We start from the raw sequence: 57,671 nt of genomic DNA, 5'->3' as shown, positions 1-57,671 counted from the left end.
CAGCCAAAAGCAGGCCCAGGCCCTGTACTGGTATCACTGGCTGGAACACCAAGATCATGCCGCCATCGCTGCTCAAATGGGCAGCTCACGGGCCAATGTCACTAAATTACTCAATGCCGGGCAATATCATTTGCTCGATGAATTTCTCGCGGTCGCCGCCAAGGAGCACACGCATGAATGAACAAATTGCGCTGCTGTTAGCGCTGTTGTTGGCCCATGTAATCGCTGATTTCTATTTGCAGCCCTTAAGCTGGGTGATGCAGCGCAATGAACGCCATTTTAAATCCCCTAAGTTAGCGCTACATATGTTGGTGCACGGCGCGCTGAGCGGCGCCTTATTGTGGGTGTGGGAGTGTTATTATGGCCTGGGTGAATGGCTCCCCGTCCTGGCGGCCACGGCAATTATCATGGCGAGTCACTGGTTGATTGATGTCGCAAAATCCTACAGCAAGCATGGTTTTGTGCCCTTTATTATCGATCAAGGGGCGCATATTCTGATTCTGGTGGCGCTCAGCTGTTACCTAACGGACACCGAACTCCTCGGCCAATGGTTTAGCGCTCAGCTAATGCACAGCAACACCTATGTGCTCCTGCTCGCCTATTTATTGGTGCTTAATCCCTGCTCCGTGGCCATTCGTATGCTGCTTGAGCGCTGGCACCTGCCTGCCAGCATCGCCGGTGATAAGACAACAACGCTGCCACAGGCCTTGCCACAGGCAGGGCACAGCATAGGCCTGTTGGAGCGCCTGCTTATGCTGACCTTTATCATTATCGACGAGTTGGCTGGCGTGGGATTTGTGCTTGCCGCCAAGTCGGTCTTTCGCTTTGGCGATTTAACCAACGCCAAGGACAAGCAGCTCACCGAATACGTGATGTTGGGGACTCTACTCAGCGTGGTGATCACCCTGGGTATCGGCCTCACGGCCCGCGCCTTGCTGATAAGCTAAGCATTCAAGTTCAAAACAAAAAAGCCCGTTTTTAACGGGCTTTTTTTATGGTTGTTCTATGGGCGTTATTTTACGCCTAGTTCGCGCAAACGCTCCTGCAAATAGCTGTCGGCGGTGTAACGCTCAGACAGCACCACATCTGGGCGTGGGTGCAAAAACAGGGGTAACGAGATACGCGACTTGGTCGAGGCCTTACCCGTTGGGTTAATAACCCTGTGAATGGTCGATGGGAAGTAACCACCGGAAGCCTCTTGCAGCATATCGCCGATATTGATGATCAGGTTACCAAAGTCGCTAGGGACATCCAGCCAGCCACCCTCTTTTGTTTGTACCTGTAAACCCGGCTCGTTCGCCGCAGGCAAAACGGTCAGCAGGTTGATATCGCCATGAGCGGCGGCACGAATAGCGCCCGGCTCTTCATCGCCCGTCATCGGTGGGTAGTGCAAAATGCGCAGCAGAGTTTGCTCCGAGTCTTTGATCATGTCTTTAAGATCGATAGAAAACTTCGCCTGCACATCCGCCGGCGCATGCTCTTGTACCCAGCTTAGCAGTTCACTGGCAAACTCATTGGCCAAGCGATAATACTCGCGAATGTTCGCTTCCAGTTGCTCCGGCACTCGGCCTTTAGGATAGACATGGTAATACTCTTTGATGTCTTTAACCTTAAAGCCCTTGGCCACTTCACTGACCTCCGGGGGGAAATAACCGTCCTGAGTTTGTTTATCAAAAAGAAACTCATGCTTTTGCTCTGAGTTAAAAAAAGCCTGCCAATCCTGATAAATTGACTCCACCAGCGATTGTGGGATCGGATGGTTGGTTAACACTCCAAAACCGGTATTGCGAAGCGATTCGACAAATTCGGCTGGCGCGTTCGGCGATTGATAGTCCACTGTCGGTAAGTGCATGGTTATTTCACCTGTTTGTTATAGCGCGAGAAGCACTGACTGTGCTTAATTTTAGCGCCAGAGCTTAGTCAAAGCCACTCTATATCATAAGGACAATTGTCCGCCCATACCCGCACTGTGCGACTTGCTTGACGCAGATCAACACCCTGCCCCCCACCCTAGAGGTCAGTTCTTACGGACATAAAAAAACCCGATAAAACATCGGGCTTTTTTCTATCATGGCGGGATAGACCTTAGTCCTTCACCTGCCAGTTCAGCATTTCACCGGCACAAATAGGGATCACCTTGTCTTCAGCCAGCGGATAGCTTTGCGGCACTTGCCAAGGCTCACGTACCAGGGTCACTGTGTCCGTATTACGCGGCATGCCGTAAAAATCCGGGCCGAAGTGGCTGGCAAAGGCTTCAAGCTTATCCAGGGCACCGGCCTGCTCAAAGGCTTCGGCATAGAGCTCAAGTGACGCGTGCGCCGTGTATGCACCGGCACAGCCACAGGCCGCTTCTTTTTTGTCCTTAAGGTGTGGCGCCGAGTCGGTACCTAGGAAGAACTTGCTGTTACCACTGGTGGCAGCCGCAATCAGGGCTTCCTGGTGAGTGTTGCGCTTCAGGATCGGCAAACAGTAGTAGTGTGGACGAATACCACCGGCAAGCATATGATTGCGGTTATAAAGCAGGTGATGCGCGGTAATGGTCGCCGCCACATTGGCTGACGCCGAGCTCACAAACTCAACGGCATCCTTGGTAGTGATGTGTTCTAACACCACTTTAAGCTCAGGGAAGTCCTTCACTACCTTTTTCAGTTTGGTTTCGATAAAGACCTTTTCACGGTCGAAAATATCAATGCTGGAATCGGTCACCTCACCGTGTACCAACAGCAACATACCTACTTCCTGCATGGCTTCAAGTACAGGGTAGATGTTTTCGATATCAGTCACACCCGAGTCCGAGTTGGTGGTCGCGCCGGCAGGATACAGCTTAGCCGCAACGATTTTACCCGATGCCTTGGCTTTGCGAATTTCATCCGCCGTGGTGTTATCCGTTAGGTAAAGCACCATCAGGGGTTCAAAATGCGCCTGTGGCCCCGCAGCCATAATGCGATCACGATAAGCCAGCGCCGTATCGGTACAAGTCGCCGGTGGCACCAGGTTAGGCATAATAATGGCGCGGCCCATATAGCGGCTGGCGTCTCTTACCGTGTCTTTTAGTTGTTCGCCATCACGAAGGTGAATGTGCCAATCATCAGGACGAGTAAGGGTAATACGTTGCGGGGTATGTGTCATTGCGCTTATCCACTAGAAATTTTGTGTGATCTTAGGGGGGAAGACAGTGAAAGTAAAGGGTGAGAAAGGCTTTAAAAAGAGCGGACATTTATAACGTCCGCTCTTTTATGGCTCTTTTTACTAGGCACTTAACTCCTGGCGCAATTCCTTGGTCGCAATGACCATGTTTTGCAAGGCCTCACGGGTTTCCGGCCAGGCTCGCGTTTTCAAGCCGCAATCTGGGTTCACCCACAGACGCTCAACCGGCACTTTCGCCGCGGCCTTGTGAATCAACTCCTTGATCCATGTGACCTCGGGCACATTCGGAGTATGGATATCATACACCCCAGGGCCAATGTCATTGGGGTAATCGAAGTGCTCAAAGGCATCGAGCAGTTCCATATTTGAGCGCGATGTCTCTATGGTGATCACATCCGCATCCATGGCGGCGATGGCGCCAATAATGTCGTTAAACTCGCTGTAACACATATGAGTGTGAATTTGCGTGCTGTCATCAACGCCGCTGGCCGACACACGGAACGCATAGGCCGCCCAATCAAGATACGTTTGCCACTGGCTTGCCTTCAGTGGCATACCCTCGCGAAATGCCGGTTCATCGATTTGAATCACCTTAATGCCCGCATCCTGCAGATCCACCACCTCGTCGCGCAGCGCCAGGGCGATTTGTTTGGCAATAGTCGGTTTATCCAGATCATCGCGTACAAAGGACCAGAACAAAATGGTCACAGGACCGGTGAGCATGCCCTTCATATGCTTGTCAGTCAGCGACTGGGCATACTGGGTCCATTGCAAGGTCATGGGGGCAGCACGAGACACATCGCCCCAAATCAAAGGCGGCTTCACACAGCGTGTGCCATAACTTTGTACCCAGCCGAACTGGCTAAAGGCAAAACCATCGAGCAATTCACCGAAGTATTCGACCATGTCGTTACGCTCTGCCTCACCATGCACCAATACATCTATATCCAATGCTTCTTGCTCGCGCACCGCATATTGAATTTGCTCCTGCATCTGCTGCTCATAAGCCTCGGCACTCAAATCGCCTGCCTTAAAGTCGCGACGGGCCTTACGAATATCCGATGTCTGCGGGAAGGAGCCAATAGTAGTAGTCGGCAAGAGTGGCAATTGCAGGGCCGCCTTCTGTGTTTCAGCACGCAGCGCAAACTCGCTGTGACGTTGACCGTGATCCAAACTTAACTGAGCCACACGCTGCTGCACTTGCGCATTGTTTACCCTGCTTGAAGTACGGCGGTTTTTCACCGGTGCACTATAGGTGTCGATATCTTGCGTGTTGCAGCGCTCCAGAGCCACTTTCAGCAAATTAAGCTCTTCGCCTTTTTGCTTGGCAAAGGCCAACCAGCTTTTCAATTCACCGTCCAGCAGTTGCTCTTGCTCCAAGTCCACCGGGGTATGCAATAAAGAGCAAGATGGCGCCAGCCACAGCGAATCGCCACGACGCTCAGCAACCTCTTTCACTCGCTCATAGATGGCACTGAGATCGGCACGCCAAATATTACGGCCGTTGATCACCCCAAGAGACAACACCCGCTGCTCGCCAAGGGCTTTGTCCAGCGCTTCAATATTTTGTGGTGTTGCCACCAGGTCGAAATGGGCGCCATCAATGGCATACTCACTGATATCTTCCAGATAGGCGCTCACCTCATCAAAATAAGTCGCCAGCAGCAGCTTCACACCCTGATTTGCCAAGGCGGCAAAACTTTGAGTCAAGGCACTGCGGTAGTGGGTATCCAGCTCCAAGGCCAAAATTGGCTCATCGATTTGCACCCACTCCACCCCTTGTGCCGCCAACTTGGCCAGCACCTGATGATAGACAGGTAACAAGCGCTCTAACAAGGTAAGCTTGTCGAACTCGTCCCCGGCACATTTAGCCAGGTACAAATAGGTTACCGGGCCAACCAGCACGGGCTTGACCTTATGCCCTAAATTCTGCGCTTCTTCTACCTGCTCAAAAAGTTCGTTAAAGCTCAGCGCAAACTGCTGCTCGGCACTTAGCTCGGGCACAATATAATGGTAATTGGTATTAAACCATTTGGTCATCTCACTGGCGGCACAGGCGCAGCCCGTTGGCGCGCGACCGCGGCCGATACGGAACAGGGTGTCCAGTGCATTGCTGCTGTCGCTTTGATGGCGCGCCGGAATGGCTCCTACCAGCATAGAGGTAGATAAAACCTGATCGTACCAGGCAAAGTCGCCTACCGGCAAAAGCTCTATGCCGGCCTCGCTTTGCATTGCCCAATTTTCTTGGCGGATTTGCGCACCGCGCTGGCGCAGCTCTTCCTGAGTAATATCGCCGGCCCAGTAGGCCTCGATAGCAAATTTCAATTCGCGGCGTTTGCCGATACGGGGAAAACCTAAGTTATGTATACGTGCCATGATGTAAATATCCGTTTAGCTGTTTAGATGGCCAAACATTACCTCTCAGATCTTGGGGACACAAACGAAGCTTACTCACATTGCTAATGAATTAAATTCATATCAGCGCGTTAACTCACCGCTGAATAAATTTAAAAACAGAGAAAATAGACATTTTTCACAATGAATTTTATCTTTTAATAGCCAACCGAGTATAAAAGTGATAATTTTTTAGCCATCTAGACTTTTATACATTTATCCAGCGCGGTTTAGTCGCAATCATTATGAGATATGTGACTGGCTTTTATGAGATTTACTAAAGATGATTGAAATTAAACACCTTAAAACCATAGCCACCTTGAAAGAAACCGGTTCTTTAGTGAATACCGCCCGTGAATTATTTCTAACCCAGTCAGCTTTATCACATCAAATCAAAGACTTGGAAAACAAGCTGGATTGTCAGCTGTTTGAGCGTAAAACCCATCCGGTGCGTTTTACCCCTCAAGGCATGCTGCTATTGGAACTGGCGCAAGAGGTGTTACCTAAGGTCGAAGCCACCAAATGCCGCCTTAAAGAAAGTTTAAATCAGCCTATTTCGCAACTGCGCCTAAGTGTGGAATGCCACGCCTGTTTTCACTGGTTGCTGCCGACCATTAAGGAGTTCAATAATTTCTGGCCGGATATACATGTGGATTATGAGCGCGGCTTTAGTTATGACGCCATTCCCGAGTTGCTGGATGGTGATTTAGATCTGGTCCTGACCTCGGACATTCGTGAGCCGGATCGCTTGGAATTTGCCCATTTGTTCGATTTTAAGCTTAAGCTGATCGTGGCACCGGACCACCCCTTGGCCAACAAGGCCTATGTCACCGCCTTGGATTTAAAAGACGAGACCATCATCTCCTACCCTATTCCGCGGGAGCGCCAGGATATCTTCAAACACTTTATTCAAAATGCCCGTTTTGATGGCACCTTAAAAACCGTGGATCAGGGCTTGTTGATTTTCCAATTGGTCAGTGCAGGCATGGGCGTGGCCGCCCTGCCGGATTGGCTGGTGACGCCCTATGAGGCTCAGGGCTTGATCAAGTCAATTCCTTTAGGCGCCCTGGGATTGAACCGCCCCATGTATTTGGCGATGAAAAAAGAGATGAAGGACAACCCGGTTTATCGTCACTTCCTCAATACCTGTAAGCAAAATAACAGCCGCAAATAAGCCAGTGCAACAACAGTTAAAAGGAGCCTATGGCTCCTTTTAATACCAATTCTGTTAAGTATGTGATCAGATATAGCGCTGGATAAATGATGTGATAACAAGGCGGAATTTTTCTTATGTAGTTATTCTCGGCTTTGGCTCCTGCGCCGCTCTACCGCCTACATCCGTGTAGGCGTACATAGAAAAATTTCAACACAGTTAGCACGATATTTAGCCCGCTAGGGTGATTAGCTATTTAAGTGAATTGGTATAATCTTTATACCGGATTGTCGATGTCAATAAAGGTTACATCCAAGCCGAATTCATCCGCTAAGAATTCCCCCAACGCCTTAGCACCATAGCGCTCGGTGGCGTGGTGCCCGGCGGCAAAGAAATCTATGCCCTGCTCGGTGGAACTATGTATGGTTTGCTCCGAAGCCTCGCCGGACAGGTAGGCATCCAAACCTTGCGCCGCCGCCAGGTCGATATACCCCTGACCACCGCCGGTACACAGGCCGATGGTTTCAATCACATCCGAGCGCACCACTGAGCTGAGCGGCGTGCGCCCGAGCACGGTTTCGATGCGCTTGGCAAACTCAGCACCGCTGACCGGCGTTGTGAGTTTGCCCCACACCGGCACGCTGGTCGCTCCCGGCTCCATGCCGCCCTGGATCTCGATGCCCAATAACTTAGCGAGCTGAGCGTTGTTGCCTAACTCAGGGTGCACATCCAAAGGTAAGTGGTAGGCGAACAGGTTAATATCCGCCGCCAGCAGCGCTTTTATGCGGCGCTTTTTCATGCCACTGATGGTTTGTGACTCACCCTTCCAAAAGTAACCATGGTGTACCAAAAGCGCATCTGCTTGCAGCTCCACCGCCTTGTCCACCAGGGCCTGACTGGCGGTCACTCCGGTGACGATTTTTTTGATCTGTTCAGTGCCTTCCACCTGCAAGCCATTGGGACAAAAGTCTTTGATCTGCTCCGGCGCCAGCTTGGCATTCAAAATAGCGAGTAGCTCATTGCGTTTCATAATCACCTCATGCACCTAATTTAGGCCTAAATTTTCCCGTCATTGGGAGAAAAAATAAAGGAAATTAGCAATTTCGCCACAAAAAATTGAAAATCTTGGGACAAATGGGTATAAATATAAACTTGTAATAAAATTAACCTGCGTTAACGACTAGGATCTTTTGATGAGTAAACTAGACAAAACAGAAGTGTTAGCTGCTTTTGAAGCTGCTTATGAAGCGGCGAATGGCAAAAAGCCAGAAATCACCACCAAGCCTGGCTGGTACAGCATTGATGGCGGCAAAAACATGCGCCTTGCTGACGTAGCTGCTCTCACTGAAGAACTCACTTCTGGTAAAACAGAAACGGTCGCTAAAGCAGAAGAAAAGGCACCTGCCAAAGCAAGCAAAAAAACAACAACCAAAAAAGCAGCTCCTGCGGCAAAACCTACCGAAAAGAAAGCTGCCTTTACTGTCGTAAGTGAAAACAAAGACGGTTTCACTGCCGAAGAATTTTGGATTAAAGAGCTTGCAGAGAAAGACCACGACTGTCGCCTACCGCGCGGTGTTGTGTAATTCACCTTCTGCTTTAATAAAAAAAGCCGCTTTGAGCGGCTTTTTTTATGTCTACTCGCCTAATTCAGGCTCTGGTACTCGCACCCAGCCTTCCATTAAGCGGCGGGCACTGCGGCTCATACTGACGCTGTGCACTTCAACCTGCCCCGCATTCATATTCACCGAGGCACCCACTTGCAATGTGCCCGAAGGGTGACCAAAGGTCAGTGACTGACGAGCCACACCACCGGCGGCAAGATTCACCAAGGTGCCTTCAATAGCGGCGGCGGTGGCGATAGCAACGGCGGCCGTGCCCATCATGGCATGGTGCAGTTTGCCCATAGACAGGGCACGAATTTGCACGTCTATATCCGCTCTATCAATGTGCTTGCCACTGGAGGCCACATAGCTGCTTGGCGGTGCCACCATAGCAATTTTCGGCGTATGCTGACGGATTTTCGCCTCTTCAATATCGCTGATCAGCCCCATTTGCACCGCACCAAAGGCACGAATGCGCTCAAAGCGTGCCAATGCCTGCTCATCATTATTGATATCGTCTTGCAACTCGGCCCCGGTGTAACCCAGTTCACTAGCATTCACGAAAATCGTGGGGATACCGGCATTGATAAAGGTCGCTTGTAGCTCGCCCTCGCCCGGCACGACTAGAGTATCAACCAGATTACCCGTTGGCAGGACCGCACCATCACCGACAGGCGATAAAAAGTCGACTTTGACCTCGGCGGCCGGAAAGGTCACGCCATCGAGTTCGAAGTCACCAAGCTCTTGCACCATGCCATCGCGCATAGGCACATGAGCGATGATGGTTTTATGGATATTGGCCTGCCAGATCCGCACTTCGGTGATACCGTTTTCGCAAATGCGTGCTGCATCCACCAAGCCGTTATTAATGGCAAAGGCACCCACCGCAGCGGTTAGGTTGCCACAATTGCCGCTCCAATCAATAAAGGGCTTGTCGATGGCGACCTGGCCAAACAGGTAGTCAACGTCATGATCCGCTTTATCGCTTTTCGATAAGATCACCGTTTTACTGGTACTGGATGTCGCCCCGCCCATGCCATCGGTGTGTTTGCCGTAGGGATCCGGGCTGCCGATGACGCGCAAAAGCAAGGCATCGCGATAGGCGCCGGGCTGCTGCGCTTGTGCTGGCAAATCATGCAGTGCAAAGAACACCCCTTTACTGGTACCGCCGCGCATATAGGTTGCCGGTATTTTTAGCTGTTGTGTCATTATTAACCTCAAAAAAAGGTGAGATCCCATCACTAATGGGAGCCCACCTTTTGCAATTTATACTGAGCCTTCAAGGAAGTCCTGAGCAAAGCGCTGTAATACACCGCCTGCACTGTAGATAGACAATTCCTCTTGGGTATCAAGGCGACATTTAGTGGTAATGGTCAGCTGCTCACCATTGGCTCGGGTGATCTGCACTTGCATATCGGCACCCGGTGCTGGCTCGCCTAACACCGTATAGGTTTCGCTGCCATCAAGGTTGAAAGTCTTACGATTTTCACCCGCTTTAAACTCCAGAGGTAACACACCCATACCAATCAGGTTGGTACGGTGAATACGCTCGAAACCTTCGGCGATGATCACTTCGACGCCCGCCAGGCGAACGCCTTTGGCTGCCCAGTCACGGCTTGAACCCTGACCATAGTCGGCACCGGCAACGATACATAACGGCTGCTTACGCTCCATATAGGTTTCAATGGCTTCCCACATGCGGGTAACCTGGCCTTCTGGCTCAATACGCGCCAGTGAGCCCTGCTTCACCTCACCGTTTTCATCGCGCACCATTTCGTTAAACAGCTTCGGGTTAGCGAAGGTTGCACGTTGCGCCGTTAGGTGGTCACCACGGTGCGTGGCGTACGAGTTAAAGTCTTCTTCAGGCAGACCCATTTTCGCCAAGTATTCACCCGCCGCACTGCTGGCCAGAATCGCATTCGACGGCGACAAGTGGTCGGTGGTGATGTTGTCACCCAGCACCGCCAGCGGACGCATGTCTTTCATGGTGCGTGGTGCCGCCAGTGCCCCTTCCCAATAAGGTGGACGACGAATATAGGTGCTCATTTCGCGCCAGTCGTACAAGGGGTTGTTCTTTTCACCGTAATCCACGTCTAAATCGAACATGGGTTCGTACACCTGGCGGAAGTGCTCAGGCTTCACGCTCTTGGCAATAACCGCATCGATTTCTTCGTCGCTTGGCCATAGATCCTTCAGGGTAATAGGCTGACCTTGCTTATCGTAGCCCAGGGCATCTTTTTCGATATCGAAACGTATGGTACCGGCAATGGCATACGCCACCACCAATGGCGGTGAGGCCAGGAAGGCTTGTTTGGCATAGGGGTGGATACGGCCGTCAAAGTTACGGTTGCCAGAGAGTACCGCAGTCGCATACAGATCGCGCTCAATCACCTCTTGCTGAATTTTCGGGTCCAGGGCGCCACTCATGCCGTTACATGAAGTACAGGCAAAACCCACCACACCAAAGCCCAGGGCTTCCAGTTCAGGCAATAGGTTCGCTTCTTCTAAATAGAGTTTCACCGCTTTAGAACCTGGCGCCAGTGAGGTTTTCACCCAGGGCTTGCGCACTAAGCCAAACTTATTAGCGTTACGGGCTAATAAACCTGCGGCAATCACGTTACGCGGGTTAGAGGTGTTGGTACAACTGGTAATCGCCGCGATAATAACCGCGCCATCCGGCATCAGGCCTTCTTCTTGCTCAACATGCTTGGCGATACCACGGGCTTGCAAGTCCGCCGTCGCCAAACGAGCATGCGGATTTGATGGACCGGCCAGGTTACGACCCACAGATGACAAATCAAAGCTTAATACGCGCTCGTATTTCGCACCCGTCATGGCATCGGCCCACAAACCAGTTTCTTTGGCGTACTGTTCAACCAGCTTAACCTGCTCGTCTTCACGACCGGTCAGTTTCAAATAGTCGATGGTTTGCTCATCGATATAGAACATGGCCGCCGTGGCACCGTATTCCGGTGTCATATTCGAGATGGTGGCACGATCGCCCAGGGTCAGATGCGAGGCACCCTCACCATAGAACTCAAGGTAGCTGGAAACCACACGCTCTTTACGTAGGAATTCGGTTAACGCCAGTACGATATCGGTGGCGGTAATGCCCGGCTGCGGCTTACCCGTCAACTCAACACCGATAATATCCGGCAAGCGCATGTAAGAGGCACGACCCAGCATCACGCTTTCGGCTTCAAGACCACCCACACCCACGGCGATTACGCCCAGCGCATCAACATGCGGGGTATGACTGTCGGTACCTACCAGGGTATCCGGGAAGGCCACGCCATCACGTACCTGGATCACCGGCGACATCTTCTCCAGGTTGATCTGGTGCATGATGCCGTTACCCGGCGGGATCACATCAACGTTTTTAAACGCTGTTTTGGTCCAGTTAATAAAGTGGAATCTGTCTTCGTTGCGACGGTCTTCAATGGCACGGTTCTTTTCGAACGCGTCTGGGTCAAAGCCCGGTGCTTCGACCGCCAACGAGTGGTCAACGATCAATTGAGTTGGCACTACTGGGTTTACCTTGGCCGGATCGCCGCCTTTGGCAGCAATGGCATCACGCAGACCGGCAAGATCCACCAGCGCCGTTTGACCAAGAATATCGTGACAAACTACGCGCGCCGGGAACCAAGGGAAATCATGCTCGCGCTTGCGATAAATAAGTTGCTCAAGGCTTTGCGTTAAATCTTCTGGGTTACAACGGCGAACCAGGTTCTCGGCAAGCACTTTTGAGGTGTAAGGCAAGCCATCGTAGGCACCTGGCTCGATTGCATCAACCGCCGCTCGGGTATCGTAATAAACCAGCTCTGAGCCCGGCAGCGTCTTACGGTATTGGGTATTCATAATCTTCTCTACATTGCGAATGGATGTGGTGCGCCAACGAATGTGCCGCACCGACAGGCAAGGTGGCTAAGCCGTAGCTTAGCGCTCGCTTAGCTCGGGCACTGGACGCGCTTCTGGGCCAACATAACCCGCACTTGGGCGGATAATACGGTTGTTAGCACGCTGCTCTTTCACGTGTGCAGTCCAGCCCGTTACGCGACTCATTACAAAGATAGGCGTAAACAATTTGGTTGGAATGCCCATAAAGTGATAGGCCGACGCGTGGAAGAAATCGGCATTACAGAATAGCTTCTTCTCGCGCCACATCACTTCTTCACAACGTACAGACACAGGGTAAAGCACATCATCGCCTACCTCTTGGGCCAAACGCTCTGACCATTTTTTGATGATCACATTACGCGGATCGCTTTCGCGGTAAATCGCATGACCGAAGCCCATGATCTTCTCTTTACGCTCAAGCATGCCCATCAGCTCCTGCTCGGCTTCATCGGCATTGCTGAAGCGCTCAATCAGTTCCATCGCTGCTTCGTTGGCACCACCGTGCAATGGACCACGCAGTGAACCGATAGCACCGGTTACACATGAATGAATGTCAGACAATGTTGACGCACATACGCGGGCGGTGAAGGTTGAGGCGTTAAACTCGTGCTCTGCATAGAGAATCAAAGACACGTTCATCACATCGGCAAACAACTGCGATGGCGCTTTGTCATGCAACAGATGCAGGAAGTGAGCGCCCACCGAATCGTCATCGGTTTCAACTTCGATGCGCACGCCATCGTGGCTAAAGCGGTACCAGTAACAGATGATGCTTGGGAAAATAGCAACCATGCGGTCAATGGCGTCATTGGCCTGGTCGAAGTCGGTTTCCATTTCCAGGTTACCCAGCATAGAACAGCCGGTACGCATCACATCCATTGGGTGGGCATCTTTTGGAATGGCCTCTAGCACGGTTTTAAGTGCCGCCGGTAGGCCGCGCAATGATTTAAGCTTGGCTTTGTATTCAACCAGCTCACCCGCGGTAGGTAGCTCACCGCGCGAAAGTAAAAAGGCCACTTCTTCGAACTGTACTTTATCCGCCAGCTCGCTGATGTCATAACCACAATAGGTTAGGCCCGAACCTGTTTTACCTACCGTACAAAGGGCTGTTTGACCCGCTTCTTGACCGCGCAGACCCGCGCCACCTAATGCTTTATCTACCATAATAATTCTCCTGAATTTTTCCTGTTGAAACTCGGTTACTTATTCTTGCCTTCGGCAAAAAGGGCATCGAGTTTTTGTTCGTATTCGTGATAGCCAAGATAATCGTATAGCTCCATACGAGTTTGCATGGTGTCTATTACGGCTTTTTGATCGCCGTTCGCTAGAATCGATTTGTACACATTTTCTGCCGCCTTATTCATGGCACGGAATGCCGACAATGGGTAAAGCACCATGTCCACGCCCCACTCGCCTAGCTCTTTGCAGTTCCACAATTCGGTTTTACCGAACTCGGTGATGTTGGCCAGAATTGGCACGTCTAACGCGTCGGCAAAGGCGCGGTAATGCTCTTCGGTTTGTACCGCTTCGGCAAAGATACCGTCGGCACCGGCGGCCACATAAGCCTTGGCACGTGCAATAGCGGCTTCTAAGCCTTCTTGGGCAAATGAGTCGGTACGGGCCATGATGAAGAAGTCTGAGTCGGTACGGGCATCCACCGCCGCTTTAATACGGTCGACCATTTCTTCAACGGGAACGATTTCTTTATTTGGACGGTGACCACAACGCTTTTGCGCCACCTGATCTTCGATGTGCACCGCAGCGGCACCGGCTTTTTCCATATCGCGGATGGTCTTGGCAATATTAAATGCACCGCCCCAACCCGTGTCGATATCCACCATTAGCGGTAAGTCGCAGGCCGAGGTAATACGCTGTACATCGGCAATCACATCGTTCAATGAAGTCATGCCTAAGTCAGGCAGACCGTATGAGGCGTTGGCCACGCCACCGCCGGACAGATAAATAGCTTGGTGGCCTAGTTGTTTGGCCATCATGGCACAATAAGCATTGATAGTGCCAACAATCTGCAATGGCTGATTGGCCGTTAATGCGTCTCTAAATTTTTTTCCTGCGGACATTGTAAACTCCTGCTCTGTGAACGGTTGCGGTTATTGCGCCGCGTTAAATTTGTTTTCTATGTTATTCATTGAATAGCTGATATGTCGCTTCATCAACATCTCAGCCAATTCGCCATCACGATTTTCAATGGCGTTAATAATAGCCAAATGCTCGTCAAATGCTTTGGAAACTCGAGGGCCCGTCATCCCCATTTGCACTCGGTACATGCGAATAAGCTGATATAAATCGTGAATTAGCAAATTAAATAGGTGCTCGTTTTTCGAGCCCTTAATGATGCGGTAGTGAAAATCCAGGTCGCCGGCCTCTTGGTAATAGGACTCCCCTTCTTTCACTCGTTGCTCATTGAGGTGCTTGTTTAACAAGGCTTTAATATTGGCAATTTCCTCGTCGGTCATGTTCTGTGCGGCAAGCCGACAGGCCAAACCCTCGAGGGCGGCACGCACCTGATACACCTCGATAAGGCGCTCTGGCGTCAAGGCCACCACGCGACAACCCACATTGGCTTTGCGCTCAACCAGATTACAGGCCTCTAAACGGTTTAGGGCATCACGCAGGGTTGCGCGCGATACACCATAGCGTTTTGCCAATTCCGGTTCGGAAATTTTCGACCCCTGTGCCACGTCTCCCTCAACGATGGCGCGGCGCAGCTCCACAAAAACTTGGTCTACTGCGGTTGTCACCTGGTTTTGCGGTTCTATTGATTCATTAGTCACGGATTGATTGCTCACGCCTTTCTCAAATTGTCGACAATCTTGGCACCTACTATGGGAGAGGTCGGGGATATTGTCAACCGTAGTCAGCCTATATTGTCGACATAAATTCTATTTATACCGGCAAAAGTTAGTGCTTTGTGTGGAATTAAAACAAAAATGTCGACACTTTAAAAACATCGGCATTCACTATGGTGATGCGATACACTATGGCCAGATTATTTGCCCGTCATTGTCCATATCTATGAACATCAATACCTATATCCCCGAAGCTTTTATTGATGATGTTAAAAGCTATTTGCCTGAACACCTTGAACTAGAAGACTTTATCAACGCCTGCCAAACCCCGCTTAAAAGAGCGGTGCGAGTTAATACGTTAAAGATGACCACCGAGGAGTTTGAGCAAATATGTAACCAGCGCCATTGGCAGACCACCCCGGTGCCCTGGTGTGAAGAGGGTTATTGGCTAACCCGTCCAGAGCAAGAAGAAGAGTCCCTGCCTTTGGGCAGAACCGATTTGCACTTAAGTGGCTGCATCTATGTACAAGAGGCCAGCTCCATGCTGCCACCCACCGCCTTGAAAGATGCCTTAGGCAATGCCTTAGGCGAAGCCCATACGGTACTGGATATGGCTGCGGCCCCAGGCAGTAAAACCTCACAATTGGTGGCCATGCTGAACAATCAGGGCTTTTTAGTCGCCAACGAGTATTCATCGTCAAGACTCAAGGCTCTCAGTGCTACGCTTAAACGCATCGGCGCCCATAATGTTGGGCTCACGCATTTTGATGGCGCCGTATTTGGAAATTATATGCCGGAGATGTTCGACGCCATCTTATTGGATGCACCCTGCTCTGGTGAAGGCACGGTAAGGAAGGATGCAGATGCGTTAAAAAACTGGTCGCTGCAATCGAATATCGATATCAGCGAGGTACAAAAGTCGCTGATAAAAAGCGCTTTCCACGCCCTTAAAGTGGGCGGCACCCTGGTCTACTCCACCTGCACCCTGACCCCGGTAGAAAACCAGGCCGTGTGCCAGTACCTGCTCGACGAATTTGCCGGCTTAATCGAAGTTGAGCCGCTGAATGATTTGTTTACCGATGCAGAAAAAGCGGCAACAGAAGAAGGCTATCTGCACATCTGGCCACAGATATTCGACAGCGAAGGCTTCTTTATTGCCAAGTTTAAGAAAACCGGTGCCAAGGCGGTAAGTGAACCGAAAAGCAAAAAAGGCGCCTTCCCTTTTACGCCAATGCCGGCGAAACAACTGCAAGAATTTATGCAGTATCTTAAAAAGCAGTTTGGGATAAAAGCCTTACCCGGCACCCTGTATGTCCGCGATAAAGAAGTATGGCTGTTCCCGGATGCAGAGAATGTGCAGTTGTTTGAGGCGGTTAAATACTCCCGCATCGGTATCTTGATTGGCACCACACACAAAAATGGCGTGCGACTTGAGCATGAGTTTGGCAGTTGCCTAGGGAAACTGGCCACGAAAAACACCGTTGAATTAACCGCCGAGCAAGGCGCCGACTACTTTAATGGCAAAGATGTACGCCTTAGCGAGCCAAGTTCGGCCCAAGGTGAAGTGATCATACGTTTAAACGGAGCCAGCGTCGGTCTGGGGAAGTGGCAAAAGAACAAAATCAAAAACTCCCTTGCCCGGGATCTGGTCCTGGATGGACGGTTAATAACTTGGGAATAACTTGGGTATAAAAGCAGCAAAAACCAGTCTGTTTTTTTTACAGTTTTTCACAAAAGTTTATAACACACTGTTTTTAAAGTTAATTTAATCGTTCAGATTTATTTCACTTTTTGCACTGCGTTAACTACAATTAAGAAGACTTTCGCTTCTCCCGTATGAATGTGAACAGTTTATTTAGTTAGCGCACGGCTCATCAAGAGCCATTCCCCTAGGCCCAGGACAATGCGGATTCGTCCTGGGCGTTTTTTATTCCTTTTGAAAATTTTCACCATAAGTTTCAAGCTGTTGCGATAAATTATTGCCACTTTTTTGTGACCTTAATCGAGTTCATACTCGGTGCAGCTGCCGTCGCTGTGCAGCAGCCGATAGCGGTTTAGCTCGCCCTGCTCCAACTCAATCAGACTGATCGCCGCCTGACTCACCAAATGTTTCTGCGGACCCGTGGTGGTATCGTGCTTATCGACCTTCATTTGCCAACGTTTGGTAAACATATTCAAGGGGCTGCGCGGCGAGTAGAGTATGGAGTCAAGCTTATCCAAAAAGTTGATCAACTTACGAGGAAACTCATTCTTAATGCCACTGGCAGTCAGCTGCCAAATACGGTTGTCGCGCTCGCCAAAGCGCGCCTTGACGGAGAAGCAAAAGGAATAATGCACATCGCCGGAAAGAATGATGGTTTCTTCCGGTGTTTCTAAGCGCCGGAAGATATCGAGTAACTTTTTCGCCGAGCCCTCATGGGCCATCCAGTTTTCACAATCCACCATTAAGGGCTTACCGCACAGGGTAAACAGCGCCTGTATCGCCTCGATGGATTTAACCCCAAACACCGGCGCCGGGGAAACCAGCAAAACCTTGTCACAGCCTTCCAGGGTGCTCTCTAGCTCTAATAGTCGCTCCCAGTCCAAGAGGCCGGATGGCTCATTAAAGTCCTGCTCGTTTCGCCACCTATGGGTACGGGTATCGAGCACCACGACCTTAGGTACGGTGGGGAGCTCATAATGCCAGTAATCGTAATGCAGCAAGGGCTTATAGCCGCCCTTCAAATGCCAATGATTATCTTGCAAGGCGTCATTGACTAAGGAGAAAAAAGGCCAGTCCTGTTTCGCATCCGTATTCCCCCAGCCCTGAAACAGGGCGTAGGCCAACATGGCATTGCATATTATGCCGCGGCTGGCGCCATGGGTATACACCGCTTGCTCCCAATTAGCGGTGAGGTTCCAATCATCGGTGACGTCATGATCGTCGAAAATCATTAAGGTGCTGGTGTGCGCCAACAACCGCGCCACCTGCCCTTGGCTGGCGGCAAATTTACGCAAATGCTCGCGCTCGGCACTAAACACTTCCTGCTGGGGATGCTCGGCGGCGAGCTCTAGCCGGGCAAAATCGACCAGTTGCCAACTTGCGGCGCTAAAACTCAACAAATACAGCGCAATAAATTCTTCGAAATGGATTAAATGGTTGGCACTTTTAATGCTGCTAAAGTGGGGCTCGTCTTTGCGCAGCCAATAGCCGCTGTGCCACTTTGACAGTTTTTGCCAAGGCTTTTTCGGCAGCAACTCGGCGCGCCGATAGAGCTCGTCGACCACCTGCTCGCTCGTAGTCAGCAAGGGCATGGATTCGGTGTAAATACCCAGCTTGGCAACCAACTGATGAATAGCCAGTAACATGGGACCAGCCACATCATCGGCATACACCTGATCGCCAGAGAGCAACAACAACTGCGGACGTTGAACCTCATTTTCTTGCGCTAGGGAGCGCGCCAGCAATTCATCTGCCTGCACCAGGGCATCGTCACTGTAATGATGGGGATTGCGACAAGAGCCATGTAGCACTGAGTGAAGTTGCTGGGGTATCAATAACGTCGGGCTGGTGTGGCCGGGGTAGCAAAACGCACTTAAATCTATGCGCTCAAGGCCATCAAACAGCTCGTAGGCGATGGCCAGGTCCGCAGCAAAGGTCCCTTTGCTTGGCGTAAGGGTCAGGCTGTAAAGGTACAAGTGCTCGCCAAGACGGCACATGTCTACCTGCTGATACAGCTCGACGCCGCTTAGCTCTAATCTTGGGTTGATCGCCTTAGAGGTCGCCAGCTGCAGGCGAATAAGCTCGGGCTCGGCGCGACGAAGCAAAGGGCCAAGCAGGAGCAGAGGAAGTTCTGTCACAATATTGGCCCCATCAATCCTTAGCGCCTGTTAATACCGTTAAATAAACGATAGAAGTTATCCGTAGTAGCGTTCGCCAGCTCTTTATAGCTCACCCCTTTGAGGTCGGCAATAAAGTAGGCCACATCCTGCACATAGGCAGGTTGGTTGGTTTTACCGCGATGCGGCACCGGTGCCAAGTAGGGTGAGTCGGTTTCAATCAGCAAGCGCTCCAGAGGCACCTGCTTAACCACCTCTCGCAACTGCTCAGCATTACGGAAGGTGACGATGCCTGAAATGGAAATATAAAAACCCAGATCCATGGCCTGTTTCGCCATGTCCAGGTCTTCGGTGAAGCAATGCAGCACCCCACCACAACGCTCGGCATTATGCTCGCGCATCAAATTTATGGTGTCGGCTTTGGCGTCTCGGGTATGAATAATCAGCGGCTTATTCAGCTCATTGGCCACCTGAATATGGCCGACAAAACTCTCTTGCTGAACCTGCTTAGTTTCACCACTGTAGTAGTAATCCAACCCGGTTTCACCTATGGCAACCACCTTGTCATGCACCGCCAAACGGCGCAACAGGTCTATATCCAAAGCGTCTTTTTGATCTAACGGGTGCACCCCGCAAGAAGCGGAGACATCGTCGAAGGCGGCAATTTTTTCCAGCATCTGTGGAAACTGCTGCAAGGTCACGCTCACACATAAGAAGTGTTCAACATCTTTAGCACGCGCCTGAGCTAATACACTCGGCAAATCTTCGCCGAGCTTATCAAAGTCCAACCTGTCTAGGTGGCAATGGGAATCTACAATCATGAGTTACTGCAATGTGGATGTAAGGCCCAAGGCCTTACATGGTGTATGTGGGGTGGCCGGAATTTAACAAGGTTCCAAGCATCTTTTCGATTTTATCACGCAAATGTACCTTGTCGTCGATAAAGCCGATGCCGATACCCGGCGGGTTTGAGCTTTGCGCGCCGATTGGGGTTACCCACACGACTTTGCCCGTCACCACTTCTTCTTCAAGGGAATCGGGTAAGCTTACACGCAACGCCAAAGACTGCCCCATTTCATAGCTCATGTTTGTGCGTACAAACAAACCACCGGTTTTTAGATAAGGCATATAACAACGATATAATTCATCCAGATCGTCTAATTCTACAAGTAGCTCTTGCACAACGGCTCCTTTGTTATCCTAATTCTTGCTTTAACACACGCAACAGCTGTGCCAGTGCTAACGTCATATTCAGTCCTGGGGTCTGCGTTACCTGCTCACTAAAGTGATGTAACTGCTTATAACAGCGTTCAAAAGCCGCAAAGCTCAACCCCTGCTGGGACTTGTGTAATAAAAACTGGCTTACGAACAGCCTAAAGATAGCAATATATTGTGAGTTTTGCGTCAAAATATCAACCAGCTTTTGTTCGTTAACCGCTAATCGCTGCTCATACAGCGCTTGGTATAAGGTTTGAATCTGCCCTAACTCGTCGTTTTCTTGCCATTGGCGCAACAACAAGGGCTGAGTTTTAAAGTGCACGGCAAAGGGCTGCTGTATGGCTTCATGGGCATACTGTTGCAACCAGGCATCCAAATGAGCATCGTCTTGCACCGAGATCTGTTGCTTGGCGCAGCGGCTTAAGATGGTGGCCGATAAATTAGCCGTACCTGGGCTAAGCAACCACAAATAACAATGGTTATTAGGCTCTTCCAGGGTTTTTAACAGGGCATTGCTGGCGGCCACGGTCATACGCTGGGCATTGGGAATAATCACGCATTTGGCGCCGCCTTGCTGGGCACTGTGTTGGACAAAGTCGCTGATGGCGCGTATGGCATCGACACCTATGCTGCTGCCCTCTCCACTGAGCATAAGTAAGTCTGGATGCGTCCCGGCAGCAATTAGCTTGCAGCCCTTGCATTGGCCACAAGGGTGCATTTGTTCGGCCTGCTCACACAGCAAGGCCTTACATAACTGCTCAGCCAATATGCCTTTACCCACGCCCTCAGCGCCATAAAGTAAATGGGCATGGTGCAATCGCCCCTGCTGCTGCTGTTGGGCATATTGCTGCTGTACATTGCTAAGCCAGGGGTACATTATTGCTCCGCTAAGAAGGGCACCAGCACATCGGCCAAAGCCTGATGCACTTGCTCCATGCTTTGACTGGCATCGATTATATGAATGCTGTCATCTGCATGCGCCAAGGCCAAATAACGCTCTCGCGTGCGCTCAAAAAACGACAGGTCTTCCTGTTCGATACGATCCAGCTCACCGCGACCACGGGCTCGCTCAAGGCCTAGGGCCGGCTCGATGTCGAGATACAAGGTCAAATCCGGGCGTAGCCCGTCTAGGACATAATTGCCAAGAAAACGCATCACCTCGGCATCGACCTCTCGGCCCCCGCCTTGATAAGCCTGAGACGATAAATCGTGGCGATCGCCAAGCACCCAGGTGCCCTGCATCAGCGCCGGGCGAATTACATTTTCCACCAATTGAGAGCGCGCCGCATACATTAGCAGCAGTTCGGTTTGGGTGCTCACCTGCTCGTCCTGGCATTCTTTTACCACAGTTCGCAATTGTTCTGCCACCGGGGTGCCGCCTGGCTCTCGAGTGGTGATAAAATCAACACCCGCTTTCGTTAATAGTTCGGCACAGACCTTCATGGCGGTGGACTTACCACTGCCCTCTAGACCCTCAATCACAATAAACTTAGCTGTCATTTGCTCTTCTTAACTGATACTGGCGCACTGCGCGGTTATGATCCGCCAGTCGCTTTGAAAATTGATGGCTGCCATCGCCCTTGGCGACAAAATAATAGTAGTCCGATTGCGCTGGCTGCACCGCTGCCAACAAGGCTTTGCGCGATGGCATGGCAATAGGCGTTGGTGGCAAGCCATTGATACGATAGGTGTTGTATGGCGTGGTCTGACGCAAATGAGCACGGGTAATGTCGCCATCGAAATCGGGGCCGATACCATAGATCACCGTGGGATCCGTTTGCAACCGCATGCCCTTGTTTAAACGATTTACGAACACGGACGCAATAAGTGGACGCTCGCCGGCAACCCCGGTTTCCTTTTCGATAATCGAGGCCAAGATCAAGGCCTCATAGGCGCTCTGCAATGGCGTGTTATCGTCGCGCTGCTGCCAGATTTCGGCCAACTGCACTTCCATCTTGTTATAGGCCCGTAAAAGGATCTGCTCGGCATCTTCATGGGCATGATAATGATAGGTATCGGGAAACAACTTACCTTCGAAGCGCTCATCCAAAGGCTGATTATTAAAGCTATCGCCCCATTGTAATGGCGTATCTACGTATTCTGCTTGAGCCAAACGTGCCAGCACCTGGCGTAAATTATCGCCTTCGATAATGGTGAAGCTGAACTCATGCTCCAACCCCTGACTGATCTGCCTAAAAGCGCTTAGTGCGGTACCTGGTACCAACTGATACACGCCGGCTTTTAAATCGGTGAGGCTAGGATCGAGCTTGGCGAGCACCTGTAACGGCCAACACTCGTCGACCCATTGCTTGCTCTGCCACTGACTGCATAACTGATTAAACCCTGTGCCACTGGGAATTTCCACCAACTGCGTGTGACCAATATTAAAAGGCGCCTGCATGGCTTGGCGCAACTGGTAGTATCCGGCCGCAGTAAGTACTAACGCCAGTAACACCACACTGGCAATGACCCTTATCATACCTTGATCCCTTGTTTTACTAACAGGCTAAGCGCTACATCGAGGTTGTAATCATGGTAGGCGATGCGGGTAATAGGCACCAGCTCCATCAAGCTATTACAGCAGAACACCGCATCCATCGACAATACCTGGGCCAAATTAAGCTGACAACTGATTATTGGCAGGCGTTGTTGCAGATGCGTTAAATAAACCCCCTGTATCCCAGCCTGCTCTAAGCTTGGCGTATACCACTGCCCTTGCTTGTACATCAGCAAATTGGCACTGGAGGTTTCAATCACCTTGTCTGTGGTATCTAGCACCAGTAAGTCATCACTGCTCTGCTGTGCCGCTTCTTGCTTAATAAAGACCTGCTCTAGGCGATTGAGGGTTTTCAAACCGGCCAACAAGGGCTGTTGCGCCAAGCGTGTTTTGGCGACAGAGAGGCTCAGGCCCTTTTGCGCTATCCCCTGATAGGCACTCGGGTAAGGCAACAGGCTAAGCACGCGTGTGGGCTGCACATCACTGGGGGGCGCATAACCTCGCCCACCACTGCCTCGGGTATACAACACCTTGAGTACCGCGGGCTCCTCGGCAAGGGCCTGGTTACTACCAAGCAGCTGAGTCACATCCTGCTCCAGGGCAACAAAATCCAATTCCCCAAAACCCAAACGTCGAGCACATTCACTTAAACGAGCGCGGTGTAAGGGCCAAAGCTGAACCTGGCCGTCGACCACTTTGGCGGTGGTAAAAAAACCATCGCCGTAGTTTAAGCCACGATCCTTAATATCGATCAGGTGCCCCGGCTGGCCATTTATAATAGTTTTAGTCATAAAAAAAGCTCGGTCATAACCGAGCTTATGTTACCAGCTTAGTCCCAACTTGGTCTATGCTGGTAGGCAGTTGATTTCACTGTTAGATCTTTTTAAATAACAGTGAGCCGTTGGTACCACCGAAACCAAACGAGTTACACAGCGCATAGTCTAGTTTTACATCGCGCGCGGTGTGGGCAATGTAATCCAGATCACAGCCCTCGTCCGGGTTATCCAGGTTGATGGTCGGCGATACTTTTTGGTCTTGCAGTGACAGCACTGTGATGATTGATTCTACCGAACCGGCGGCACCAAGTAAGTGACCCATCATAGACTTAGACGAACCCACCATCACCTTGTCGGCAGCGGCACCGAAGATGCTCTTAACCGCACTGGTTTCTGCCTTATCGCCCGCTGGCGTTGAGGTACCGTGAGCATTGATGTAACCCACTTGCTCGGCATTGATACCCGCATCTTTAATGGCATTGGCCATAGCAAGTGCCGCACCGGCGCCGTCTTCAGGCGGCGAGGTCATGTGATAGGCATCACCACTCATGCCAAAACCTACCAATTCGGCATAGATTTTCGCACCACGGGCCTTGGCGTGCTCATACTCTTCAAGTACTACAACACCGGCACCATCAGAAAGCACAAAACCGTCACGGTCTTTATCCCAAGGGCGTGACGCCGCTTGTGGATCATCGTTACGCGTTGACAAGGCACGTGCAGCGCTAAAACCACCCATGCCCATAGGCGTAGAGGCCTTCTCGGCACCACCGGCAACCATGGCATCCGCATCACCGTAGGCGATCATGCGTGCCGCATGGCCGATATTATGCAGGCCGGTTGTACAGGCGGTAACGATAGAAATGTTCGGTCCACGCAGGCCCTTCATTATAGAAAGGTGGCCTGAGATCATATTGATGATGGTTGACGGCACATAAAATGGCGACAACTTGCGCGGCCCAACATTTAAAAGTTTTTCATGGTTTTCTTCGATCAGTGTCAAGCCACCGATCCCTGAGCCCACAGCAACACCAATACGTTCGGCGTTGGCGTCAGTGACTTCCAAGCCAGAATCGTCCAGCGCTTGTAAACCTGCAGCGATACCGTACTGGATAAATAAATCCATTTTCTTGGCATCTTTCTTCGCCATGTATGCTTCGGCATCAAAATCTTTGATTAAACCAGCAAATTTGGTCCCGAAATCTGTTGTATCGAAATGGGTAATAGCACCAATGCCACTTTGTCCATTCAATAAGCCCTGCCAGGTTGACGCTACATCATTACCCAGCGGCGTAAGCATACCTAAGCCAGTAACTACGACTCGACGTTTAGCCACGGTGTCCTCCAAAAAGGGAATAAAAGATGGGGGTCTCAGATAGACTAAGGGCAGCGAATGCTGCCCTTAAAAGAAATGCGTGGATTACTCAGCGTGAGCTGTAACGTAATCGATAGCAGCTTGAACTGTAGTGATCTTCTCAGCTTCTTCGTCTGGGATCTCAGTGTCAAATTCTTCTTCTAGCGCCATTACTAGCTCAACAGTATCAAGAGAGTCCGCACCTAGATCATCAACGAAAGACGCTTCAGACTTTACTTCTTCTTCTTTAACACCTAGTTGCTCAACGATGATTTTCTTTACGCGTTCTTGGATGTCGCTCATTCTTCTTTCCTTTATTTAAACGCTACTGCGTTATTTTTTCAGATTGCGGCGTAGTTTACGCAGCATATTTGTCTGATTCAAGGATTTGCCCAGAGTTTTTTGTCTGGTCAAACCTCTATGAATATAAAGTTGCACTTTTATCGCCCATTTTCACGGCGATTTCAAGTATGTTTAAAGCAAGATCACAAAAACTTCAATCTTTTTAGTCGAGTTTTTGCGACCTTTTTTGGCTCAGCCTGAGCCTTAAACCATATACATCGCGCCATTAACGTGCAGAGTTTCGCCGGAAACGTACGCTGCCGCGTCAGACGCTAAATAGCATACGGCCGCTGCAATTTCGTTTGGTTGACCAAGACGACCCGCCGGTACATTGGCAAGTGTTGCCGCTTTTTGCTCTTCAGTCAGCTCGTCGGTCATATCGGTTTGGATAAAGCCAGGTGCCACCACGTTTACTGTGATACCGCGTGACGCCACTTCGCGCGCCAACGACTTAGAAAAACCAATGACGCCTGCTTTCGCAGCCGCATAGTTGGCCTGCCCGGCGTTACCCATGGTGCCCACAACCGAACCTATGTTGATAATACGGCCAGACTTTTTCTTCATCATAGGACGCAATACCGCTTTTGACAGGCGGAAGATAGACGACAAGTTAGTGTCGATAATATCCTGCCATTCGTCATCTTTCATGCGCATTAGCAGATTATCGCGGGTGATACCGGCATTGTTTACCAATACATCAATGTCACCTAGGTCTGCTTTAATTGCAGCTAGGGTTGCTTCGATTGACTCGGCATCGGTCACGTTCAGCTTGTAGCCTTTACCGTTCTCACCAAGGTAGGCAGAGATCTTCTCAGCACCACCGTCACTGGTCGCCGTGCCAGCAACCTTTGCGCCTTGCGCGACCAATTGCTCAGCAACCGCTTTACCAATACCACGGCTTGCACCTGTTACTAGGACTACCTTGCCCTCTAGGGAAAATAAATTTGCCATTTTTGTTCTCTTTTATTTAGCTGCGTCTACGCTGGCACTGTCATTAACAGCGCTGCAAGCAACAGATTTATCAATTCGTTTTACCAGACCCGTTAACACCTTACCTGGACCAAATTCAAACGCCTGAGTGATGCCCATTTTGGCGATGGCTTGTACGGTTTCAGTCCAGCGGACCGGGCTATACAGCTGACGTACCAAGGCATCTTTGATGGCTTCAACGTCCTGCTCAGCGGCAACATCAACGTTGTTGATCACTGTGTAGGCAGGGGCGTTTAATGCTAATGCATCCAAGTCGCCTTTAAGCTGCTCGGCGGCAGGCTTCATCAGCTCACAGTGAGAAGGTACACTTACCGCAAGAGGCAATGCACGCTTAGCACCGGCTTCTTTACAGGCTTCACTGGCGCGATCGACGGCTTCTTTATTACCGGCAATCACCACCTGACCCGGTGAGTTGTAGTTCACCGGAGCAACAACCTGACCTTGCGCGCTGTCGGCACAGGCTTTAGCGATAACATCATCGTCTAGACCTATGATGGCCGCCATTGAACCAACACCCGCTGGCACGGCTTGCTGCATATATTGACCACGGTTTTCTACCAGCTTAACACCCTCGGCTAGGCTCATGACACCAGCACATACCAGCGCCGAGTACTCACCCAGGCTGTGACCGGCTAGTACCACTTCTTGCTCTGCACCGCCTTGCTGCTGCCAATGACGGAAAATAGCCACAGACGAACACAGTAACGCTGGCTGCGTACGGTGTGTTTGGTTGAGCTCTTCTTCTGGACCGTTCAGTACCAGTTCCGCCAAGTCATAGCCAAGGGCTTCTGAGGCTTCCGCAAAGGTGGCTTTAACTACTTCTGACTCGCTCAGTAGCTCGGATAACATGCCAACGCTTTGTGAGCCTTGACCAGGAAATAATATTGCGATTTTTTCAGACATATGCTGCTCTTTTCGTATTGTTTTAGCGATGTTCGCGAATTTTGGCAGGCATTAATGAGGAGGGAGTTTACGAGTTTTCTGAGCTCGTATCTGGCGTTGGCTCGTTCTCAGCGAAGGCCGCTTGAATTTTCTCGGGCAACTGCCGTTGCACTTCCTTAACAGCCTCATTAATTGCCGCTAGAAATGCACTTGCCGATGCATTTCCATGACTTTTAACCACTATACCGCGCAATCCTACCAAAGATGCGCCGTTATACTGGTCGGGGTTCACCTTTTTATAGATCTTTTTTATGACAGGCATAAGTAATAGCGCCAAACCGCGATAAAGCAAGTGCTTTTTCAGGGCCTTAGTCATCTTATGCATGATCAGTTTTGCAATTCCTTCACAGGTTTTCAGTGCCACATTGCCAACAAAGCCTTCACAGACGATCACGTCGGCCTTACCACTGAAAATATCACTGCCCTCACTGTAACCCGTGTAATTAATGGTATTACAGCGACTCATCAACTGGGCTGCCTCCTTGATACCCTCATGACCCTTAATGTCTTCGGAACCGATATTGAGCAAGCTGACCTTAGGGTGTTCAATATCCTGCACCTCGCGTGCCACCACAGCGCCCATGATCCCGAATTGATACAGGGTATGGGCATCGCAATGAACATTGGCGCCAAGATCCAATAAATAAACGGGTCGCTTGGTTTCGGTAGGTACCGAGGAAATAAGCGCCGGGCGTTTGATGCCTGGCAGCATTTTCAGTACGTAGTGAGCAATGGCGAATAACGCCCCGGTGTTGCCGGAGCTCACACAGGCCTGGGCTTCCCCGGACTTAACTAAATCAAGGGCCACACGCATAGAGGCATCTTTTTTATTGCGCAACGCATACGCCGGTTCATCGGCATTGGTGACGATTTGCGTACAATGTTTGATTTTTAAACGTGGGTGCTGCAGCGCGTCTAAACGGGAAAGCTGCTCTTGAATTAGCGTTTCATTACCGCAGAGGATCAGGGTAAGTGATGAATGGAGGTGGACCGCTTCAACTGCGGCTGGGATAGATGAACGGGGGCCGTAATCGCCCCCCATCATATCTAACGCAATGGTTAGACTGCGTTGCATAAAGCAATCTCTTACTTAGAAATTACTTTAACGCCTTTGTAGTAGCCGTCTGCAGTGATGTGGTGACGACGGTGAGTTTCACCAGTCACTTTATCAACTGTTAGAGCTGGACCACTGATCGCATCGTGTGAACGACGCATACCACGTCTTGCACGAGACTTCTTGCTTTTTTGTACCGCCATTAGCCTTCTCCTAAGAATCTTTCTTAAGTTGTTTCAAAATTTCAAATGGATTTGGTTTTTCATCTTCTTCGTCGATTTTACCAAAGCTTTTTTGTTGCTCTGAGTAACGACAAGATGCTTCGTCATGCATAGGCACGATAGGAATGGCCAAAATCAACTCATCTTCAACTAATTGTCGAACGTTGACTTCTCCGTTCTCATCTAGCTCCACAAGATCGTAGTAATCAGGGAGATGATCTGACTCTGCACCCATGCCAACCGGCGTATACGCAAAGTCTTGTTCCAAATCCAACCCAAACTCTTCATTACAACGCTGACAAATAAGGGTTGCTCGGGCCTTTAAAGAACCACTTAGCACAGTTAAACCTTGTTCATCCTGCTTGCAATGAATTTGTACCGCTACTTCACCACTTTTATCCAGCACAACTTGCTCGAATCGAGAAAGTTCTTCAAACATCACCACGCCATCATAACTTAGCTGACGTTGTGCTGCCCTGCCCGGATCAAGGGTGACGGGAATCTTCACCTTTTGCATAGGGGCTGCATCATATAGATAGTTATCATTAGAGTCAAAATAAAATTCGACTTTCCTTTTGTTTTTCGCCCGATTGCGCCGTATTCTAGGGTCGATATTTAACAATTCGATGATCGGGCAATGAAAACAGCTTTTATCTTAGCCTCAAGTTCGCCTTTTAGGCAGCAATTATTAAAAAAAATTATCCCTGAATTTCACCATTTTTCACCCGAAATTGACGAGTCAGCCAAAGCCGACGAAAAGCCGGAGCAACTGGTACGCCGTTTGGCGCTGGAAAAAGCCCAAACCGCCCGCAACCTTTATGGTAACGGGCTTGTTATTGGCTCAGATCAGGTGGCTCTGCATAATGGTGATATCCTCGGCAAACCACACACAATAGCCAAAGCCGAAGCGCAGCTGGCTCGTTTTAGCGGCGAAAAAGTCACCTTTTTAACCTCTTTAGCCCTGCTCGACATAGAAACGGGCAAAAATACGGTAATAGTCGAGCCCTTTGAAGTTCATTTTCGCCATTTAAGCGCCGAGCAAATACGTCTTTATGTGGCCAAAGAGCAACCGCTTAATTGTGCCGGCAGCTTTAAAAGCGAAGGTCTGGGAATATGTCTTTTTGAGGCGCTGAAGGGCGATGACCCCAATGCCTTGGTTGGCCTACCATTATTACGTCTCAATCAACTGCTGTTAGATTGGGGCATAGATCCGCTGGCGCTGTAACTGCGCCAGCCTTAAGACGGCGCTTAAAACAGTGCCAACAACTCCCGATAGCTGTTCACGGTCGCCTTGGGACTAAAAATTTCCAGTTCATCCTTGGTGTGCACCCCAAAGGTCACGCCGATACTATCAACCCCGGCATTGGCTGCCAACTGCATATCGATTTGCGTATCCCCTATCATCACCGCCTGCTCAGGAGACAATTGATAGAAGGCAAGAATGTGCTCCAGCATTTCAGGGTGAGGCTTGGATTGGGCCTCACAGGCGGTGCGGGTAATATCAAAAAAATGCGCCTGGCCGGTTTCGGCCAATAATCTGTCTAACCCCTTACGGCTTTTGCCGGTTGCCACCGCCAAAGCATAGCCTTTATTCTTTAGCGCCGTGAGCGTGCTTGCAACATCATCAAACAGCGGCGTCGGCGTGGTATCGACGGCTAAATAATGATGCTTGTATTGCTCCTCGAGCGCCTGATGAAACTCGCTATGCTCAGGAAACAAGGTTGCTACCGCGGTATCCAGGCTCAGGCCGATGATATTCTTTGCGCTAATGGGGTCTGGCTCGGGCACGCTGAGCGAGCGTGCCGCACTTTGCAGTGTTGCGACTATTTTCGGCACCGAGTCCATAATGGTGCCGTCCCAATCGAATATAAGCAGCTCTTTATTAGGTATTTTGCTCACGTAAGCGTCCTAAACAATGTTCCAACGCCGCATCTAAAGGCGCTTCCAATGCCATAGTGGTTTCGTTTTTAGGGTGGAAAAAACGCAGCTCGCGGGCATGCAAAAATAGGCGGTTAAAGCCCTGAGCGCGCATCTGCGCGTCAAAGGCCTGGTCACCATATTTATCATCACAGGCAATAGGATGCCCTTTACACTGGGTATGCACACGAATTTGGTGCGTTCGCCCGGTCACCGGCGAAGCCTGGACCAAGGAACAGTTTTCGAAGCGTTCTAACACCCGAAAACGTGTGTGCGAGGCCTTACCACGCTCATGATCAACACGCACCACCCGTTCACCGGATTGCAGGGTGTTTTTATTAAGCGGTTCATTCACATTGCGCACCTTGGCGTCCCACTGCCCTGCTACCAAGGCCCAGTAATTCTTTTCCATGGTTTTTTCGCGCAGTTGCTCATGAAGGGATTTCAACACCGAGCGTTTTTTCGAAATAAGCAGGCAACCCGAAGTATCTCGGTCTAATCGATGCACCAGCTCCAGGCTTTTATCGTTTGGACGCAGGGCGCGCAAGGCTTCAATCAAACCAAAGCTTAAGCCGCTACCACCGTGCACCGCCATACCGGCAGGTTTATTGATCACGATCAGGTACTTATCTTCATACAAGATGGCATCTTCTAACTTGCTCACCTTATCCAGGTTAGTAGGTATCGGCTGCTCTGTGCGTTCAGCAATTTTAATCGGCGGAATACGCACCGTGTCACCGCTTTGCAATTTATACACAGGCTTGACACGTTTTTTGTTCACTCGCACCTCGCCTTTACGCAAAATCCGGTACACCGCACTCTTTGGCACCCCTTTGAGTTTGGTTATCAAAAAGTTATCTATGCGTTGCCCGCTGTAGTCTTCATCAACGGTTACAAAGCAAACCTGGGTGCCAATCGTCTCTTTCATTACCTAATCACTGATTTGAGTCATAATTTAGTTGCTTCTGCAGCGGTTTTAGTGGGATAATCGCCCTTGTAAAACCTGTGCATAACACAAGATTTTACATCACCTTTGGTTTCGACCAAAACTTGCGTGCAACACATTCTGGGAATGGCGATCATACAGATTCGAGCTCGTATTTCCACAGCTTTATCACCCAGAAACCACGTGAATGCAGTGACAAACAATGCGCGTAATAGATTGTTTGCTTGGCTGCGACCGCAAGTGGTGATTAGCCCATATGGGCATAATAGGAAACGAAAATATAGAACATTAGGTCTTTTGCGCGCTGTTTCAGCAATAAAATGAACGCCCGCGAACGACATGTAATTAAACAAAATCATAATGCTATCGACCACCATTTGGTGTATCGGTAAACGACTATTACCTTGTTGCGTCGCTTGTCAGCTATTGCTGACGGCAAAAACTTAAGATGTGGTGTAGTGGCCTTTATTTTTTGCCAAACCACCCGCCAAGGTAAATTTAAAACGTTAAGCTTTTTCGTTAAAAGCCCAGTCGTGAGACTGCACCTAAGACATAAGAAGAGCGCCGAATGACCCAAGTTAGGTCGGGCACTATGTACAGAATTTAAGAGTAACAATATGAAACGCATGCTAATCAATGCGACGCAGCAAGAAGAAATGCGCGTAGCACTGGTTGATGGCCAGCGCCTGTACGATCTAGATATCGAAAGCCCTGGACACGAACAAAAAAAAGCAAACATCTACAAGGGTAAAATTACCCGTATCGAACCTTCTCTTGAAGCCGCTTTTGTTGACTACGGCGCCGAACGCCATGGCTTCTTACCACTTAAAGAAATTGCCCGTACCTACTTCCCTAGCGGTTATACCTTTAGCGGTCGTCCTAATATCAAGGATGTAATCAAAGAAGGTCAGGAAGTAATTGTTCAGGTTGATAAAGAAGAACGCGGCCAAAAAGGCGCTGCGCTGACCACCTTTATCAGTGTGGCCGGTAGCTACCTGGTATTGATGCCAAATAACCCTCGTGCCGGCGGTATTTCTCGTCGTATCGAAGGGGATGAACGTGCCGAGCTCAAAGAAGCACTGAGCCGTTTAGACCTGCCTAAGGGCATGGGCCTAATCGTACGCACCGCGGGCGTAGGTAAATCATACGAAGAGCTTGAGTACGACTTAAAAGCCCTACTGGTGCACTGGCAGGCAATTAAAGATGCTGCCGACAGTGGCAAGGCACCTTTCTTAATTCACCAGGAAAGTAATGTTATTTTCCGTGCTATTCGTGACTATCTGCGTCGCGACATCGGTGAAATCCTGATCGACAAGCCGCGTGTATTCGAAGAAGCAAAAGCCCATATCGAACGCTTCCGCCCTGATTTTATGAATCGCGTGAAGCTGTACCAAAATGATGTGCCGCTGTTTACGCATTATCAAATTGAAAGCCAAATCGAGTCTGCCTTCCAGCGCGAAGTGCGCCTGCCTTCTGGCGGTTCAATCGTAATTGACCCAACGGAAGCACTGACCTCTATCGATATCAACTCGTCAAAAGCGACCAAGGGTAGCGATATCGAGGAAACCGCACTCAATACCAACCTTGAAGCGGCCGATGAAATCGCCCGTCAGTTACGCCTGCGTGACCTGGGTGGTTTGATTGTTATCGACTTTATCGATATGACTCCTCCGCGCCACCAACGTGAAGTAGAAAACCGCCTTAAAGATGCGGCGCGTCAAGACCGCGCCCGTGTGCAGATCGGTAAGATTTCTCGTTTTGGCCTGTTGGAAATGTCACGTCAGCGCTTGCGTCCGTCATTGGGCGAAGCAAGCCAAGGCAGCTGTCCACGTTGTAGTGGTCAGGGCACCATTCGTTCGAATGAGTCAATTGCCCTGTCTATCCTTCGTCTAATCGAAGAAGAAGCAATCAAAGACAATACCGCTCAGGTTAATGCTCAGGTGCCGGTTGCCGTAGGCGCCTACCTGCTGAACGAAAAGCGCCGCAGCGTGCAGCGCATCGAAAAACGTCACAACTGTGATGTGGTGATCATTCCTAATCAGCATATGGAAACACCGCATTACGAAGTCGTGCGCTTACGTAAAGACGAAACCCTGGAAGCGGCAAGCTACGAGCAAATCATTGAGCCAGAGCCGGAAGCAATCGAGTATTCTCGTGCGCCAGCCTCACCACAACGTGAAGAGCCGGTGCTCAAGGGCGTGGTCATGCCACACGAACCCGCACCTGTGGCTCAGCCTAAAGCTGCTAGCAATAAAGCCAAGGCCCCAGAACAACCTGGCCTGCTTGAGCGCATCAGCAAATGGCTAAAAGATCTGTTTGGTGGTGAAGAGCAAGCCGAACAAGATAAAAAGCAAGGTAAGGGTGAAGAAAAAGACCGCCGCTCAGGTGAGCGTCGTCGCAACAACCAGCGTCGTCGCAGCAATCAGTCGCGCAACCGCGGCAAAGGCCCGCAGCAAAAAGGCGGTGAAAAGCCAGAAGCTGAGAAGAGCGAAAGCAAGGAGCAAAATCGCAGCGATGAGCGCGGCGGCCAACGTGGTGGTCAGCGCAGCAACGAGCGTGATGACAATCGTGGCTCGGATAACCGCAATAAACGCCGTCGTTCGCAAAACCGTCGTCGCGATAACCGTAACGAGAGCGCTGAAACGCTTAAAGACACCAATGTTGAAGCGAAAGACGAGCAACAACAAGAGCAGGAGCAAAAGCCTAAGCAGCGCCGCCAACGTCGCAACCTACGTAAGAAGGTGCGCGTGCCAAATAAAGCACAGGCCGAGCAAACGCTTACAAGCGAAACTGCAACCGCTGTCGTTGAGCCTGCAGTAGATACTCAAGAGCAACAAGCAGCGCCGGTTGTTGCAGCAACTCAAGACGTTGCTGTGCAAGAACAGCAAGCTGATGCAGCACAAGAAAAGGCTTCACCAAAAGCTGAACCTAAGCCTGCACCTAAGGCAGAGCCAAAAGCCGAGCCTGCAGCTCAGATGGAAAACGCCAACGCTGAGACGCAAGAAGGTGAAGAGCAAGCCGAGGGCGAAAAAGAAGGCCGCACTCGCAGCCGTCGTTCACCACGCCACCTGCGCGCCGCCGGTCAACGCCGTCGTCGTGAAAAGCAAGAAGGCGAAAGCGATAAGGCCGCCTTTATTCCGGTAGCCGATCAGGCCATGGCGGAAGAAGCCAAGCAAGACACTGCACCGGTAGCCGCGACACAAGAGCAATCTGCCGAGCAGTCGGTTGCACCTGCGGTTGAACAAGCGGCCGTTGAAGCTGCTCCAGCACCAAGCCAAGAGAGCCCAGAGCCTCAAGCCGAAGTGGTTGCAGAAACTGTTGAGCCACAAGCTGAAGAAGCGGTTGTTGAAACGCCTGCGACTAGCAGCGAAGAGCCGGCAGAGGAAGCAGTCGCCGAGCAAGACGAAGCGAAACCGGCCGAGACTGAAGCTGAAGCTGAAGCTCCAGTTGAAACACTTGCTGAGACTGCTGTCGAGACTAATGTCGAGAGTGCCGTCGAAACAGTTGTTGAAACACCAGCCGAGCCAGCTCAAGAGGAAAAGGCTGAAGTTGTCGCTGAACAAGCACCTGTTGCGGAAACTGCAGAAGCCCCTGAGGTCGAAGCAGAGGTTACAGCAACGGCCGAGCCAGTAGCTAACGCCGTACGCGCAATCGGTCACGCCTCTGCGCCTATGACACAGCCGGTAACCCAAGCCATGCAACCTCTGGGTGAATTGCCACAGCCAATGCCAGCTGAGCAGCGCACCGCAGTGGTCAACAGTGGCTTGAAGCCAGGTTCAGTTGCACCTGTACACCATGCATTCTGTGGTGCGGCGACGCCAAAAGCCCCACAGATTGCCGCTGAGCCGGTGCCTGAAGTAGCACAGGCTGATGCTGAGTAATTAAGGTAAACGTAAAAAAGCCGCTGAAATCAGCGGCTTTTTTTATGTCTTTTTATATCCTTAACTCTGGAAGCTCTCAGAGTTAAGAGTAGGTTTACACCCTACTCCTTGTCCAACTGCTCAAGCTGGTCTTTCAAATTAGGCGGCACGCCCTTGATGGTCAAGGTATCATTAACCGGGTCGTAAATAACCCGCTCACCTAAGTGCTTACGCTCAAAGCCAACACTCACACCGCCACCCATGCCGGAGAGCTTCACCATGCCGGTCACGGTCTTTTTATCGACCGGGAATGACTCGGCCAGATCGTAGTTTTGCTGCTGATAAAAATCGCTAAAGCTGTTGTCGTCATCCTTGCTGACAGCCTTACCGATTTCCTCGATTTGTGCGTCTTCGCCGCTACTTAGACGGTCACTGCAATAATCAAAGACTTCGCGGCGACGCTCATCTTTTTCTGTCTTGTCCAAGCCTTGCTCGCTTAAATAGTCCTCAACGGCGTTGAGCATGGAACGGCTTTGCTGTTTCGGGTCGATACCCTCTTCGCAGCCCAGAAAGTCTAGGAAGAAGTCGGCAACCTTACGCCCGGCTCGGCCCTTAATAAAAGAGATATAACGGTTATCGTCCGCTTGCGTGTCCCAGGCCGCCAAATCGATACGCGCCGCCAGTTGCATGCGCGTGATATCCAGGTGACGAGAGGAGGCGAGATCAAGCTCAGAGGTGATGCTGTAGTGCTCTTTAATGTTGATCAGGGCGATTAAGATATAGTCGGTAGCAACATACTGATAATGACAAAACACCAAATAACCGGTTTCATTAAAGGCATATTTATCAAGTTCTTCTTTTAATACCGTTGCGGCCTGCTCGGTAACCTGCCAAAAGCCGAGCTCATGATTACGGTAGCTTTGCATGGCACTTGCAACGACACTGCTTTTGTCCGCACTGAAGGCACAAAAACCTTTGCCGGGCTTGCCGTTATAGGCGTGATGTAACTGTTCAATAAACACATTAACGCGCTCATTGATGGGCATTTCGTCATTGCGCAAGTGAATTTGGGTATTATCGCCGTCTTTATCGACGTAATGTACAACCAGCTTCTTAACCTCAGTGGTCATCTTTGTTTTTCACTCCTACGGTGTTAAAATACAAGGACATATATAAATCAGTAATGAACCACCGATGCCAGCGTTATCCAAATATACCAATGAAGAAGTAGAACAACTTGTCGATCAGCTTGTCGCTGTACTTGCCGAAAAAAAGGCACCGGTTGATTTAAGCCTGATGTGTCTGGGCAATACTATCACGCATATTATTAAAGAGCATGTGCCCGAGGCAAAAAGAGCTGCCGTGGCGCAAAACTTTGCCAATGCCCTTACGGATTCGTTGAAGTAACCAATGAATCTGACAACGCAAAATCAATTTTCCTCTCGAGTCAGTCAGTTACTGGCCTGGGGCCACTGGTTTACCCTGGCTAATATTGGCCTTGCGTTGTTGCTTAGCCTTGCCTATTTGTTCGCCGATGCGCCCCCCACCACGGCCGTAGGCACCTTCTATATGGTGGTGACCTGGCTCAGCCACACCGCCTTTATTACCTTTTTAGCCTTTGTGCTGACCATTTTCCCTCTGTCTTTGATTTTCCCCTACCCCCGGCATATTCGCGGCATGGCCTCGGTGCTGGCAACGGTGGGAATGACGCTGCTGGCGGTGGATGCGTTTGTTTACTACAACCTGGGTTATCACCTTAACTACAGTGCACTGGGTGAGATTTTATCGCTGTTTTGGCGAAACGTGAGTAATACCCCGGCGCTATCTACCTTGTTGGTCAGTGCCTTTGTGCTGCTCATTTTAGCCTACCAGCTTATTGTCAGTAATTATGCCTGGCACCATCTGGGCGATCTTAAACGCCTGCGCATTGGCCGCACCATCACTACCACGCTAGTCGTCTGCTTTGCCCTGAGTCACAGCATTCATATTTGGGCGGATGCCGAGCTGAAGTTTGATATTACCAAGCAAGACAATATGTTGCCTCTGTCTTACCCGACTACGGCGAAGTCCTTGCTGGCCAAAAATGATTTACTGGATCTGAAACGTTACGAGCAAGAGCGCTCGGTCAATGTTAATGCGCCCAATGTCAGCTTTGTGATGCCGGCGCAACTACCTAGTTGCACCTTGGCTCCCGATGCCGCTGCGGTCGATATTCGCCTGTTTAGCACCAAGGCCGAATTAAGCCGTTTTCTTGAGGCCAACCCGACACTCGACAAAGTCGCCCCTATTTTACATCCGACCGACAGCGACGATACTATTTTCAATACCCTGTATGGTCTACCAAGCTATTACCGCCAAAGCATGAGCAAGGATCACATAGATCCCTTGTGGCGACGCCCGCCACTGACGCTAGAGACTAACTTAGCGCAATTTGATTTTATCCATGACGATGTCGAGGCCTTGGTTAAGGTCACGCTTGATGAGCACACCCAAGTGCAAGACACGCATATTGTCTTTGCCTTTACCCTTGAGGGCGATAGCAAAGAGGGTGTGACGACGATTAATCAGTTATGGAGCACAGATGCACGCCTGCAGGGTTTAGGTCATATCGTACAACCTCAAGATATACTTGCCACCGTACTTGCCGAGCAGTGGCAGTGCCCTGAACTCGGGGCCAGCGCCCTAATTGCCAATAACATGCTCAGTAATGGCAGCAAGCCCAATATCAATTACTCGCAAGGGGTGTTTATTGCCCTGCGCAAAGACCGCATTACCTTGCTGAGCAGCGACGGCAGCTATAAGCATATTTCTGCCAGCGAAGGCTTTAGTGTCGACCAAGAGCTTAACGTGCCGTTTTTAATTCAGGGCCTTAAGCAACTGAAACGCTTTAACGCCCAATAAGCTAGGGTCTTTGACCCTAGCCAGCAAAAAAAGACCTCACTTTCCCTTTCATACCTTTGTCTTACTATCGTGACATTCAAATTTAGTTCATCTATATTGGACTAGGAATGAGAATAATAATTAAGCGAGGTGAAACAGTGACTAGCAGATTAGCACTCCGAGGAAGTGTGTTAGTACTTAGCGCGGCGCTGCCTATCATGGGCCATGCCAATACCGACTATTTTAAGTGTCAAACCGAAGCTGGCACGGTATTTAGCCAGTTCCCTTGCAATAAAAATGCAACGGAGCAAACAGTAACACACTCCAACCCCCGCCATCAGGGCCCCAAAGAAGACTATTCAAAGCAGCTGACCGAGCTTGAGAAAGAAAACAAGCGCAACAGCATCAATATGCAAATTCGCAGCACCAAGCACAAGGTGGTGATGTTAAAACGCGAACGCAGCGCAAAAACCCTGGCCGAAGAGCAACGCTTGGAACGACTCATGTCGGATGATGAGCGCAAGTCCCTGAAAAAAGAGGTGCGCGTCAACATTAAAGACATCGAGCGTCGTTATACTCAGCGTATAAAAGAAACCGAGCAAAAGCTGGCAAGGTTAGAAAAGTCCCTGGCAAAATTTCAATAACGCTTGCAATGACTTAGGACCATGGCTTAAGGTAGCTTAGAGTTTATACTCTAGAAGGCTTTAATGGTGTATGCACAGGCAATAGCACAACAAATTCTTAACGGATTTTTTCATCACTACAAGTTGTTTCAATCGATCACGGCGCAGGCACCTCAGGCCTTTGCCACTCGTGATTGGGCGACCATGCGTCATATTGCCAGCCTACGCATTAGCTATTACGATACCCGCGTTAATGAAACCGTCGACACCCTGGCCTCGGTGGTTAACGACCCGGCGGATGATCCGCAACTGTGGATAGATACCAAGGAATGTTATCTGCAGTTTTTAGCCTTTCACCCACAGGCCGAGCTCGCGGAAACCTTTTATAACTCGGTGTTTTGTCGTTTATTTGAGCGCAAGTACTACAATAACGACTTTATCTTCGTCCAGGCGACCCTGGCCGATGCTCCGGCGCTGCCGGTGGAAGCGGAATATCGCAGCTACTTTCCCGTGGTTGAGGGCCTCAAGCCCACCATTCGCCAAATTATCACTCAATTTGAGTTTGGCTGCCCCTTTGCCAACCTCGAACGTGATATTCGATTGTTATTAAAGGCCTTTATGAAACAAGCCCCTGAGACTCATGTTAAAAGCCATCAAATGCGCTTCGATATCCTGCAGGCGCCTTTTTATCGCGGCCAAGCCGCCTATATCGTCGGCCGTATTGTCTCATCAACGGGATCCCAGCCTTTTATAATTGCGGTGTTACATGATCGAGACCGTGGCCTGTACATAGATGCCCTGCTGACCCGCTCATCACAGATGCGGGTGATCTTTGGTTTTGCCCGGGCTTATTTTATGGTGCAAACCCATGCGCCTTCGGCCTTAGTGCACTTTCTCAATCAATTGATGCCCGGCAAAACCAAGGCCGAACTGTATAATGCCATCGGCTTTCACAAGCAGGGCAAAACCGAATTCTACCGCGAGCTGCTGGCCCATATGCAACACGCCCACGAGCGCTTTGAACTGGCCGCCGGTACCCCGGGCATGGTGATGATGGTGATAAACCTGCCATCCTTCCCCTATGTTTTTAAAATCATTCGAGATCGCTTTGGCTCGAGTAAACCCTTCGGTAGAAAAACCGTGCTCGAGCGCTATCAGCTGGTTAAACGCCACGATCGGGTTGGCCGTATGGCCGACACCTGGGAATATTCCGACGTGGCCCTGCCCCTTAGCTGTTTTAGCGAAGAATTACTGCAACAGTTGGAAAACAGCATTGCCAATTCGATGCGCATCGAAGGGGATATGCTGATCATCAAACACCTGTATATTGAACGCCGCATGACACCACTCAACCTCTATTTACAAGAGGTCGACCAGGACAAAGCGGAGCATGCCATCATTGAATATGGCCAGGCGCTCAAAGAAATGATTGCCGCCAATATCTTTCCCGGCGACATGCTGTTGAAAAACTTTGGTGTGACCAAACATCAGCGTGTGGTGTTTTACGACTATGATGAGGTGCAATACCTCACCGACATGCAATTTCGCGAATTCGACCATGCTGACGAGCACAGTTTTTCGGTCGCCCCCAACGATGTGTTTCCAGCCCAGTTAACCACCTTTGTGCTGCCCAACCCAACACATAAAGACGTATTTATGCGCCATCATGGCGAGTTGACCGGCGCCGACTATTGGCAGCAGGCGCAACAAAAGATTGCCCGAGGCGAATATAAACAGGTCTATCCTTACCCCAACGAACAGCGCTTTATACACCTTTGGTAGCCTATTCGGCCGCCCAAGATTAAGCTAGACTAACCATAAATAAAATAAATGGCATAGCGGAATGAATATAAACAAAATTGATTTAAATCTTCTCGTTTATCTCGATACCTTGTTGCGCGAGTGTAATGTGACCAAGGCTGCCAATCAGCTCAGCATTACTCAGCCAGCCATGAGTAACGGCCTCAAGCGCCTGCGCAACCTGCTGAATGATCCCCTACTGGTGCGCACCAGCGAGGGCATGGTGCCGACAGAGCGCGCTTTGGAGCTGCAACCAGTGATCCGTGGGGTGCTGATGACCTTGGAAGAAACCTTGGCCCCTAACCGCGACTTTGAACCCGCCAGCAGTAAGCGCGTATTTCGCATTATGGCCAGCGACTATGCCGCCAGTACCCTGGCCCCCCGTTTATTGAGTAAATTGCACGCCGAGGCGCCGGATACCACCTTGGACATACTGACGCCCAGTGATGTGAATTTCCACGACGTTGAAAACGGCAAGGTGGATATGGCCCTCAACCGCTTTGAGAAGCTGCCCCAATCCTTCCACCATAAACGCATTTGGAAGGACAGCTTCTGCTGCCTGGTCAAATCCGACAACCCCATTTTGGAGCGCTTTAATTTAGAGAGTTATTTGCAGGCCAGACATATCTGGGTGAGTAAAACCGGTTTTGGCGTCGGTGTGGGTATGGACCCTAAAGATGTGCAAAAACTCGGCTGGGTTGACGAGGCCCTGGCACACTTTGGTAAACATAGAGACATTGCCACTTTCACGCGTAATTACCACGTAGCCATTCACCTAGCCAAAGAACTAAACCTGGTGGCCACCTTGCCCTCTAAGGCGGCGAAAATATACCAGGACGATCCGGGACTCACCATTTTAGAGCCGCCCTTCCCCATACCGCCGTTCGAGCTCGACATGATTTGGTCGCCACTGCTACATAGGGATGTGAGCCATATCTGGTTGCGGCAGAAAGTGGCAGAAGTGGCGCAGGAGTTGGCGTAGAATTTAAATGGCGCTCAACACCAACGAACGCCTCTATATTCATAGCAAAAGAGCCTAGTAAGTTATCTGGGCTCTTTTGTTTTAATGGGTGGCGTAAAGGAGTGAGTTCATCGCTAGTGAATGAACAACCCAAGGCAACGCCCCAGGGCCAAAGCTTGCGACCTGGAGGGATAAGCTTGCCTACATCCTGTAGGCAACCCTGCGGGCGCCTGCGCAGCTCAAAATGCTCCAGGCATTTTGTATTCCCTATTCTAGCCCTTGCATGCAATAAACGTATTCGTGTTAGCATTCACTGAGATACAAATTTGAATCTAAAAACAAGGAAGTGTTATGGCCTCAACTCGCCTATCACCAATTACCAACTGCAAATACAAAGAGTGGTTAGATGACTATACTTTCGGCAACTGCAAACTGAACAGATCTGAGTATGGAGAGTTCCTAGCAAGTTATATTACTGGGGAACATGATGGTTTCGTACTGAACCTAAATGGAGCTTGGGGAACGGGTAAAACCCAATTTCTAAAAAGGCTTTATTCATTATTGTGCTCAAAAGGCCATCCAACTATTTACATTGACGCTTGGGAGAGTGACTTTTCTGAATGCCCTTTATCAGTTGTCTCTAGTGAGCTTGTTAGTCAACTTTCATGTATTAACGAGAATATTGGCAGTGATTTGAAAAAAGTAAGCCGTGTACTTGGAAAAGCTTTAAAAGGAGTCACTATCGCAAGCGCTGGGTTATTATCAAAAGCAGCTTTAGGTGAAGCCAGTGCGGGTACAGAGATAGCAAAGTCTCTATTTAGTGAATCGGACCTTGGTTATTTAGAGCAAGTTAAAAAGGGTCATACTGAACAAGTAGACGCCATAAAAAAAATAAGAGTGGAGCTGGAGTGTTTGGCTGAAGTAATTCAAACAAACTATAAACATCAACTTCCAGTGATTGTATTAGTAGATGAATTAGACAGGTGTAGGCCAAACTATGCCATTGAAATGCTGGAGGTCATAAAGCACTTTTTTACTACTAAAAATTTCGTTTTTGTTATCGCGACCGATACAGAACAACTAAAGCATTCGATTAAAGCTGTATATGGCACTGAATTCAATTCATCGAACTATCTAAAGCGTTTTTTCAATAGAGAAGCTAGGCTTAGTGAGCCAGATATTAAGCACTATATAAGCTTAACTAATATTGAGATACCAAATTAATACTAAAGAGGTTACCCTGTATCCGGCCCTTCCACCTCATATTGTCAAAGACTCATTTATAACTTATCTCTACTGGATAGTTACCGCGTTCCGGCTTGAGATAAGAGCAATAGACCAGTTAGTTGCAAAGCTGAACGCTTGTCTCAGAGTTGCCAATGACACTTTCCGAGCAACTAATAAGAAACAATATGTAAATTTTTTCACTTTAATTATTGCTCTAGTTGAATTCGATAGAGATGAGGAGACTTTTAGATTACACAGTGACACATTTAATGCAGGCTCTCACATACACATAAAAAGTAAATTTTCGTCTATTGTTGTTGATGAAAATACTGCATATGAAACGTCTAGTTCAACTAAGTTCGATAAGATTTATGAGATCATGATGCACTATTCATATGAATACAGGCTCGACGTCTCACAACGGAGACCTGACTTGGGAATAATAAATGTACTTGGAAATAACAACAAAACTCGTATCCCACGTCCAGAAGGAAAAATAGCGGAAGCTGTATTGGAGTCGTTAAATGAATTTCTACAGAGATACCACGAGGAACAGCGTGCAGGTATAGATGTGAAACTTTGGCTTTGGAAAGACTACAAAACCATTGCCAAACTTGCAGGGAAACTCGAATAACGAGCGCCTAGATATTTGAATTAAGATAGGTTAATAAAGAAACATGATGTTCAAAACTATTCATCCATAAGCCACTAGCATTGAGCCTAATTACTGGTAGCCATTTGTAGCCACCTGCTTTTTACACAGGGCCAATAAACGGCCAAGCCTCACTGAATACGAGGCTTCGGGAATACATAGCGTAGAGGAGTAAGTTCACCGCGAGTGAACGAACAGCCTAAGGCAACGCCGCAGGGCCGAAGCTTGCGACCGGGAGGGATAAGCTTGCCTACATCCTTTAGGCAACCCTTCGGGCGCCTGCGCGGCTCAAAATGCTCCCGACATTTTGTCGAACCAGGGTTCTCATCAAGGCCACCCAGCTCAGCTGGTGCTGTTAAAACAAAAAAGCCCAGCTAACTAGCTGGGCTTTTTTGTTTTAATGCATGGCGGAGAGGGAGGGATTCGAACCCTCGATACGCTATTAACGTATACACGAGTTCCAGTCGTGCGCCTTCGGCCACTCAGCCACCTCTCCGCACTTTAACTGGGCTGCCGTAGCAGCGCCGCTTATACTAAGCAAAGGCTTTGTTTGTTGCAAGGTGTTTTTTACAAAACCAAATCAATTGCTTAGTAATCCGCCATTAGCGTGCCATGGCGGCGGTGAAATCAAGCATGCGGTTAAGCGAGCGTAAGGCGCCCTCGCGCAGTTCCATGTCCACAAACACTTCTTTGCCGCTTGGGTCAATCAGAGCTTCCTCAATGGCTTTTAAACCGTTCATCGCCATCCAGGGGCAATGTGCGCAGCTTTTACAGGTTGCACCCTCGCCTGCAGTCGGTGCTTCAAAAAATTCCTTCTCTGGGCATAGCTGCTGCATCTTATAGAAGATACCGCGGTCGGTGGCAACGATAAACTTCTGGTTATCCATTTCCTGCGCCGCTTTAATCAGCTGACTTGTTGAACCAACGGCATCGGCCAGCTCAACAATCTCGGCCGGTGACTCGGGGTGAACCAAAATCGCCGCATCCGGATGCAAGGCCTTCATGTCTTGCAATGCCTTGGTTTTAAACTCGTCATGAACGATACAGGCACCATTCCACATGATCATATCGGCACCGGTTTGCTTTTGGATATAGCTGCCAAGGTGCTTATCCGGACCCCAGATAATTTTCTCGCCTTCGCTATCAAGATGCTCAACAATTTCCAGTGCGCACGATGAGGTCACAATCCAATCAGCACGCGCCTTAACCGCAGTTGAGGTGTTGGCATACACCACTACTTTACGATCTGGGTGCTGATCACAAAACTCACTAAAGGCATCGATAGGACAACCCACGTCCAGCGAACAGGTCGCCTCCAGGGTTGGCATGACCACGGTTTTATTCGGCGTCAGGATCTTAGCCGTTTCACCCATGAAGCGAACACCGGCAACGATGATCATATCTGCTTGCTCTTGACGTGCGCCAAAACGAGCCATCTCTAAAGAGTCGGCAACACAGCCACCGGTTTCTTCCGCGAGCGCCTGAATTTCAGGGTCGGTATAGTAGTGCGCGACTAATACGGCATTCTTCTCTTTCAGCAATTGCTTAATACGCTCTTTGTAGGCGAGCTTTTCGGCATCGGAAAGAGGAGCTGGCTTAGGAGGAAAAATATAGTCCTCTGGCATGATCTGTTGGCTAATACCCATACTGATAATACTATTCTAGGTTACGAAATACTGGGTCAATTATACGAAACTATGGCGATAAAAAGAAGCTATGCGCTAGGGTTCGAGAAGATAGTTAGTAACTAGTTAGTTTAAAAGGGAATAAAGAAAGTGGTGGGTCATGATGGATTCGAACCATCGACCAATGGATTAAAAGTCCACTGCTCTACCAGCTGAGCTAATGACCCGCTCTGGTGTAATGAGCCAATAAGATGTCGGCACATTAAGCGCTATTCATAATAGCAGGGGGAGATTGATGGTGGGTCATGATGGATTCGAACCATCGACCAATGGATTAAAAGTCCACTGCTCTACCAGCTGAGCTAATGACCCGCCCGGGTTGTTAATATGTTTAAGGCGTTATGACTAACGTCAACAAGTTAACAGTATTGATTCTAACGTGGTGGGTCATGATGGATTCGAACCATCGACCAATGGATTAAAAGTCCACTGCTCTACCAGCTGAGCTAATGACCCAACATTAGAATCGATTTAGCAATTGGTGGGTCATGATGGATTCGAACCATCGACCAATGGATTAAAAGTCCACTGCTCTACCAACTGAGCTAATGACCCAACGCTGTGCTAAATATTACATAAAGTGGTGGGTCATGATGGATTCGAACCATCGACCAATGGATTAAAAGTCCACTGCTCTACCAGCTGAGCTAATGACCCACTTTATGTAATTTGCTGCAGAAAATTCCCTGAGTGGTTATCCCCTGCTGCGGGCGCTTATAATACTTATTTAAAATCCAAGTGCAATACAAATACTCGGTTTTTTTTAGTTTTTCCTTTTAGTTGCCTAATTTTAGACCGCTTTAGCTACAAAGCAGTCTAAAACCTAACAACTAGCAATTTCGGCTACAACTTGCTAACACGTTCGGCGGCTAATGTTGCTGCCGTAGTATTAGGGTATTGCGTGATAACCTCATTAAACAATTGCTTAGCTCTGGCCAACTGACCTTGCTGTTGTTCCAGGGTACCGAGCTTAAGAAGTGCATCCGGGCGCTTGCTAGAATCGCTGTATTGATTCACCACGGTCTCAAAATGAGATTTAGCACCGGCCGTGTCCCCCTTAATGGTCAACAATTGTCCCAACCAGTAATGGGCATTGGCCGCATATACAGAGTTAGGATAGTTTTGTAGAAACGCCTTGAACTCAGGAATCGCGGCATCATAGCGCTTATCCTGCATAATCAGCTTCACCGCTTTGTCGTACGCTTGGTTTTCCGACAGGTCGGTGCTGACCACTGTGGTGTTTAAGCCACTGTCAGGCTGCTGTGTTGGCGTTTGCGGCATATCGTAGCTAGGTTGCTGCGTATAAGCGGCGCTAACACGGTTTTCAATCTCTTGATAAAGCTCACGCTGACGTTGCAATACCTTCTCGAGCTTGTAGCTATGCTCTTCGGTGATGCCACGCAATTGGCTCACTTCATCCTGTAACATATCGAGCTGCTGCTGCAGGTTGGCTTGCATAATGTTGCGAGATTGCATCATTTGCTCAAGTCGACTTAAACGCTGCTCGATGCTTGATTCGCTGGCAGTGGCCTCAGAAACAGGAGCGGGAGCAGCCCAAACATGGGTGCTCCCGCTCATGAGTAAGGCTGCCAAAATAAGTTTCGGCTTCATCATTACTCTACCGATTTTAGTATACTAATACCGCACGGCGGTTTTGAGCAAACGCTTCTTCGTTGCGTGCTTTGATCATTGGCTTCTCTTCGCCATAGCTCACAACTGACATTTGGTTTGCGTTAACGCCAAGGCTTAGAAGGTATTTTTCAACCGACTGACCACGGCTCTCACCCAGGGCGATGTTGTACTCAGGAGTACCACGCTCATCCGCGTGACCTTCGATAAGTACTTTAACCGATGGGTTTTCGATTAGGAATTGAGCGTGCGCTTGAAGTAGCTCAGCGTACTTGCTTTGGATAGTAGCACGGTCAAAGTCGAAGTGGATGATCTGCTGCTGGCGAAGTTCTTCGTACTTTTTACGTAGTTTTTCTTCTGCAGTTTCTACGCGCTCAACAGTTTCAACTTCTACAGTATCAGTTGTTTGGGTTTCAACTTGGTTAGTTTCGTTGGCTTGGCCTTCATCTAGGTTTGATGAAGAGCTACATGCTGCTAGTGTCATTACTGGCACTGCAACAAGCAGGCTTTTTAACAGTTTATTAAGTTGCATTGAGTACATTCCTATTATTGATTTAGTGAAACCATCACCTGATTTTCAATTTTTCTTACTATAGTGCGCCAATCGCACAAACATCAAGTTTATGCGATTAAAGCTGACTACACCCTTAGCGAATTACAAAAATGGCGACCATGCCGGCGACTTAACCTGACCGTCGAGCACAGGTAAACGCGCTTTAAAACGACCATCCATCGACACCAAAGCCAATACATTTTTATTGTTATGCATGGTGCTGTATATAATCATTGAGCCATTGGGCGCAACGCTTGGTGATTCGTCCAAGCGAGTTCGAGTCAACACATGGAAATTCCCGTTATCAAGGCTTTTCTTGGCAATATGGTATTGACCTAGAGTCCGGTTAACCATGATCAAATGTTTACCATCTGGGGTCACCGAGCCATTAAGGTTCATATCGCCGTCGAAAGTCATACGCTGTACTCGACCCGAGTCTAAATTTAACTTATAAATCTGGGCATTACCACCTCTTTCAGAGGTAAACATCAGCTCTTTACCGTTAGGGTGCCAAGTTGGCTCCGTGTCTATGCTACGGTGGCGTGTTAAGCGGCGTTCCTGCTTAGTAATTAAGTCGTATAAATACAATTCTGTGGCACCGGTACGGTCTTTTGACAGCACCATAGCCAGCTTAGTGCCATCGGGTGAAAACTGCGGTGCACCATTGATCCCTGGGTGGCTGGTGATCAACTGACGCTGACCGGTATAAATGTCCTGAATAAAGATTTGGCTCTGACGGTTTTCAAAGGTGACATAGGCCAGCTTATTGCCATCCGGTGACCAAGAAGGTGACATCAGTGGCTCTTTAGAACGCAATAACACCTGCTCGTTAAAGCCGTCGTAATCGGCAACCACTAGCTGATAAGGCTTAGCGTCCTGCTCGCGCACTATGATGTAAGCAATTTTAGTTAAAAAGGCGCCGCGCTCGCCAGTCAAGGCTTCATACACCACATCACTGATACGGTGGCCATAACGACGGAAGCTAGACGCAGAGATCACGGTTTCGCGCGCATCAAGCACATGGTCTTCGCTGTTCACCAACTGACCATTATTAAGCACCCGAGTTTGCCCGCCGGTGATCTGACCGCGCAACACGTCGATTAGCTCGAAGCTAACCAGGTAACGGCCCCCCGATTGCTGCTCCACTGTGCCCACCACAATAGCCTCAACACCGCGCTGGGCCCAGGCGCCATAGTCGACATCAGCATCCGAGTTCGGGCGCTGCGGCATATCGATATTGGCAACAGGCTTAAATTTACCACTGCGGCGTAAGTCCGCAGCAACCACTTCGCTGATGGGCATGGGCATCTCACCCGTGCCTTTATAGGCAAAAGGCACCACGGCGATAGGTCGCGCACTGTCGACCCCTTCGGTGATCACAATCTCCAGCGCTGCCTGAGCCCACATGCTCATGCTTGCCAGTAAAGACACTGCCACTAAGCGGCATAATCTAACCATAACTTTCCCCTAAAACTCTGGTTTAACCGTTAAGTTAATATTTTTCAATTCTTCAAACACGTCGCGGTCTTTTGATACCGGTAGCGTATCGGCACGGCGCACGGCACGCACTGCGGCCTCACAAACTTGTCTATCGCCACCGAGCGAATTAACGCTGGTCACCAGGCCATTAAAGGCCAACTTAATATTAAGGCGACATTCTTTACCGCGGAAACTTTCGTCCAACAGCAGGTTCTGCTGAATACGCTGGCCGATCAAGGCACGGTATTTATCCACCTCGGAAAGCACCTGCTGACGTCGCGCCTTGGCACGCACCGCTTGCTCGGCGGCCAGCTGCTCTTGCATTAGCTGTTCGGCGAGGGCTTTTTGACGGGCCTCTTCGGCCTTACGCTTGGCTTCTGCTTCTTTGCGTTTGCGCTCTTCTTCGGCTTTACGCGCCGCTTCTTCTTCCTTACGGCGCTTTTCTGCGGCAGCCTTGGCGGCTTTTTCAGCCTTTTCCTTTTCTAGCTGCGCTTTCTTCGCCTTATCACGCTCTTTGCGCTCAATCTCGCGAGCACGTTTGGCTTCGGCTTCCGCTTTTTTACGCTCTTGTTCCTTGGCTTTACGCTCTTGCTCTAGCTTCTTGATGCGATTGGCTTCTTCCTGACGCTTGCGCTTTGCCTGCTCGGCACGCTTTTCCAATTCGCGAATACGTTGCTGCTCGGCGCGTTTTTTCTCTTCTTCTTGCTTACGCAGTTCATCGATGCGTTTTTGCACCTGCTTTTGATCCACCGCCACCGCATCCACGGCTTTTTGCGGCGTATCTTCATTGCTCGGGGCGTTGAGCGTCACCGTCATCACCTCAGGTGTTGACGGGCGAAAGTAAGTGACACCCACGAGTATGGCGATCATAAGCACATGCAAGCCAGCAGAGATCAGAAGTGGGATTTTAAACTGCTGCATATTATTCCTCGAATGACTCCGTCATCAAACCCACCTCGGGAACGCCTGCGCGTTTAAGAAAATCCATCAGTCGCAGTACTTCTTGATAACTGACCTGACCCGAGCCCTTGATCATCACCGGCGTTTTTGGATTTTGATCCAGCTTCAACTTAATGACCGCAGCCACATCTATGGCTTCCATCGGTGCTTCGGGATCGGTGCCAACGCTGACATAGTATTTACCGTCGGCATCGATAGAGGCAATGATCGGCGGCTCACTCTTGGTGTCCACCAATTCCGACTGCTCCATTTTCGGCAGCTCGACCTTGACGCCATGGGTGATCAACGGAGCGGTGGCCATAAAGATAATTAACAACACCAACATCACGTCGATGTAAGGAACGACGTTGATCTCCGAGACCGGACGACGCTTCTTACGCTGATACATGGCTTTTCACCTCTTGTGTCAGAGTCTGACGGTGTAGGATATTGGCAAACTCTTCCATAAAGTTGCCGTAGTAAGACTCGATCTTTTCCATTTTGGTGGCAAAACGGTTGTAGGCGATTACCGCAGGAATAGCGGCAAACAGACCCATGGCCGTTGCAATCAAGGCCTCGGCGATACCCGGGGCAACCATTTGCAAGGTCGCTTGTTTTACCTCACCGAGCGCAATAAAGGCATTCATGATCCCCCACACGGTACCGAATAGACCGATATATGGGCTGATAGAACCGATAGTGGCGAGGAAAGACAGGCTGTTTTCTAATTTTTCAATCTCGCGAGAAAGGGCAACACGCATGGCACGATGTGGACCATCAATCCCCAGCGCGGCAGCGGACAGGTTGTTTTTCTTAGCGCGGGCAAATTCTTTAAAGCCCGAGGTGAAAATGGCTTCGATGCCTTCACTTTGCGTACCGCGAGCAGAAATTTCGTTATACAGCTTAGAGAGGTCAACACCAGACCAAAAACGGGATTCAAACTTTTTCGCATTCGTTAGGGCGCTGCTGAGGATTTTACGGCGCTGAATGATAATGGCCCATGAAATCACCGAAAGGGCGACTAGGGTAAGCATCACCAGCTGAACTAAAAAGCTGGCTTTTAAAATTAGATCAATAAAGTTTAATCCTGAATCCACGTCTTTTCTCCTGAGGCGCAGTATATTGCTATTAACTGTATCCGCGCTCGATACAGCGTACGACACACAATGAACTCTAGTGTACCCAGTCGTAATTGCGCTGACAATGACCTTGCCATGAATTGCCACAAAGCGCCGATAAATAGCCGCTAGCGGTAGTTAACAAGCAGGTCCACCGATACTTAGTTGGGCCCATTAAAATGCGAAAAAGTTCCAAAAAACTAGATTTTATGCAAATTAATCGCATAAGCTGTCATTTTGCTTATATACAACAAGTTAAAAAATAGTAATTCTAATAGAACAAAAAAAGCACAAAAATAATAATAACCTTATATTTCATAGGATAAGACGCATAAGTTAGTATGTGTTGTGCAAAATATCATCTTGAAGATTTTATTCGGTATTAGTTTTTTTTATCCGAAAAAAATAATTTTTCTAGTTTGAAGAAAACCTGCTACCGCTTTATTATTCTCCCTGTACTGAGCTAGCGCAACCAACTATGGCTCTATTGCACAGTTCATGAGGTGGTTTCTGATTCCCCACCTCACACCATCGGCTGTTTCATCCTACTAATGAGCAGCTGATGTGTTCCTCGGATTTACTTCCTTCAACTTGTTGTTTAGCCCGCTCTATAGCGGGCTTTTTTTTGCCTGAATCAAGCTCAGGCACAGACCCTAATCGGTTCAGCCTTAATCCGCTGTGAATCAAAAGCCGTATGACAACCAATTAGCACCCCAGTGCTAAAACAAATAGCACTTGTAAAACAAGCAGCTATCTAACTGCCCCAGCAACGGGCATAAAAAAGCCGAGCGTAGGGCTCGGCTGATTAGGGCTTGGCTAATAAGGTGCGATTATTCACACCCTGATTTAGGTGGCCTTATGCAAACCAAAGTGAGCATAGGCATGATCGGAGACAATTCGCCCTCTTGGAGTACGCTGAATAAAACCTTGTTGGATCAAATAAGGCTCAATCACATCCTCAATGGTTTCTTTTTCTTCGCCTATGGCGGCGGCGAGGTTATCCAAACCAACCGGCCCACCCATAAACTTCTCGATGATCGCCAGTAAATACTTACGATCCATGTAATCAAAACCGCTTTTATCGACATCCACCATATCCAAGGCCTGTGCGGCAATATCGGCGCATACGCTGCCATCGCCCTTGACCTCGGCAAAGTCACGAACGCGGCGCAACAAGCGGTTAGCAATACGCGGCGTGCCACGTGAGCGCTTAGCCACCTCATAGGCGCCCTGCTCGTCAATGCTTAAACCCAGGTGTGTCGCTGAGCGCTTAACGATGGCGGCCAGGTCATCCACATTGTAAAATTCCAGGCGCTGGACAATACCGAAACGGTCGCGCAGCGGTGAGGTTAAAGAGCCGGCACGAGTGGTGGCGCCGATCAGGGTAAAAGGCGGTAAATCCAGCTTGATTGAGCGCGCCGCCGGGCCCTCACCTATCATGATATCGAGCTGGTAATCCTCCATCGCCGGATAGAGAATTTCCTCCACATGGGGACTCATGCGGTGGATTTCATCAATAAAGAGCACATCGTGGGCTTCTAAATTGGTCAACAGAGCCGCCAGGTCGCCGGCTTTTTCCAGCACGGGACCTGAGGTGGTTTTAATGCTCACTTCAAGCTCATTGGCGACAATATTGGCCAAGGTGGTTTTACCCAAACCCGGCGGACCGAAAATAAGCAGGTGATCCAGGGCCTCACTGCGAGAACGCGCCGCCTCGATAAAGATATCCATTTGCTGCTTTACATGAGGCTGACCATGATAGTCCGCCAGCAGCTTAGGTCGAATGGCCCTATCGACCACGTCTTCATTGCCCTGCTGCTGGGGCTCTATTAGTCTATCCGCTTCTATCATTCACTTATCTCTGTTACAGCATCGCCTTAAGCGCTTGCTTGATCATTTGCTCTGAGGTCATCGCTTCCTGAGCAATGGCTTTCACCGCTTTTGTTGCCTGACTATTCTTATAACCCAAGGCTTCCAGAGCGGCAATAGCGTCGTCTGTGGCGTTGGCCGTAACCAGCGTGCCGTTACTGGCGCCACTGACAGGTGCCGCATCCGTGTAAGGGGTGAATAGATCCGGCCCCCAGTCTTTGAGCCTGTCTTTCATTTCTAATACTAAACGCTCGGCGGTTTTCTTGCCTACCCCGGGCAATTTCACCAGGGTGCTGGCATCACCATGATGGACACAATGAATAAACTGCTCCGCCGACATGCCCGAGAGAATGCCTAAACCGAGTTTGGGGCCCACACCATTGGCTTTTAACAGCTCACGAAACAGCGCCCGCTCGCTTTTGGTATTAAAGCCAAATAGCAGTTGTGCATCTTCACGCACGACAAAATGGGTAAACAGAGTGACGTCTTCGCCGCACTCCGGCAAGGCATAAAAACAGCTCATGGGTAAACTGATTTCATAGCCCACACCGGCCACATCCACCAGCACTTCTGGGGGCTGCTTTTCGACTAATTGTCCGCGAATTCTTCCTATCATCTTTACCTCAAACGACCGCGCACGGTTTTGTGCGCTTGGCCGGCTAATTTAATCAGGTTTTGTTGTGAGTGGCCGTGACACATGGCAATGGCCAGGGCATCGGCGGCATCCGCCTGAGGCGTCGCTGGCAGCTTCAAAATATGCTTAACCATGTGTTGAACTTGTGCTTTTTCTGCAGAGCCCTTACCCACTACCGCTTGTTTGACCTGGCGGGCTGAGTACTCGTGCACGCCTAATTCAGCCATGGTGGCGGCGACGATGGCGGCACCACGGGCCTGACCCAGCTTGAGTGCCGAGTCCGGGTTGTGAGCCATAAATACCTGCTCAATGGCAAAGGCGTCGGGATTAAACTGAGCGATCAACTGGGTGACGCCCTGGTAGATCATTTTTAAGCGCGTTGGAAACGCGTTATCGCCAAGCTTAATGCAGCCGCTGCCCAGATAGACAAATCGCTGTCCTTGTTGGCGCACCACGCCGTAGCCGGTGAATCGCGAGCCCGGGTCAATCCCCAAAATAATACTCACCCAGAAACCTTATTTTTATTCTTGCACCGAACAATGGTAACTGTATGGATGACCAGTGTAAAGGCGAGGCGCAAGAAAAAAGCGGCCTCAGCCGCTTTTTAAGATTGAACGCGTTTGTCTATCTGGAAAGGGTTATTCACCCTGCTCCGCGTTTGCTTTTGGTGCAATCGCAATAGCCAGTTCTTTTAACGCTTCTGGGTTGGCATAGCTTGGCGCATCCGTCATCAAGCACGACGCCTGAGTGGTTTTCGGGAAGGCAATCACGTCACGAATGTTGTCGGTACCACATAGCAGCATGACCAAACGGTCAAGACCGAACGCCAGACCCGCGTGCGGAGGCGTACCGTACTTCAAGGCATCCAGTAGGAAGCCAAACTTCTCTTGCTGCTCTTGCTCTTCGATACCCAGGATACGGAAAGCCGCTTGTTGCATGGCGTTGCTGTGAATACGCACAGAGCCACCACCGACTTCGTAGCCATTTAATACCATGTCGTAGGCATCGGATAGCGTGCCTGCCGGGTTGGCTTCCAGCTCCTCTGGGCTTACGCCTTTTGGTGCCGTGAATGGGTGGTGTACCGCGTGCAGGTTGCCCTCGTCGTCTTCTTCAAACATAGGGAAGTCAACAACCCAAAGCGGTGCCCACTTGCTTAAGTCCGTTAGCTCCAGATCTAAACCAACTTTCAAGCGCAATGCGCCCATGGCTTCGTTAACCACGTTGCGACTATCGGCACCAAATAGAATGATGTCGCCGGTTTGTGCATTGGTGCGCTCAAGCAAGGCGGTGATCACGTCTTCGTTTAAGAACTTAGCGATGGGCGATTGGACCCCTTCAACACCGGCGTCACGGTCGTTAACCTTCATCCAAGCCAGGCCCTTGGCGCCATAGATGCCGATAAACTTGGTGTATTCATCGATTTGCTTACGTGAAAGCGACGCACCACCTGGTACGGTCAGTACCGCTACACGGCCTTTTTCGTCGTTGGCCGGGCCCGAGAATACTTTAAACTCAACGTCTTTTACCAGGTCGGCAACGTCGATAAGTTCCATTGGGTTACGTAGGTCCGGCTTATCCGAGCCGAAGCGACGCATGGCTTCTTCGTGACCCATCACAGGGAATTCGCCAAGGTCAACGTTTAGTAGCTCTTGCCACATATCACGAATCAGTTTTTCGGTGATGGCACGAACCTGATCCGACGTCATAAACGAGGTTTCGATATCGATCTGGGTGAATTCAGGCTGACGGTCGGCACGTAGGTCTTCGTCACGGAAACATTTCACGATTTGATAATAGCGATCGAAACCTGACATCATCAGTAACTGTTTAAATAGCTGCGGAGACTGTGGCAAGGCGTAGAAGCTACCATGGTGTACACGGCTAGGTACCAAGTAGTCCCGAGCACCCTCTGGTGTCGCTTTAGTCAATACCGGCGTTTCGATATCAAGGAAGTCGTTGCTATCCAAGAAACGGCGCACAAAGCTTGATGCCTTGGCACGCAGTTTAATACGATCGCTCATCTCCAGGCGACGCAGGTCAAGATAACGGTATTTAAGGCGGCGCTCTTCCGAGTTCTGCTGGTTAAAGTCCAGTGGTAAGGCTTCGGCACGGTTGATGATCTCAAGACCAGTGCCAAGAATTTCAACTTCACCGGTGGCCATATCTTTATTTACTTGGCTTTCTGGGCGCGCACGCACCACACCTTTGATCTGGACACAGAATTCTTGACGAAGTTTATTGGCAATGTCCATCAAGCCTTCGACTTCAGGGTCGAACACCACCTGCACTAGGCCTTCGCGGTCACGCACGTCGACGAAGATCAAACCACCTAAATCACGGCGTTTGTTGATCCAACCACAAAGAGTAACCTCTTGGTCGACATGGCTTTTGTTCAAGTGTCCGCAATATATAGAGCGCATAATATTCCTGTTTTAATTGTAAGCGCGTGAGCTAAATGCACGCAGTGGCCAAATAAATTGCGTCAATTATATAAAAACGGCGGTCAATGTCACGAAGCAAACTACGGGTTGGCTATTTATTCACCACTGCGACGACCCAAGCTGTGATAGCATTTGCGTATCAGAGCAAATAAAGACAAGAGCAAAAGCACGCATGTTGTATTTGGGTTGCCCACAATGGGCCAATAACGCCTGGAAAGGCAGTCTCTTTACCTCTGACTGTCAGAATGCCCAGATGCTGGCGCAATACGCCCAGGTGTTTAACTCGGTAGAGGGAAACACCACCTTTTATGCCGACCCCAAAGCCGACACGGTGCAGCGCTGGCATGATGCCACCGGCAAAGATTTTCGCTTTACCTTTAAGTTTCCCAAGCGGTTTAGCCACGACCTGGCGCTGCAATGCGATAAACAGGCCGTACATGACTGGCTGAAGTTAATGTCACCCTTGATGGAAAAAACCGGCTCCTTGATGTTACAACTCCCGGCCAGCTTTGCGCCCATGCACTTAAGTCGCCTACAACACTTTATGGCGCAGATACCCACCGACATCGGCCGCAGCATAGAGGTCAGGCATCCTGAATTTTTCACAAAAGGGGATGGCGAAAAGCAACTTAATCGCTATTGTTTTGAGCAGGGAATTGACCGCGTGTGCATGGATACCCGGGCGCTGTTTGCCGCCAAACCCCATAATGAAGCCATTATTGATGCGCAACAAAAAAAGCCCCATTTACCCGTGCATGCCATTGCCCTGGGCCAGCGCCCCATAGTGCGCTTTGTTATCGCCGCCATGGGGGATGAATATCAAAGCTACTATCAACCTTGGTTAAGGAAAATAAAGCAGTGGCTGGATGAAGGCCGCCAGCCCTATGTGTTTTTACACACCGCAGACAATCATGGTGCGCCTTTATTGGCACGGCAGTTTGCCAGCGACCTAAAAGCGTATTGCGGGTATCATCACAGGGCTATAGAGCCCTTTGCCGGCGAGTACAACCAACAAAGCAGCTTCTTTTAGTCCCCCGAGGCTCACCGCTATAAACCGAGGTTTTCCATAAAGTCGTCGTCGATATCCTGATCGACCTCTTGCTGTTGTTTCACCTTGGTCTGTTGCTCGGCACGGGTATTGGCGATGATCTCATCCGGGTCTACCGCTTCGCTGATATCGAAATCATGCATTTTAATAAACTCGGTCTTATCCATGGCCAATTCCAGATAAAAGATATTCTGACTTTGGGTGGTAAAGGTGACCCGTCGCGCCTGTGGCCTGTCTAAGGCGGTATCGACAGAGATCTGCACCTGCTTGTTAATGGCCATCATTTTCGGTTGATTTTGGCTGATAGAGGTATGCAATTGTTCGCGCACTTTTTTGGTAAAGTCGCCGACGATCTGATTCATCAACTCGCCAAGCACATTGGCCACATCATCGGACAAATGGCTCTGTGCCAGCTCGTTCTCCGGCATGCCCATATTACGGAGGTAATCGCCGTAAATTTCCATCGCCGCCTGCGCACTGAAGTTGGTGACAACTAACCCGGTAAAGCCGCCGTCAAACAGTACAAAACAGCCTATGTCCGGGCGCATACAGGTACGCGATATTTTCTGTACCATGGCGGAATAACTGATGTTATTGCCACTGGCCGACGACAACACCTCGGTGACCGAATGGCATAAGGTGGCGAGGATATCATCGGTGCTAATTACTTTACTTTTACTCATGCACAGTCTCACTTGCTGCTGTTGATGGCGCGCTAAGGCGTATAAGGCACTGAATATACGACAAATAGACGTGATTTACTCGTGCTTTTTTATCACTGGGAGCAGGCTCCTCCTCGACCGCTTAAGGCTGGACTTAGTCGCCTGCTCATATTCACCGACTAAAGCTCCCCACAAGCAGCACAAAAATGATAAAATAACGCCATCGTTTCTAGCTAGAGCTTAGCAAAGTGTCAGCCAAAGACAGTATTTACGCCTCAGAACAACAAGTAAAAGACTTCACCTTTGACGCCAAAGTGGTGGAAGTATTCCCCGACATGATCGAGCGCTCGGTGCCCGGATACGCCACCATAGTCAGCACCCTGGGCAAGCTTGCCGGTAAGTATGCGCAAGATAACAGCAACCTCTACGACCTGGGCTGCTCACTAGGTGCCGTCACCCTGAGCATGCGCCGTAATCTCAACCAGGCGGGATGTGAAATCATTGCCATCGACAATTCCGAGGCCATGGTTGAGCGT

General features: G+C 49.8%; 54 protein-coding genes and 6 tRNA genes (2 of these 60 running past the window's edge). 16 read left to right on the top strand and 44 right to left on the bottom strand.

The window, feature by feature from the left end; genetic code table 11:
• Together KD147_RS13410 and KD147_RS13405 are read left to right on the top strand one after the other, a co-directional pair.
• A protein-coding gene (locus KD147_RS13410) for a hypothetical protein (RefSeq protein ID WP_105190713.1) crosses the window boundary here: on the top strand, positions 1-181 show its final stretch. It extends 443 nt beyond the left edge of the window; the window shows 181 of its 624 coding nt (coding positions 444-624); its start codon lies beyond the left edge, outside the window; the stop codon is at positions 179-181.
• Entirely contained in the window at positions 174-947 is a 774-nt protein-coding gene (locus tag KD147_RS13405; protein ID WP_212548176.1) for a DUF3307 domain-containing protein, read from the top strand. Before KD147_RS13410 ends, KD147_RS13405 begins: the two co-directional genes overlap by 8 nt.
• Positions 948-1,012: 65 nt before the next feature.
• Here KD147_RS13405 and KD147_RS13400 read toward each other — a convergent pair whose 3' ends face one another.
• The 3 genes from KD147_RS13400 to metE form a co-directional block, all read right to left on the bottom strand.
• Complete coding sequence (locus KD147_RS13400; RefSeq protein WP_105254782.1) at positions 1,013-1,852, bottom strand: isopenicillin N synthase family dioxygenase; 840 nt, start codon at positions 1,850-1,852, stop codon at positions 1,013-1,015.
• A 233-nt stretch (positions 1,853-2,085) separates the two neighbouring features.
• Positions 2,086-3,129, bottom strand: coding sequence for a dihydroorotase (gene pyrC / locus KD147_RS13395; protein WP_105254781.1), 1,044 nt, complete (start codon positions 3,127-3,129; stop codon positions 2,086-2,088).
• Positions 3,130-3,249: 120 nt separating this feature from the next.
• Complete coding sequence (metE, locus tag KD147_RS13390; RefSeq protein ID WP_212548175.1) at positions 3,250-5,523, bottom strand: 5-methyltetrahydropteroyltriglutamate--homocysteine S-methyltransferase; 2,274 nt, start codon at positions 5,521-5,523, stop codon at positions 3,250-3,252.
• Between the two features lie 301 nt (positions 5,524-5,824).
• Here metE and KD147_RS13385 point away from each other — a divergent pair, with 301 nt between their 5' ends.
• Positions 5,825-6,715, top strand: coding sequence for a LysR substrate-binding domain-containing protein (locus KD147_RS13385; RefSeq protein ID WP_105254779.1), 891 nt, complete (start codon positions 5,825-5,827; stop codon positions 6,713-6,715).
• Positions 6,716-6,971: 256 nt separating this feature from the next.
• Here KD147_RS13385 and KD147_RS13380 read toward each other — a convergent pair whose 3' ends face one another.
• On the bottom strand, positions 6,972-7,724 hold the full coding sequence (locus KD147_RS13380; RefSeq protein ID WP_212548174.1) for a Nif3-like dinuclear metal center hexameric protein: 753 nt from the start codon (positions 7,722-7,724) through the stop codon (positions 6,972-6,974).
• Positions 7,725-7,887: 163 nt separating this feature from the next.
• On the opposite strand from KD147_RS13380, the gene KD147_RS13375 reads away from it, so the two are divergent.
• A complete protein-coding gene (locus KD147_RS13375; protein WP_105190721.1) occupies positions 7,888-8,277 on the top strand; it encodes a hypothetical protein in 390 nt (129 codons plus the stop codon).
• 51 nt (positions 8,278-8,328) lie between these two features.
• Here the strand turns inward: KD147_RS13375 and prpF are convergent, their stop codons facing one another.
• The 5 genes from prpF to KD147_RS13350 form a co-directional block, all read right to left on the bottom strand.
• On the bottom strand, positions 8,329-9,504 hold the full coding sequence (gene prpF / locus KD147_RS13370) for a 2-methylaconitate cis-trans isomerase PrpF (protein ID WP_249319275.1): 1,176 nt from the start codon (positions 9,502-9,504) through the stop codon (positions 8,329-8,331).
• Positions 9,505-9,561: 57 nt separating this feature from the next.
• Positions 9,562-12,153, bottom strand: coding sequence for a Fe/S-dependent 2-methylisocitrate dehydratase AcnD (acnD, locus tag KD147_RS13365; protein ID WP_212548173.1), 2,592 nt, complete (start codon positions 12,151-12,153; stop codon positions 9,562-9,564).
• 78 nt (positions 12,154-12,231) lie between these two features.
• The gene (gene prpC / locus KD147_RS13360; RefSeq protein ID WP_212548172.1) at positions 12,232-13,356 is read right to left on the bottom strand and encodes a bifunctional 2-methylcitrate synthase/citrate synthase; all 1,125 of its coding nucleotides are present in this window, start codon (positions 13,354-13,356) and stop codon (positions 12,232-12,234) included.
• A 35-nt stretch (positions 13,357-13,391) separates the two neighbouring features.
• Positions 13,392-14,270, bottom strand: coding sequence for a methylisocitrate lyase (gene prpB, locus KD147_RS13355; RefSeq protein WP_105254775.1), 879 nt, complete (start codon positions 14,268-14,270; stop codon positions 13,392-13,394).
• A 30-nt stretch (positions 14,271-14,300) separates the two neighbouring features.
• The gene (locus tag KD147_RS13350; RefSeq protein WP_234399146.1) at positions 14,301-14,984 is read right to left on the bottom strand and encodes a GntR family transcriptional regulator; all 684 of its coding nucleotides are present in this window, start codon (positions 14,982-14,984) and stop codon (positions 14,301-14,303) included.
• Between the two features lie 241 nt (positions 14,985-15,225).
• Here KD147_RS13350 and rsmF point away from each other — a divergent pair, with 241 nt between their 5' ends.
• On the top strand, positions 15,226-16,680 hold the full coding sequence (gene rsmF / locus KD147_RS13345; RefSeq protein WP_212548202.1) for a 16S rRNA (cytosine(1407)-C(5))-methyltransferase RsmF: 1,455 nt from the start codon (positions 15,226-15,228) through the stop codon (positions 16,678-16,680).
• A gap of 317 nt (positions 16,681-16,997) precedes the next feature.
• Here the strand turns inward: rsmF and KD147_RS13340 are convergent, their stop codons facing one another.
• The 14 genes from KD147_RS13340 to yceD form a co-directional block, all read right to left on the bottom strand.
• Entirely contained in the window at positions 16,998-18,839 is a 1,842-nt protein-coding gene (locus KD147_RS13340; RefSeq protein WP_349304700.1) for an alkaline phosphatase D family protein, read from the bottom strand.
• Between the two features lie 20 nt (positions 18,840-18,859).
• Positions 18,860-19,639 carry a TatD family hydrolase gene (locus KD147_RS13335; RefSeq protein ID WP_105254773.1) on the bottom strand — a complete coding sequence of 260 codons (780 nt, stop codon included), beginning with the start codon at positions 19,637-19,639 and terminating at the stop codon, positions 18,860-18,862.
• Positions 19,640-19,673: 34 nt separating this feature from the next.
• On the bottom strand, positions 19,674-20,000 hold the full coding sequence (locus KD147_RS13330) for a PilZ domain-containing protein (protein ID WP_105190729.1): 327 nt from the start codon (positions 19,998-20,000) through the stop codon (positions 19,674-19,676).
• A 13-nt stretch (positions 20,001-20,013) separates the two neighbouring features.
• Positions 20,014-20,913: a DNA polymerase III subunit delta' gene (holB, locus tag KD147_RS13325; RefSeq protein WP_212548171.1), complete on the bottom strand. Its 900-nt coding sequence runs from the start codon at positions 20,911-20,913 to the stop codon at positions 20,014-20,016.
• Positions 20,913-21,536, bottom strand: a complete 624-nt coding sequence (tmk, locus tag KD147_RS13320) for a dTMP kinase (RefSeq protein ID WP_105254771.1) — start codon at positions 21,534-21,536, stop codon at positions 20,913-20,915. Before tmk ends, holB begins: the two co-directional genes overlap by 1 nt.
• Entirely contained in the window at positions 21,526-22,515 is a 990-nt protein-coding gene (gene mltG / locus KD147_RS13315) for an endolytic transglycosylase MltG (protein WP_212548170.1), read from the bottom strand. Before mltG ends, tmk begins: the two co-directional genes overlap by 11 nt.
• Complete coding sequence (pabC, locus tag KD147_RS13310) at positions 22,512-23,324, bottom strand: aminodeoxychorismate lyase (protein WP_212548169.1); 813 nt, start codon at positions 23,322-23,324, stop codon at positions 22,512-22,514. Before pabC ends, mltG begins: the two co-directional genes overlap by 4 nt.
• 82 nt (positions 23,325-23,406) lie before the next feature.
• The gene (gene fabF, locus KD147_RS13305) at positions 23,407-24,645 is read right to left on the bottom strand and encodes a beta-ketoacyl-ACP synthase II (RefSeq protein WP_105190734.1); all 1,239 of its coding nucleotides are present in this window, start codon (positions 24,643-24,645) and stop codon (positions 23,407-23,409) included.
• 84 nt (positions 24,646-24,729) lie between these two features.
• Positions 24,730-24,966, bottom strand: a complete 237-nt coding sequence (gene acpP, locus KD147_RS13300) for an acyl carrier protein (protein WP_010374019.1) — start codon at positions 24,964-24,966, stop codon at positions 24,730-24,732.
• A 243-nt stretch (positions 24,967-25,209) separates the two neighbouring features.
• Positions 25,210-25,956 (bottom strand): 3-oxoacyl-ACP reductase FabG, encoded by a 747-nt coding sequence (gene fabG / locus KD147_RS13295; RefSeq protein ID WP_105200470.1) that lies wholly within the window; start codon positions 25,954-25,956, stop codon positions 25,210-25,212.
• A gap of 12 nt (positions 25,957-25,968) precedes the next feature.
• Positions 25,969-26,898: an ACP S-malonyltransferase gene (gene fabD / locus KD147_RS13290; RefSeq protein WP_212548168.1), complete on the bottom strand. Its 930-nt coding sequence runs from the start codon at positions 26,896-26,898 to the stop codon at positions 25,969-25,971.
• Positions 26,899-26,965: 67 nt separating this feature from the next.
• Positions 26,966-28,012 carry a phosphate acyltransferase PlsX gene (plsX, locus tag KD147_RS13285; RefSeq protein ID WP_105254767.1) on the bottom strand — a complete coding sequence of 349 codons (1,047 nt, stop codon included), beginning with the start codon at positions 28,010-28,012 and terminating at the stop codon, positions 26,966-26,968.
• An 11-nt stretch (positions 28,013-28,023) separates the two neighbouring features.
• Positions 28,024-28,194: a 50S ribosomal protein L32 gene (gene rpmF, locus KD147_RS13280; RefSeq protein WP_105190738.1), complete on the bottom strand. Its 171-nt coding sequence runs from the start codon at positions 28,192-28,194 to the stop codon at positions 28,024-28,026.
• Between the two features lie 10 nt (positions 28,195-28,204).
• Positions 28,205-28,729, bottom strand: coding sequence for a 23S rRNA accumulation protein YceD (gene yceD, locus KD147_RS13275; protein WP_105254766.1), 525 nt, complete (start codon positions 28,727-28,729; stop codon positions 28,205-28,207).
• A gap of 120 nt (positions 28,730-28,849) precedes the next feature.
• On the opposite strand from yceD, the gene KD147_RS13270 reads away from it, so the two are divergent.
• Positions 28,850-29,437, top strand: coding sequence for a Maf family protein (locus tag KD147_RS13270; protein WP_212548167.1), 588 nt, complete (start codon positions 28,850-28,852; stop codon positions 29,435-29,437).
• A gap of 23 nt (positions 29,438-29,460) precedes the next feature.
• On the opposite strand, the gene KD147_RS13265 is transcribed toward KD147_RS13270, so the two are convergent.
• Together KD147_RS13265 and rluC are read right to left on the bottom strand one after the other, a co-directional pair.
• Entirely contained in the window at positions 29,461-30,111 is a 651-nt protein-coding gene (locus KD147_RS13265; RefSeq protein WP_349304699.1) for an HAD-IA family hydrolase, read from the bottom strand.
• Complete coding sequence (rluC, locus tag KD147_RS13260) at positions 30,095-31,057, bottom strand: 23S rRNA pseudouridine(955/2504/2580) synthase RluC (protein WP_105254764.1); 963 nt, start codon at positions 31,055-31,057, stop codon at positions 30,095-30,097. The genes KD147_RS13265 and rluC overlap by 17 nt, the downstream gene beginning before the upstream one ends.
• A 635-nt stretch (positions 31,058-31,692) precedes the next feature.
• Between rluC and rne the strand changes: the two genes are divergently transcribed.
• The gene (gene rne, locus KD147_RS13255; RefSeq protein ID WP_212548166.1) at positions 31,693-34,956 is read left to right on the top strand and encodes a ribonuclease E; all 3,264 of its coding nucleotides are present in this window, start codon (positions 31,693-31,695) and stop codon (positions 34,954-34,956) included.
• A gap of 101 nt (positions 34,957-35,057) precedes the next feature.
• Here the strand turns inward: rne and yejK are convergent, their stop codons facing one another.
• Positions 35,058-36,065, bottom strand: coding sequence for a nucleoid-associated protein YejK (gene yejK, locus KD147_RS13250; RefSeq protein WP_105254761.1), 1,008 nt, complete (start codon positions 36,063-36,065; stop codon positions 35,058-35,060).
• A gap of 64 nt (positions 36,066-36,129) precedes the next feature.
• Here yejK and KD147_RS13245 point away from each other — a divergent pair, with 64 nt between their 5' ends.
• The 7 genes from KD147_RS13245 to KD147_RS13215 all read left to right on the top strand — a co-directional run bounded on the left by KD147_RS13245 (position 36,130) and on the right by KD147_RS13215 (position 43,060).
• Positions 36,130-36,342 carry a YejL family protein gene (locus KD147_RS13245; protein WP_105190744.1) on the top strand — a complete coding sequence of 71 codons (213 nt, stop codon included), beginning with the start codon at positions 36,130-36,132 and terminating at the stop codon, positions 36,340-36,342.
• A gap of 3 nt (positions 36,343-36,345) precedes the next feature.
• On the top strand, positions 36,346-37,836 hold the full coding sequence (locus KD147_RS13240; RefSeq protein ID WP_212548165.1) for a DUF3413 domain-containing protein: 1,491 nt from the start codon (positions 36,346-36,348) through the stop codon (positions 37,834-37,836).
• 167 nt (positions 37,837-38,003) lie between these two features.
• Complete coding sequence (locus tag KD147_RS13235; protein WP_212548164.1) at positions 38,004-38,459, top strand: hypothetical protein; 456 nt, start codon at positions 38,004-38,006, stop codon at positions 38,457-38,459.
• A 66-nt stretch (positions 38,460-38,525) separates the two neighbouring features.
• On the top strand, positions 38,526-40,220 hold the full coding sequence (gene aceK, locus KD147_RS13230) for a bifunctional isocitrate dehydrogenase kinase/phosphatase (RefSeq protein ID WP_212548199.1): 1,695 nt from the start codon (positions 38,526-38,528) through the stop codon (positions 40,218-40,220).
• Between the two features lie 61 nt (positions 40,221-40,281).
• Positions 40,282-41,220: a LysR family transcriptional regulator gene (locus KD147_RS13225; protein ID WP_105190748.1), complete on the top strand. Its 939-nt coding sequence runs from the start codon at positions 40,282-40,284 to the stop codon at positions 41,218-41,220.
• Between the two features lie 330 nt (positions 41,221-41,550).
• Positions 41,551-42,423, top strand: coding sequence for a KAP family P-loop NTPase fold protein (locus tag KD147_RS13220; protein WP_212548163.1), 873 nt, complete (start codon positions 41,551-41,553; stop codon positions 42,421-42,423).
• Positions 42,407-43,060, top strand: a complete 654-nt coding sequence (locus KD147_RS13215; RefSeq protein ID WP_212548162.1) for a hypothetical protein — start codon at positions 42,407-42,409, stop codon at positions 43,058-43,060. The genes KD147_RS13220 and KD147_RS13215 overlap by 17 nt, the downstream gene beginning before the upstream one ends.
• 423 nt (positions 43,061-43,483) lie before the next feature.
• Here KD147_RS13215 and KD147_RS13210 read toward each other — a convergent pair.
• From KD147_RS13210 to aspS, 17 genes are all read right to left on the bottom strand, one after another.
• A tRNA-Ser gene (locus KD147_RS13210) sits at positions 43,484-43,574 on the bottom strand.
• A 106-nt stretch (positions 43,575-43,680) separates the two neighbouring features.
• Complete coding sequence (nadA, locus tag KD147_RS13205) at positions 43,681-44,724, bottom strand: quinolinate synthase NadA (protein ID WP_105254752.1); 1,044 nt, start codon at positions 44,722-44,724, stop codon at positions 43,681-43,683.
• A gap of 130 nt (positions 44,725-44,854) precedes the next feature.
• Positions 44,855-44,930, bottom strand: a tRNA-Lys gene (locus tag KD147_RS13200).
• Between the two features lie 69 nt (positions 44,931-44,999).
• A tRNA-Lys gene (locus KD147_RS13195) sits at positions 45,000-45,075 on the bottom strand.
• A gap of 68 nt (positions 45,076-45,143) precedes the next feature.
• Positions 45,144-45,219, bottom strand: a tRNA-Lys gene (locus KD147_RS13190).
• 23 nt (positions 45,220-45,242) lie between these two features.
• A tRNA-Lys gene (locus tag KD147_RS13185) sits at positions 45,243-45,318 on the bottom strand.
• A gap of 26 nt (positions 45,319-45,344) precedes the next feature.
• Positions 45,345-45,420 (bottom strand) — tRNA-Lys (locus tag KD147_RS13180).
• Positions 45,421-45,606: 186 nt separating this feature from the next.
• Entirely contained in the window at positions 45,607-46,374 is a 768-nt protein-coding gene (ybgF, locus tag KD147_RS13175; RefSeq protein WP_105254751.1) for a tol-pal system protein YbgF, read from the bottom strand.
• A 16-nt stretch (positions 46,375-46,390) separates the two neighbouring features.
• A complete protein-coding gene (gene pal / locus KD147_RS13170) occupies positions 46,391-46,924 on the bottom strand; it encodes a peptidoglycan-associated lipoprotein Pal (RefSeq protein WP_105190757.1) in 534 nt (177 codons plus the stop codon).
• A gap of 123 nt (positions 46,925-47,047) precedes the next feature.
• Positions 47,048-48,403, bottom strand: coding sequence for a Tol-Pal system beta propeller repeat protein TolB (gene tolB / locus KD147_RS13165; protein ID WP_212548161.1), 1,356 nt, complete (start codon positions 48,401-48,403; stop codon positions 47,048-47,050).
• Between the two features lie 9 nt (positions 48,404-48,412).
• Positions 48,413-49,345 carry a cell envelope integrity protein TolA gene (tolA, locus tag KD147_RS13160; RefSeq protein WP_105254749.1) on the bottom strand — a complete coding sequence of 311 codons (933 nt, stop codon included), beginning with the start codon at positions 49,343-49,345 and terminating at the stop codon, positions 48,413-48,415.
• A gap of 1 nt (position 49,346) precedes the next feature.
• A complete protein-coding gene (gene tolR, locus KD147_RS13155; protein WP_212548160.1) occupies positions 49,347-49,772 on the bottom strand; it encodes a protein TolR in 426 nt (141 codons plus the stop codon).
• The gene (gene tolQ / locus KD147_RS13150) at positions 49,759-50,460 is read right to left on the bottom strand and encodes a protein TolQ (protein ID WP_212548159.1); all 702 of its coding nucleotides are present in this window, start codon (positions 50,458-50,460) and stop codon (positions 49,759-49,761) included. The genes tolR and tolQ overlap by 14 nt, the downstream gene beginning before the upstream one ends.
• An 867-nt stretch (positions 50,461-51,327) precedes the next feature.
• Positions 51,328-52,332, bottom strand: coding sequence for a Holliday junction branch migration DNA helicase RuvB (gene ruvB / locus KD147_RS13145; protein WP_105254747.1), 1,005 nt, complete (start codon positions 52,330-52,332; stop codon positions 51,328-51,330).
• A 13-nt stretch (positions 52,333-52,345) separates the two neighbouring features.
• Positions 52,346-52,966: a Holliday junction branch migration protein RuvA gene (ruvA, locus tag KD147_RS13140; protein ID WP_212548158.1), complete on the bottom strand. Its 621-nt coding sequence runs from the start codon at positions 52,964-52,966 to the stop codon at positions 52,346-52,348.
• Between the two features lie 2 nt (positions 52,967-52,968).
• A complete protein-coding gene (ruvC, locus tag KD147_RS13135) occupies positions 52,969-53,490 on the bottom strand; it encodes a crossover junction endodeoxyribonuclease RuvC (RefSeq protein WP_105254745.1) in 522 nt (173 codons plus the stop codon).
• A 132-nt stretch (positions 53,491-53,622) separates the two neighbouring features.
• A complete protein-coding gene (aspS, locus tag KD147_RS13130; RefSeq protein ID WP_105254744.1) occupies positions 53,623-55,404 on the bottom strand; it encodes an aspartate--tRNA ligase in 1,782 nt (593 codons plus the stop codon).
• A gap of 193 nt (positions 55,405-55,597) precedes the next feature.
• On the opposite strand from aspS, the gene KD147_RS13125 reads away from it, so the two are divergent.
• Entirely contained in the window at positions 55,598-56,455 is an 858-nt protein-coding gene (locus KD147_RS13125; RefSeq protein ID WP_212548157.1) for a DUF72 domain-containing protein, read from the top strand.
• A gap of 17 nt (positions 56,456-56,472) precedes the next feature.
• On the opposite strand, the gene KD147_RS13120 is transcribed toward KD147_RS13125, so the two are convergent.
• On the bottom strand, positions 56,473-57,156 hold the full coding sequence (locus tag KD147_RS13120; RefSeq protein WP_105254742.1) for a DUF3334 family protein: 684 nt from the start codon (positions 57,154-57,156) through the stop codon (positions 56,473-56,475).
• 227 nt (positions 57,157-57,383) lie between these two features.
• Here KD147_RS13120 and cmoA point away from each other — a divergent pair, with 227 nt between their 5' ends.
• Positions 57,384-57,671 carry the 5' end (the start) of a carboxy-S-adenosyl-L-methionine synthase CmoA gene (gene cmoA, locus KD147_RS13115; protein ID WP_212548156.1) on the top strand. It continues 438 nt past the right edge of the window, so only the first 288 of its 726 coding nucleotides appear in the window; it begins with the start codon at positions 57,384-57,386; its stop codon lies off the right edge, out of view.

The organism is Pseudoalteromonas sp. BDTF-M6 (assembly GCF_018334135.1).
Classification (GTDB): Bacteria; Pseudomonadota; Gammaproteobacteria; order Enterobacterales; family Alteromonadaceae; genus Pseudoalteromonas.
Note: the sequence above shows the minus strand (reverse complement) of the source record. Positions and strands in the feature narration are given on the sequence as shown.

Coding starts and splice junctions, on each gene's coding strand:
- KD147_RS13405 (WP_212548176.1), top strand. CDS start 174: ATGAATGAACAAATTGCGCTGCTGTTAGCGCTGTTGTTGGCCCATGTA.
- KD147_RS13400 (WP_105254782.1), bottom strand. CDS start 1,852: ATGCACTTACCGACAGTGGACTATCAATCGCCGAACGCGCCAGCCGAA.
- pyrC (WP_105254781.1), bottom strand. CDS start 3,129: ATGACACATACCCCGCAACGTATTACCCTTACTCGTCCTGATGATTGG.
- metE (WP_212548175.1), bottom strand. CDS start 5,523: ATGGCACGTATACATAACTTAGGTTTTCCCCGTATCGGCAAACGCCGC.
- KD147_RS13385 (WP_105254779.1), top strand. CDS start 5,825: ATGATTGAAATTAAACACCTTAAAACCATAGCCACCTTGAAAGAAACC.
- KD147_RS13380 (WP_212548174.1), bottom strand. CDS start 7,724: ATGAAACGCAATGAGCTACTCGCTATTTTGAATGCCAAGCTGGCGCCG.
- KD147_RS13375 (WP_105190721.1), top strand. CDS start 7,888: ATGAGTAAACTAGACAAAACAGAAGTGTTAGCTGCTTTTGAAGCTGCT.
- prpF (WP_249319275.1), bottom strand. CDS start 9,504: ATGACACAACAGCTAAAAATACCGGCAACCTATATGCGCGGCGGTACC.
- acnD (WP_212548173.1), bottom strand. CDS start 12,153: ATGAATACCCAATACCGTAAGACGCTGCCGGGCTCAGAGCTGGTTTAT.
- prpC (WP_212548172.1), bottom strand. CDS start 13,356: ATGGTAGATAAAGCATTAGGTGGCGCGGGTCTGCGCGGTCAAGAAGCG.
- prpB (WP_105254775.1), bottom strand. CDS start 14,270: ATGTCCGCAGGAAAAAAATTTAGAGACGCATTAACGGCCAATCAGCCA.
- rsmF (WP_212548202.1), top strand. CDS start 15,226: ATGAACATCAATACCTATATCCCCGAAGCTTTTATTGATGATGTTAAA.
- KD147_RS13335 (WP_105254773.1), bottom strand. CDS start 19,639: ATGATTGTAGATTCCCATTGCCACCTAGACAGGTTGGACTTTGATAAG.
- holB (WP_212548171.1), bottom strand. CDS start 20,913: ATGTACCCCTGGCTTAGCAATGTACAGCAGCAATATGCCCAACAGCAG.
- tmk (WP_105254771.1), bottom strand. CDS start 21,536: ATGACAGCTAAGTTTATTGTGATTGAGGGTCTAGAGGGCAGTGGTAAG.
- mltG (WP_212548170.1), bottom strand. CDS start 22,515: ATGATAAGGGTCATTGCCAGTGTGGTGTTACTGGCGTTAGTACTTACT.
- pabC (WP_212548169.1), bottom strand. CDS start 23,324: ATGACTAAAACTATTATAAATGGCCAGCCGGGGCACCTGATCGATATT.
- acpP (WP_010374019.1), bottom strand. CDS start 24,966: ATGAGCGACATCCAAGAACGCGTAAAGAAAATCATCGTTGAGCAACTA.
- fabG (WP_105200470.1), bottom strand. CDS start 25,956: ATGGCAAATTTATTTTCCCTAGAGGGCAAGGTAGTCCTAGTAACAGGT.
- fabD (WP_212548168.1), bottom strand. CDS start 26,898: ATGTCTGAAAAAATCGCAATATTATTTCCTGGTCAAGGCTCACAAAGC.
- plsX (WP_105254767.1), bottom strand. CDS start 28,012: ATGCAACGCAGTCTAACCATTGCGTTAGATATGATGGGGGGCGATTAC.
- rpmF (WP_105190738.1), bottom strand. CDS start 28,194: ATGGCGGTACAAAAAAGCAAGAAGTCTCGTGCAAGACGTGGTATGCGT.
- yceD (WP_105254766.1), bottom strand. CDS start 28,729: ATGCAAAAGGTGAAGATTCCCGTCACCCTTGATCCGGGCAGGGCAGCA.
- KD147_RS13270 (WP_212548167.1), top strand. CDS start 28,850: ATGAAAACAGCTTTTATCTTAGCCTCAAGTTCGCCTTTTAGGCAGCAA.
- rluC (WP_105254764.1), bottom strand. CDS start 31,057: ATGAAAGAGACGATTGGCACCCAGGTTTGCTTTGTAACCGTTGATGAA.
- rne (WP_212548166.1), top strand. CDS start 31,693: ATGAAACGCATGCTAATCAATGCGACGCAGCAAGAAGAAATGCGCGTA.
- yejK (WP_105254761.1), bottom strand. CDS start 36,065: ATGACCACTGAGGTTAAGAAGCTGGTTGTACATTACGTCGATAAAGAC.
- KD147_RS13245 (WP_105190744.1), top strand. CDS start 36,130: ATGCCAGCGTTATCCAAATATACCAATGAAGAAGTAGAACAACTTGTC.
- KD147_RS13240 (WP_212548165.1), top strand. CDS start 36,346: ATGAATCTGACAACGCAAAATCAATTTTCCTCTCGAGTCAGTCAGTTA.
- KD147_RS13225 (WP_105190748.1), top strand. CDS start 40,282: ATGAATATAAACAAAATTGATTTAAATCTTCTCGTTTATCTCGATACC.
- KD147_RS13220 (WP_212548163.1), top strand. CDS start 41,551: ATGGCCTCAACTCGCCTATCACCAATTACCAACTGCAAATACAAAGAG.
- nadA (WP_105254752.1), bottom strand. CDS start 44,724: ATGGGTATTAGCCAACAGATCATGCCAGAGGACTATATTTTTCCTCCT.
- ybgF (WP_105254751.1), bottom strand. CDS start 46,374: ATGAAGCCGAAACTTATTTTGGCAGCCTTACTCATGAGCGGGAGCACC.
- pal (WP_105190757.1), bottom strand. CDS start 46,924: ATGCAACTTAATAAACTGTTAAAAAGCCTGCTTGTTGCAGTGCCAGTA.
- tolB (WP_212548161.1), bottom strand. CDS start 48,403: ATGGTTAGATTATGCCGCTTAGTGGCAGTGTCTTTACTGGCAAGCATG.
- tolA (WP_105254749.1), bottom strand. CDS start 49,345: ATGCAGCAGTTTAAAATCCCACTTCTGATCTCTGCTGGCTTGCATGTG.
- tolR (WP_212548160.1), bottom strand. CDS start 49,772: ATGTATCAGCGTAAGAAGCGTCGTCCGGTCTCGGAGATCAACGTCGTT.
- ruvB (WP_105254747.1), bottom strand. CDS start 52,332: ATGATAGAAGCGGATAGACTAATAGAGCCCCAGCAGCAGGGCAATGAA.
- ruvA (WP_212548158.1), bottom strand. CDS start 52,966: ATGATAGGAAGAATTCGCGGACAATTAGTCGAAAAGCAGCCCCCAGAA.
- aspS (WP_105254744.1), bottom strand. CDS start 55,404: ATGCGCTCTATATATTGCGGACACTTGAACAAAAGCCATGTCGACCAA.
- KD147_RS13125 (WP_212548157.1), top strand. CDS start 55,598: ATGTTGTATTTGGGTTGCCCACAATGGGCCAATAACGCCTGGAAAGGC.
- KD147_RS13120 (WP_105254742.1), bottom strand. CDS start 57,156: ATGAGTAAAAGTAAAGTAATTAGCACCGATGATATCCTCGCCACCTTA.